Origin of the sequence: Hymenobacter sp. B1770, assembly GCF_049896385.1 — a bacterium.
Taxonomy (GTDB): Bacteria; Bacteroidota; Bacteroidia; order Cytophagales; family Hymenobacteraceae; genus Hymenobacter.
Genome location: NZ_JAFCUF010000002.1, coordinates 623,235 through 679,812, shown reverse-complemented (window position 1 = coordinate 679,812; position 56,578 = coordinate 623,235). Strand labels below are relative to the sequence as shown.

Sequence of the window (56,578 nt, the reverse complement as noted above, 5' to 3'; positions counted from 1 at the left end):
GGCGTATTATACGGTGCTACGCGAGCAGGACCCGGAACTGCAGCGCGCCCTGCACGCGGTAGGCGACAGCACGGCCCAACTGGCCTTGCTGGGGAAGTAAAAAAGCCGAATGCTTGAACAAGCGTCACTAGCCAACAAAAATCAGCTAGGTTGGTGCTGCTGGGTAGCGTCTGCTTTTACGAAAGGTGCGTTCTACGGGAGCCTGGGTTGCCCGACAAGGCTAGCTGGGGCCGGCTGACTCAAGTCCGCTACATGGTCCCCTTAATGCCTATAGGCCCTGAGTGGACTAACTTGAGCGCGGTCACTTTTCCGCACTGAGATGGCTACATAAGCTCTTTTATATTAAGCAAATAAGTAGTTGACAAGAGCCTTCTACTTAGCAAAGTTTCGCAAAGGCTTGCATGTGTGATTGGTGATATTTTATCACGCAATCCTCGTATTTCAGGGGCGGTTGTTGCCCAGCGGCATTTTGTACAAATAGATGACTGTCTTGCTACACCAAATGATGGAGCGCTTGGTAAAACTTGTTACCTTAGTTCGGTGCTGCCTGCTTGGCTGGTTGATTTTCAACTTTTTCTAACAATGACTTTATCACGCCAGGTATGCTGGTTCACTGCATGAAAAGACCTTTCTACACGAAGCTGGCCGTGCTTGCGCTCCTGATGCTGCCGCTAACTGGCCTGCGGGCCCAACATCCGTTCGAGCTGGGCGACCTGGCCAAGCTTACTAGCCTGTCGGACCCTCAGTTTTCGTCTGATGGTAAAACCATAGCCGTGGTTTTTTCCCGTCCGGACTACGAGGAAAACCGCTCCCAAACCGGCCTGCTGTTGGTGACGGCCGCTAACGGGCAGCAGCGCGTGCTCGCGGAGCGCCGCGCCGGCCTGACGCAGCCGCGCTGGTCGCCCAATGGGCAGGAACTGGCTTATCTGGAAAGAACCGGCACGGGCAAAGAGGCTGCACCGCAGCTGTTTGTGCGGGCGCTGGCTGGGGGCAAGCCCCGGCAGCTAACCCGGACCCGCAAAGGTGTGCAGCATTACGCCTGGCAGCCCGACGGCAGCGCCCTAGCCTTCGTGACGGCCGACGAGCCCAAAAACGAAGCCGGGCCACCCGAAAAAGGGTACGATGCCTTTGAGGTAGGCGACAATGACCTGTTTCTGACGGCAGCACCTACCTCCTCACACATCTGGCTGGTGCCGGCGGCTGGTGGTGAAGCCCGGCGCCTGACCTCCGGTGCGTGGAGCCTATTAGTTACCATTCCGCCGGGAGCGCCCTCGTCGCCGCTTTCCTGGCGTCCCGATGGCAAGTTCCTGGCTTTTGTGCAAGTCCCACTGCCGCACTCTGGCAACAGCAATCAACGTACCGTTCAGCTGCTGAATGTGGCCGACGGCACCATCCGACCCCTTACCAGCCGCAAGAGCTTGGAAGGCTACCCATCATTTTCACCCGACGGCACCCAAGTAGCATACTGGTACCCACGCCAGGGCAACACCGTGAACATCAACGAGGCTTGGGTAGCCCCGGCCACGGGCGGCGAGGGCCGCAGCTCCTTAGGGACTAAACCAGCTGGATTTGTTTTCCTGTGAATCACTACGACTGCCTGGAGTGGCTTTTTCGTACCTTCACTGCCCCAACCCACCCACTCTTCCTATGGCTTTTTACCAGCGCCTCGGCCAGATTCCACGCAAGCGCCACACCCAGTTTCGCCAGCCCGACGGGTCACTATACTCGGAGCAGCTAGTGGGCACGCTGGGGTTTCATGGCGTGTCGTCGCTACTCTACCACATCAACCCGCCCACCCAGATTAAGGAAGTGGGCGAAAACAAGCCGTATGGTGCCAAGCTGCTGAAGGACCGGCCGCTGCAGCCCGAGCACCTGCGCACCCTTAGTCAGACCACGACCGGCGGCGACTATCTGGCCGCTCGCCAGACCATGCTCGGCAACGCCGACGTGACCCTGAGCATCTGCAACCCCACGGCGAAGCGGATGGAATATTACTACAAGAATGCCCTGGCCGATGAGGTGATTTTCGTGCACGAAGGCCGTGGCGAGCTGTGGAGCCAGCTGGGCATCGTAGCCTTCGAGCCAGGCGACTACGTGGTGATTCCGCGCACCATCATCCACCAGCTGCACTTTGAGGAAGGACCGGTGCGTCTGCTCATCATTGAATCGTTCAGCCCCGTGGAGACCGTGCGGCGCTACCGCAATCACTTCGGCCAGCTGCTGGAGCACTCGCCTTACTGCGAACGCGACATGCGTCCGCCCACCGAGCTAATCATCGAAGACCAGCCCGGCAACTACGTGCTGAGGGTGAAAAAGGAAGGCTTTCTGCACGAGCTCACCTACGAGCATTCGCCGTTTGACGTGGTGGGCTGGGACGGGTATTTCTATCCCTACGCCATCAGCATCCACGATTTTGAGCCCATTACCGGGCGCCTGCACCAGCCGCCGCCCGTGCATCAGCAGTTCGAAGCGAAGAACTTCGTCATCTGCTCCTTCGTGCCGCGCCTGTTCGACTACCATCCGCTCAGCATTCCGGCGCCCTACAACCACTCCAACGTCGATTCGGACGAAGTGCTGTACTATGTGGCTGGCAACTTCATGTCGCGCAAAGGCGTCGATTTAGCTTCGTTCACTTGGCATCCCAGCGGCATCCCGCACGGGCCACACCCCGGCACGGTAGAAGCCAGCATCGGCAAAACCGAGACGCACGAACTTGCCGTGATGGTGGACACCTTCCGCCCGCTGTACATGACCGATGTGGCGCTGCAGTACCTCGACAAACGCTACCCTATGAGCTGGCAGCCCGGCTTCGTGCCCGACATGCCGCGGGCTGCCGACATGATGGATTAATTTTTGCCGTCTTCGTAAAAAACTCCTAACCCATCGTAATCCCATGAAAAAGACACTTCTACTCGCACCGCTGGTGCTGTTTCTGGTTTTGGTCGGCTGCAAGAAGATTGACAAGCTGCTGACCTTCAACGTGGACGTGACTCAAAGCGTGACCATTCCCGGATATTTCGTGGGGGCGCAGCTGCCGCCCGTGGCCGTGACCACCGGCTCGGCCGAGTCGTTTCGCAACAACAAGACTTCCCGCGAAAAGGTAAAGGATGTGTACCTGAGCAAGATGGTGCTGACCGTGACCAGCCCCAGCGGCGCCACGTTCGACTTCCTGGAAAAGATTGATATTTTTATCAACACCCCCGGTGCCAACAACAAGATTCTGCTGGCCAACCTGCAGACCGTGCCCCGCGGAACCAACATCATCACCTTGGTGCCCACCACTGCCAAGCTTGATGAGTACCTCAAAGCCGAAAAGTACGAGCTGACCGTAGATGCCAAGCTCACGGGCTTTAATGCCAACGATTTCACGGTTCGCTCGGATGCCACCTTCAAGGTGACCGCCGACCCGCTCTAAAGGCAGCCGCAAACCAGATTTGTTGCACACGGCAACGCCGGCCCTCATCAGGGCCGGCGTTGTCGTGTGCAGCAAGCAATGGGCATTACTTTACTACCGCCATCCGGTTGTAGTGGTCCATCATGCGGGCAATATCGGCAGGGCGCGTGTAGTCGAGGTGGTTGGTAATGGCGAAGCTGCGTACGTCTTCGGCGCGGGCGCCAAATAACCGCAGCACCGCCGCCTGCGTGGGCTCGAGCGGACGCAACGGCTCGGCACCGATGGTGCCCGGGCCTGCCATGAGGGTAGCAACCAGCGGCCGGTTGCCGTTGGGCATTGGCACCAGGGCAATGGAGTAAAGCCAGCCCAGCACCAGGGGCCCGGCGTCGATAGCGGTGAGTATCTCCACAAATTCGCGGCGGGTGCCGGCGTTGCCTTCCTTCACGAGGCGGCAGCGGAAGCGGCGCACGGGCGTCTCTTTGTCGTCGGGGTCGCCTATGTCAAAGCCGCGCAGGCTGGCAGCCGACCACAAATGGGTGTCTTCAATATCGATGGAGTCCTGAACTTCCACCAATTGCAGGCCCGCGTGGTAGCGCAGCCCAGGTATGGGCCGGTACCGGCCGTCGAAAGTGCGGAGGGCCCCATACTGGAAGGTTCCATCGCCCACGAACCCCTTCGACTGCTGACTGAGCGAAGTCCGCAAGGCCTGCCCCGAAGGCGAAGCATTGGCCTGCTGGTAAGCCAGCTGAGCTTCTGCTTGGTCCCGCGCTATCTGAGCTTGGGCCGGCCGGCAGCAAGCCATCAGAAGTATGGCAAATAAGTAGTAGGAGTGCTTCACTAACTAATTATAGTGGGGAAATGAATTATAAGGGTACCAAAAATACGATAACATCGCCAAGTATCACGCATTTTGGGGCTTATTTCAATCACCGTGCCACTGCTTCAGGCAAAGGAGTAAAGGGTTGTTGATTGTTCCATAAGTTATTGATTATCTTGAGTAAAATAGGGGCATCTCTGTGTTCCGCTCATTTTTATTTTGAGCAAATAACCCGCCTTGGTTAGGGCTGTGATTTTATTTTCTATAAATTTAATTATTCCAGCAACTGAAGGGCCTGGCCCAAGTTCGTGAAACCTAGTGCCGCATAGTAACTGCGGCCTCGGAGGTAGCAATTGGGCCCGAACAGGCGCGCAACGCTGGGTTGCGTGAGCGGCCGTCGGGCCTAGTTGACAGAACTCATCTGCCAGAGTGTAGAGCAGCGTCAGCCAGTTGGATACGGATTTCGGGCCGGTGCCACATTTCCAGCCGGAACTCAGCCGATGAAAAGATGATTACTTGTTCTTTGGAGCAAGCTTATTGTAATAATCAGCCAGCCACACTAAGTCCGGAACGTTCTCGTACGATAGGTTCTTGCTGCTGGCGTAGGCTTCCATTTCTTTGGAGCGGTCACCGAACAGCTTAAGCGTGCTTTTGCGGCCTAGCTGAAATTCGGACAGCTTACTTTGGCCTGCTCTCAGCACATAAAGATGCGTTTCTTTGACGTAAGTGGGCTTCTTCTGCAGTTCTGCAGTGCTTTTGGTTGGCGGTGGGCCAACTACCCCAATCATGTGCATTAGGAAAAAGCGTACTTCGCCGCCGGTGTTCAGTGCTTCAAAAATGGAGCGAGTACCCGATTCGCTGCTGTTCTGATAAGTATGAACCTCGAAAAAATGGCTGTTGGGCTGCGCCTCAGGGCCCAGACTAAAGCGCGTAAGCTCAGAAGCGGGCAGCACCTTTATCCCATTGTCTGCTGACGAGTCGCGAACCTCAATGGTCTGCAATGCTAGGTTGAACCGAAGCCCACTGGTTTTCCGCGCTACACCATTCTTCCAAACCATCGTGCCCGGCAGCCAGTCTGGGGTGAAGTACCCCCGCCCAGGCACATTTTTGAGCGAACCCATTATCCCATTGTATTTGGGTGAATTCCTGATAACGCTGGCAATATTGTCAAACAACTCTTTATTCATGAGCTCGAAGGACGAATAGCCAGTGTTGCCGAGTCCGTCATTGCCGCCAGGCACGCCGGGTTGGGCCAGTACTGGAGTCGCAAATAGTAGAGACAGAATAAAGCAGAAGTGAAAGGATTTCATTTGAAGTAGAAATAAGGTTGGTGTTCGAGGAAGTGCAAGGTAGCCCCTAGCGGTTGCGGCCGTACTGCTCGTGGCTGCTCACCCAGTCGGAGCTGCTGATGGCGGCACCCAGGCTCAGCTCGCCGGCCAGCACCACCCCGGCCACGATTTCGGCAAACTTGCGCACCGTACCGCGGCCCACGCAGCCCAGCATTTGCAGGCATTCGTTTTGGGTGGCCAGGCCGGTGCCTCCGCCGTGGGTGGCCACGATGAGCGAGGGAATGGTGATGCTGATGTAGAGGTCGCCCTCGGGCGTGACTTCGGAGTAGAGAATGCCGGCGCTCGATTCGCTCACGTTGGCCACGTCCTGGCCCGTGGCAATGAAGAGGGCTGTGATGCCGTTGGCCGAGTGCGCGCCATTGTTGTTGGCGCCCGAAATGAAGGCGCCCACGTTGCTCACCTGTCCGTGGTAGGCCAACTGCTCGGGCGTCACGCGCATGCGCTGCATCAGCACGTCGCGCTTCACTACGGCTTCGGCCACCACGCGCTTGCCACGCGTGCGCATCACGTTGATTTGTGATGCTTTCTTGTCGGTGGCAAAGTTCGATTCGAGGTAGAAGTGCTCGACTTTGTGGTCTTTGTAGTGCTCCAAAATCCAGGAGCAAGCGGCAAACGTGGCACGGCCCACCATGTTCTGGCCCGCGGCGTCGCCGGTGCTGAAATTGAAGCGCAGGTAAGCGAATTTGTTGCTCAGGTAGGTGTCGATGTACTGCAGCTTGGCTACGCTGGAGGTGCTTTCGGCCTGGGGCCGAATCTGGTCGATGTTGTCTTCGACCCACTTGCCAAAGTCGCGGGCGCCGCGGGCATCGTGGAAAACGAACACGGGGGCCCGCTGCATGGCGTCGCCCACCACGGTGCATTTCACGCCGCCGCACAGGTTCAGCACCTGAATGCCGCGGTTGTAGCTAGCCACGAGGGTGCCTTCGGTGGTGGCCATGGGAATTAAAAAATCGCCTTGGGCGTGTTCTCCGTTCATTGTCAGGGGCCCGGCCAGGCCCACCGGAATCTGGGCCACGCCCACAAAATGCTCGCAGTTGCCCTGCAGCTGATGGGCATCAAAAGAGTAATGCTTGAGGTGCTGGAATTCCTTGCCCGAAAACTCCTCGGCAAAGCGCTGACGGGCAGCGATGGCGGCTTCGGAGTAGTCGTCCTCGGAGGAGCGCGGAATGCGTGGCTTGTGGTTGTCGGCGCTCACAATGGCGTCTTCCACTTCCACGTGCAGCTCGCCGAAGGCATCGGTAGAAAACCACACCTGCACCGGATGAATGCCCTGGGACAGCGGCGGCGTATCGAGAAGAATCTTCATGGAGCTACCCACGGGCAACTCGATGGCTTGACCATCGGCATTGATATCGGCAGCGCTTTGCTGCTCGCCAGTGCCCAAATCAACCCTTATGTTTTCCGCTGGCACCACTACCCCACCAACCTGAACCTGCTTAAAGCCTGTGATTTTTACTGTATCCAACCGATTTTTGATGCTGAAGGCGACGCCCGCATTCTGGGGCAGGTTGTGTAGGCTGCCGCGGGTATAGAGCAGCTTCAGGAGCATGGGGCTAGGTGTGAAGACCATCTTATTGGTGGGAATGAAGTGATACAGTGCAGGGCAGGAAAGTGTGCGAGAGTGAAGGTGGGGAATTTTAGGGAGAAAAGTGCCTCGTTGACTCTTTAAGGTAGAGCACATGAAGCAAAATCCGGCCAGCTGGTCAGTTGCAGGCCTCATACGCCAAGGCCTGCCTGCTCGCTGCCAACGAGCTTATGCATCGAGGCTATGAGAAGCTTTTCATAAAATAGACCCTCAAATTTTCGCAATGTGCAACCAGCTGCCAGCTCCGAGTTATATTTAGGTAACTAAGGTATTTAACAGACTGATGCGTCTATGGTAATTAAAGGGCCGTGGGCTTACGGTCAATTCAGATGCTGTCTATGCACATGGGCCATTAAAACACCGGCGTTTCGGGGCGGTTAATAGGCCCATGCGTTTCCCAGCCCATCGGAAGAGGGAGGCTGCGTGGCCCTCGTTACCTTTGTGGCCCGTTGGGTATACCCAGCAACTGCCTTTTTTTCTGCTATGCCTCCATCATCTGACTACCCACGCTTCACCCTTGGCAGTGCCCTGACGGCCGAGCAGCGCGCTTTTTTTGCCAAGCACGGCTTCCTTCAATTCCGCTCTTTCGCCTCCCCCGAACACGTTCAGCAAATTCTGAAAGCCACCCAGGACGTGCAGGCCAAATGGCTGGCCGAGGGAGTAGAGAAAGTTAACGGTGTGCCCATTAAGTACGGGCAGGACGTCGATGGCTCGCGCATTGTGCAGCGCTTTGCCTTTGCCTCCCAACACAGCCCCGTGCTGCACGAACTGCTGCAGGACAGCCGCTTCAAGGCCCTGTTTCCCCTGCTCGAAGCCGAGGGCGGCCGGGTGGGCGAAAATGAGAAGGATGGCCTTGTGGTGAACCACTATGTGAACGTGGAAGGCTCCGAATTCTCGCAAATGGGCTGGCACACCGACTCGCTGCGCGACGTGTTCTACGGCAAGCGCATCGGCCCCATGCTAAATGTGGGCTTGCACCTCGACGGCACCAAGGCCACTAATGGGGGCCTGCGCGTGATTCCCGGCACGCATCGGCAGGGCCTGCACAAGATGCTGTTTCGGAAGAAGTACTACAAAGACGTGTATCACGACCCCGAAGAGCTGGCCATCGAGACCGAGCCCGGCGACCTTACCGTGCACGACGGCCGCATGTGGCACCGCGTGGCCCAGTCGCCGCTCACGAACGAGGCCAGCCGCCGCCGCGTCATGTACGTGCCCATTATTTCGGGCAAATACCAGCCCAAGACCGAAGACAGCCCCACGCCCTTTTACCTGAGGTTTCTGCACCTTGTGAAATAATTCATTCAATAGTTTCCATTTAACATTTGATGTTGCGCTAATCCGCGCTTCTTGCTGAATGATGAAATGCTGTAGAACGGATTGTTAAATGTTAATTGATAACTAATAAATGAGTTACGCTCTCGTTACCGGCGCCTCGCGCGGCATTGGCCGGGCCCTTGCCCTCCTATTGGCCCAGCGCGGCTACGACTTGCTGCTGGTGGCTCGCTCAGAAGACCAGCTGCTGGCACTGGTTCACGAAATAGGGCAGAAGCACCAGCGACAGGCCCACATGCTGGCCCTGGACCTGGCCGCCGCCGGTGCCGCCGAAACCGTGGCGGCCTGGGCCACCCGGCAAACCGACCAGTTAGCCGTCTTGGCCAACAATGCCGGTTACGGCCTGTGGGGGCGCTTCGAGCAGCTTAGCCTGGCTGAGCAGCAAAACATGCTGCAGCTCAACATGACCCTGCCCGTGGCGCTCACGCACGCGTTGCTTCCTGCCCTGCACAAGGCCCCCAAAAGCTACATTTTGAATGTAGCGAGCACAGCCGCCTACCAAGCGGTGCCGTCGCTGTCGCTCTACGCCGCTAGCAAAGCATTCTTGCTGAGCTTCAGCCGGGGCCTGCGCTATGAGTTGAAGGGCAGCACAATATCCGTGACGTGCCTGTGCCCCGGTGCCACCACCACCAGCTTTGCCGACCGGGCAGGCATGGGCGCCGAGCTGCAGGCCACTGCCAACAAAGTGTCGATGACCGCCGAAGCCGTAGCCGAAGCTGCCGTAAACGGTATGCTGGCCGGCGAGGCCGAAATAATTCCTGGTCTTCTTAACAAGGTGTCGGCGGGGCTTACCAGCGTGGTTCCGAAGAAAATTGTGGAGAAAATAGCGGCAGGCATCTACGAAAAGTATTTGTAGAGCAACACAGCAGCATAAACAAGAAAGGACACCCCACTCGGGGTGCCCTTTCTTGTTTATGCTGCCACTTGAAGGCTAAGAAGGCAAGCTAGAAGCGGAAGAACCGGGGCTTGCACACCCGGCCCGCTACCCAATAGGCCAGCCAGGCAAAAAACGGCGCCGCGAGCACATCGTAGGAGTAATGCACGCGCTGCACCAGCACCAACAGGCCCACGGCCACGGTCATTAGCACCATAACTCGGCGCCATTTGCGGCCACGTCCGGCTAGCACCAGCAGGGCCATGGTAGCCGTGTGGCCCGAGAAAAACAAGTCGCGCACAATGGGCTGCGTCGTTACTTCGAAAATGCGGTCCATCAGCGGGTCGTGCAGGACAACCAAGCTAGTAGGAGGCTCCAGTGGCACCAGCCACAACGTGAGCATGCGCAGCAGCTGCAGCAAATAATACGCCCAAAGCGCCCGCAGCAACAGCTTGGGTCGCGGCGTCAAAAAGACCAGCGTGGCCGCAATGCTGCTGTAGATGAGGGCAAACGTTGGCCCCGACACATCGTGCACGGGCAGCAGGGTGAGTAAGGGGTCGGCCAGCAATTGTCCCGGACGCGACTGAATGAAGTGGTAGAACTGCGGCACCACAGGCAGCAGCCCCAGCAGCAGCAGCAGCACTAGGCCCAGGCGCCAGCGGAAGCCCGCCCACGCCCACGCCGCCGGCCAGGCATGCCCGCCAGGCCGGGCAGAACGGATTTCAGGAGCCGTTTGGGGGAAGGGAGAGGTTAATAGCGTAGCCACGGAATAGGTGAGTTCTGAAAATCGATAGCCAAAAAATAAAGCACAAAAATACGGCGCGGGCTCAACAGTAGCGTGTTGCTTGGTTACGTTGGCGTAACATTGCCTGACAACACACCGATGGTGTGCTGTGCTCCCTTAACGCTTATTTTTTTGTTGATGCGCACCTTCTCGTCTATCTTCACCGCTAGCGTGCTGCTGGCCACGGCCTGCGGGCCTGCTTTTGCCCAAAACCCTACCCTCAACGCCCGCATAGCCCAATTGGCAGCGCAGGAAGAAAGCAAGGTGATAGCCTGGCGACGCGACCTGCACCAGCACCCCGAGCTGGGCAATGAGGAAACGCGAACCGCCGGCATCATTGCCGCCCACCTCAAAAAGCTGGGGCTGGAAGTGCAAACCGGCGTGGCCCGCACCGGGGTAGTGGGCATTCTGCGGGGCGGCAAGCCCGGTCCGGTGGTGGCCCTGCGCGCCGACATGGACGGCCTGCCCATTACCGAATCCAATGACTTGCCTTTTGCTTCCAAAGTAAAAACCACCTACCTGGGCCAACCCGTGGGCGTGATGCACGCCTGTGGCCACGATACCCATGTGGCCATGCTCATGGGCGCAGCCGAAGTACTGAGCCAGGTAAAGAAAGACCTGCCCGGCACCGTGAAGTTCATCTTCCAGCCCGCAGAAGAGGGCTCCCTGCCCGGTGTGGAAGGCGGCGCCAAGCTGATGGTGAAGGAAGGCGTGCTCGACAAACCCAAAGTTGATGCCGTGTTCGGCCTCCACATAAACGCCCAAACCGAAGTGGGCAATCTAACCTACCGCTCCGGCGGCATCATGGCCTCGTCCGACCGATTTACCATCAAGGTGAGCGGTAAGGGTGCCCACGGCGCCTACCCCTGGAACAGCGTGGACCCTGTCGTGACGGCCGCCCAGATTATTCTGGGCCTGCAAACCATCATCAGCCGCCAGGTAAAGCTGATTGACGACGCCGCCGTGGTGACGGTGGGCACCCTCAACGCCGGGGTGCGCTACAACGTCATCCCGCCCGATGTGGAGATGAGCGGCACGATTCGGGCTCTGAATACCAATGTGCAAAAGGAAATATGGGCCTCCATCAAGCGCATTGCCACCAACATTGCTGAGAGCGCTGGGGCTACCGCGGAAGTCACCATCGACCCGTATGTGCCCGTAACCAGCAACAACGCGGCCCTCATGACCCAGATGCTGCCCACCCTGCAAGCCGCAGCGGGGCCCGGACAGGTACGCGAAATTAAGGCCGTGACCGGCGCTGAGGACTTTGCTTACTACCAGGAAAAAGTACCGGGCTTGTTCCTCTTTCTCGGAGGCATGCGCAAGGGCCAAGACCCCGCCACTACCGCCGACCATCACACCGCGGGTTTCCGCATCGACGAAAGCGGCATGACCCTGGGCGTAAAAACGCTAGCCACCCTGGCCGCAGATTACCTCAACGCCAAAAAGCCTTAGCAAAAACGACCCAATATTGTTATTCATGTTAAAGGAATGTTTCAATTTGTTAGAATGCAATTTGCTTAAAGCCATTCGTACAAAATTCGGGCTTTTATAACCATATTTACAATATTAAGTAAGTGACCTCGCGAAAATGACTACGTTGCGTCAGGTTTGATGCAAAGAATTCAAATTCACTTAACAAGCCCACTTACTTATAGCCCCACCTTTACATGAGAAAACAATACTCTGCCGCAGCATTGCTGATGCTCGGCACGTTGGCGTCCACCACCGGGCAGGCGCAGGATGTCGCGCGTGTCCAAACCAAAGTGCTTGGTGCCGATAACCAGCCCGAGCTGGTGGTATTTAACGCCGCCGGCAAAGCCGACTACAAAGGCGCCGAAGCCGCCGCGGTGCTCCGCCAGGAGCTTGGCCTTGCTGCCGATGACCAGATGCGCACCGTGCGCACCGAAGCCGACCCGCTGGGCTTTACCCACCAGAAGTTTGCCCAGTACTACAAAGGCGTGAAAGTTGAGCACGCCAGCTACAGCGTGCACGCCAAAGGCGGCACTGTAGAAAGCATCAGCGGCGACTTTGAGAAAATCAACGGCCTCAATACCACGCCCTCGCTCAACGAAGCGGCGGCTCTGCGCCAGGCCCTGGCCAGCGTGGGCGCCCGCAAGTACATGTGGCAGGACGCCGCCGAAGAAGCCGGCCTGAAGCGCCAGGAAAACAACACTGCCGCCAGCTACCTGCCCCAGGGCGAGTTGGTGATTGTGCGCGACGCCCGCACCAGGGGCGAAGCCGGTCCGCTCGTGCTGGCCTGGAAATTCAACGTGTACGCCGCGCAGCCCATCAGCCGCGCCTTCATTTACGTGGATGCCCGTTCGGGTGAGGTGGTGTTGAAGGACGACATCATCAAGCACGCCGCCGCTACGGGTACGTTTGCCACGGCGTATAGCGGCTCCCGCTCCATGGCCAACGGCACCACCACCAACGGCTACTACGTTCGCGAGCTGACCCGCGGCAACGGCATCGAAACCTACAACTGCAAAAAGGGCAACAGCTACACCGCTGCCGTTGACTTTGTGGATGCCGACAACAACTGGACATCGACTGAATACAACAACACGAACATGGATAACACCGCGTTCGACGCTCAGTTTGGTGCCCAGGCTACCTACGACTACTGGAAAAACGTGCACGCCCGTAACTCCTACGACAACGCCGGTGCCAAAATCAAGAGCTACGTGCACTTCGACGACACCCCCGGCGACGGTGTGGGTTATGAAAATGCGTACTGGAATGGCTCGGTAATGACTTATGGTGATGGCGCGACCCGCTTCCGCCCGCTGACTTCGATGGACGTATGCGCCCACGAAATCGGCCACGCCGTATGCTCGAGCACTGCTAACCTGGTGTATTCCAACGAGTCGGGTGCCATGAACGAAGGCTTCTCCGACATCTGGGGTGCCGCTGTTGAAGCGTACGCCGTGAGCACGCTGGGTGCAGCATCGTCGGGCGTGAAAGCAAAATCAACCTGGCTGATTGGCGAAGAAATCGACAAAGTACAGGCTGCCCTGCGTTCGATGAGCAGCCCCAATACCTTCAACCAGCCGGAGTACTACAAAGGCAACCACTGGTACACGGGCACCGGTGATAACGGCGGCGTGCACTACAACTCGGGCGTACTCAACTACTGGTTCTACCTGATTGCGGCCGGCAAAACCGGCACCAACGAAAAGGGGGTATCTTTCTCAGTAGCCAGCCTCGGCATCACGCCGGCTGCCAAAATTGCCTACCGCACCCTGAGCGTGTACCTGACGTCTTCCTCCACCTACTCCAGCGCCCGCACGGCCAGCATTCAGGCTGCCAAAGACCTGTACGGCGCCGGCTCTACGGCCGAGCAATCTGTTACCAACGCTTGGGCTGCCGTGGGCGTAGGCGCCAAGTACAGCACAACCACCACCGTTACGTACTGCGCTTCAAAGGGCACCAACGTATCTTACGAATGGGTTGACTACGTGAAGCTGGGCACCTTGGCTCGTACCTCAACCGCCGACGGTGGCTACTACAACGGCACGGCCCTGGCGGCCCCCAGCATTGGCGCTGGAACGTCGCAAACCATCAGCTTCTCGGCTGGCTTCTCGGGCACGGCTTACACCGAGTACTGGAAAATCTACATCGACTACAACCAGGACGGCGACTTTACCGACGCCGGCGAAATAGTGGTATCAGGCTCCTCGTCGAGCAGCGGAACGCTCAGCAGCACCTTCACCGTGCCTTCCACGGCCAAAACGGGCAATACCCGGATGCGTGTGGTGATGAGCGACGCCTCGGCTACCACCAGTTGCAATAGCTACAACTACGGCGAAACCGAAGACTACACCGTGAGCATCACGGGTGGCGCGGCCATCGCCGGCCTCACCGGCGAAACCTCCAACAGCCTGAGCCTGACTTCGACGTCTTTAAGCAACGAAACAGCCCGCACCCTGGAGGTGTACCCGAACCCTGCCACCGAGGCCATCCGCCTCGTGCTGCCCGGCAACGCCGAAGCCACCAGCGTAGTGCTTACCGATATCCGCGGCGTGCGGGTATTGGGCGCCAGCTACAGCAACGGCACCCTCAACGTGAGCGGCTTGGCCAAGGGCCTATACACCCTGAGCGTGAGCGACGGGCAGAAAGTGTTCCACCAGCGCTTTGTGAAGCAATAACCTGCCTGCAAAGAACAAAAAAAGCCCGTCAGCAATGCTGACGGGCTTTTTTTGTTGGCGCGAGTGGTAGCGTAGCAGGCTCAATTGGCCCAGGCTAGTCCAGGGCATAATCAAATTTCAACATCAGCGTGCCAAACCCGTCTTTGTTGCGCGAGGCTCCGCCGAGGCGAAGGTTGATGTCGTCGAGCTGGTCGGTAGAAGTGAAGTAGTAGTTGCCTTCGATGCCTGCGCGCAACTGGTCGGTGAGGCGCACCTGAAAGCCGGCTCCCACTGGTAACACGCCGGCCAGGGCCGGGTAATCGTTGCGCTCCGGGGACAAAAAGGACGTGCTTTTAGAAGCCCGTTCTGTGCCCACATACGATTGTGGGTTGTAGAGCAGCAGGCCGGCACCGCCCTGCACATACACCTGGAAAATAGGCGCCTCCGCTTGCGAGGCTGCAAAAATAGATTCGTCATGGAGCAGGTCGAACCGCAAAAAGACCGTGCCCAAGCCATTGGTGCTGGTGAAAGCCAGGCCGCGCTCCCTGGCTTGGTCCCGGGCACCCATTTTTACATATGAAAATTCGCTGCCAATGTGCAGGCGCGTAGTCAGGCGTTGGAGCACGCCCATGCTCGCGGCGGCTCCAAAGAAGTTGTCGGAAGGGCTGTTGCCCAGGTCGCCGTTGTAGAGGGCCGTGCCCAACCCCAGGGTAACGTGCATTGGGCCGCGGTAGTAGGGCCGGCCTTGGGTGTTGTAGTGACGCACCTGGCGAGTGTACTGGGCCTGTGCCGTATGGCTTCCAAAAATGCCAGCGGCAACGAGTCCAAAAATCAATGCACGAAGCTGCATAGTAACGGTTTAAAGATGAAAAAAGCCGCGTTGGCTGAGCTGGTTGGCCGCGAAAATGGGCCCCTGTTTCGAGCAGGCTCAGCCAGAGCGCCGCGCATGAAGTCCGCTTATACGGGACTTAACGGGCAAACCGCCGAAACCTGTTTATCCACTGGCCTTATTTGTAAGTCCCCTGCGGGTCTGGCTGCTTGGCCAGCAAGTCACTTATAAGGTCGAAATCGAGGCTGCTAACGTTGAGGGTCTGAACTTTGTGAATGGCCTCCCACGCCTCGGTGTACTTTTCCTGGTAGTATAGGCCGCGGGCCAGCTGCTGCCAGGCCACAACGTTGTTGGGGTCGAGGGTTGTGACCCGCTGCAGCAGATTCATGCCCGTGGCAAGGTCCTTCTTCTTCTTGGTCTGGCCATAGCGGATGAGGTGGCTGGTGCCTAAGTCGCTCATCATCAGCGTGCTGCTCGGGGACAGGGCTAAGCCCTTGGTCAGAAGGTCGATGGCGTTGTCGGGGGTGGGCTGCGCGCTGGCTAGAATGCCCAACCCCCGAAATGCGTCAGCATTTTGGGGGTTGAGAAGCCAGGCAAGGTTGAAGCGGTAGGCAGCCGTATCGGGCTGGTTTTCGCTTAGGTACTCGTAGCCTTTCGTGGCGAAAAAGGCACTGGCCTCGGCAGTGGAAGGAAAGCTAGAGGCAATGGCTTTTAGCTGGGCTTCGCCAATTATCTGAGTCGCCTGGGCCGGGCTAAGGCCGCCAAACAGGGGTTGTAGCCGTGCCACTTGGGGGGCACCAGCGGCGGCGTTCGAGCTGGTGCGGCCCTTCCGCTGGGCCTGCGCAGGCGCAGCTACAAGCAGCCCAAGGAGCATCGCCGCAGCCAGCGACTGCGAAACAGTTTTGAAAAAAGCAGAAATCAACACGGCAATGAAATAAATAATGAGTGAACCCAATCCTTTTAAAAAGTACCGGGTAAAGTTGCTGGCAAAGATAAAGCCAAGAGCGGCACGGGCATTTGGCACCCATGAGCGGCGCCCGCCGCAAACTGCAGCCCGCGCCAGGGCGTAGGTGGGCTACCCCGCCAGTGGCCGGCGGAGGCTTTTCATGAATGTTGATTGTATGCGTCGTTTTCTGTTGTTGATGCCCGTGGCCCTGTTGCTGGCAGTGGTGGTAGTTGTGCTGGCCACCGAATACGTAGCGGCCCGGCCCAGCCGCCGAATCAAAGACCTGGCCTATCTATCTGCCTCGACGGCCGGGTTCGACAAAGGGCGGCACATTCTGGACGTGTATTCGCCTAGGAAGGCCCCGGCCAATGCCGCCGGTTACCCCGTGGTGCTGTTCATCCACGGCGGCAGCTGGACGAGCGGCAGCAAGAACATCTACACCTTCATCGGGCGCCGCTTGGCCAAACAAGGGGTGGTGGCCGTCATTATCAACTACCGCCTCGCGCCCGCCGTGCAGGTGCCCGAGCAAGCCGCCGACTGCGCCCGTGCTCTGGCCTGGACCGTGCAGCACATCGCCCAGTACCAGGGAGACCCGGCCCGGGTCTTCGTGATGGGCCACTCGGCGGGGGGCGCCCTAGCGGCCCTGCTCGCCACCGACGACGACTTGCTAGCGCGTCACGGCCTGCCCCAAAACCCCGTGCGTGGCGCCATCATGGACGACCCGGCGGGGCTTGATATGTATAGCTACCTCAAGGAAATGAAGTACGAGGGCGACCAGCAATACCTCGTGCCCTTCGGTAAAGACCCGGCTGTGTGGAAGGCGCAGTCGCCCATCTACAAAATCCGACCTGGTATTCCTCCTTTCCTGTTCTTCATCGGTGGCGAAACGTATCCCAGCATCAGTAGTAGCTCAGGGCGCTTCCGCGACCGGCTCAAGGCCATTGGGCAGCCGGCGCTCTATACTGTCATCCCCGGGCGGCACCACATTCCCATGGTGCTACAGCTCTACTGGCAGCACAACATTATTTACAAAGGCCTGCTGAAAATGGTGGGGGCGTAAGCTTACCCAAACAGCCCGCCCTGCCGAGCGGGCTGCTCAAATTCCAGCAGCCACTTCTTGCGGTACATGCCGCCGGCGTAGCCCGTAAGGCTGCCATCGGCGCCAATAATGCGGTGGCAGGGCCATACAATGGCCAGCGGATTTTGCCCATTAGCAGCGCCCACCGCCCGCACCGATTTGGGGTTGTTCAGAAGCTTGGCTACGTCCATGTAAGACGCGGTGCGGCCGTAGCCGACGTTGCCCAACGCTGTCCAGACCTGGCGTTGAAAGTCGGTGCCAGAATCTGGTGCGTAGCTCAAGCAGAAGTCGCGTAGCTCGCGGCCGAAGTAGGCCTTCAACTGGCGGTGGCCCTCCTGCAAGCAAGCCGGCACGGCTGCAAACGGTGTAGCCGTGTTTCCCTCGGTGTTGTGGAAGCTCACAGCGCTCAGGCCCGCATCGGAACCGGTAAGCGAGACCAGTCCTAGGGGGGAGTCGAGGTAAGCCATGGCAATCATAGCTTAAAATTAGGCACCGCCTGCGATACGAGGGGCTGCACCGTACTGATTTTAACACCCTGCCGGCGGCGGGGCGGCACCGCTGCCGCCACCACTGCTTGGGCTTGGCGCAGGGCCTCGGCGCTGGGCTGGTGCAGCACACGGGCCGGGCCGGGCTGGCTGAGGTCGGCATCCCAAAGACCGGATTGGTGCCACTGGTCGAGGTGGTCCCAGTCGGGCCGGTCGATGATGGGATAGATGCACGCGCCCCACAGCGGCAGGCCTTCGTTGATTACCGCGGCACACTCCTGCCCAATCATGCGCCACCACAGCGGGCGGTCTATGCCCGGGTGGCTGGTTTCGGTAATGGCGAAGGGCCGTTTGTAGCGCTTGTAGGCGGCGCGCAGCAGCTCGCGCAGGGGCCGCCAGCTGGGGTCCATCACTACGTCGTTCCAGCCCAGCTTGCGGTAAGGGTACAACTGCCACTGGTTGTCGTAATAGTAATTGAATCCCACGATGTCGAGCAACTCCTGGGAGCCGCCCAACTCCGGGCACATCTTGCCGCAGAGCATATCCGTAGCCTGAAACTGGTTGCGGTGCGAGTCTTTGGCCTCGCGGCGGTGCTGGGGCCAGGGGTTGGGCGGCGGCACAATGTTAACCAGCGGCTCCGTGGTGAGAAAGCGAATGGTGGGGTCGGCTTCGCGCAGCGCATAACTGCCTTCGATGTAGGCACGCATCAGCCCGTATTTCACGTCCCAGCCTTGGTGGTGGCAGTAGGGAGAGGTGCCGCGAGCATCGCCGCCCAGCCAGGAAATGAAGCTGACTTCGTTGATAGGCGTCACGATGAGCTCGCCCTCGGGACGCTCGCTGCGATAAAAGTCTACAAAAGCCCGGCACAAAGCGGCAAAGCGCCGCGCAAACATGGGGTGCAGGGGCGTCAGGTCGTCGGGGTAGCCAAAGTGGCACAGGTCCCACACCTGTTGAATGCCGTGCCGCTGCCCGGCCGCCAGCATGGTTTTTACCGTGCTGAAATCATACTGATAAGGGATTTTTTCAATGTGAGCCCAACGAATTCCCTCGCGCACGGTGCGCACCTGGAACTGGTCCAAGGCCGCGTAGTCTTCATCGATGAGCTGCAAGTGCCCGGTCAGGGGCAGAAAATCAACGCGGTTGCCGAAGGCGTTGAGCTGGTCGGTGCATTCGAAACCGCCCATCCAAAATGAGCGAAAAGGGTTGTCAGAAGTTACAGCCATAAGATAAAGTAAGGGAAGAGCGAAGCAACGGGGCGAAGTTCACCAATACCGAAAAGTAGCCGCCTTCGTTAAGGACGAGCTTAGTGAATGAGCGCTAGAAATTTACGAGTGGATTTGGCTTTGCGGCCTGCTTCACACCGTGCAGAATGAGAACGCCGTTGCTGCTATCGACCAAGGAGTGAATGCTTTCCGAGAGCATGGCAGAGCTGCCAGTGAAGAACGCCGCCACAAATTTGCTGGTAGCAATGCGATGTCAGCCCCGATTGTCCCATGAATAGCAAGCCGGGAGGAAGACGTAGTGAACACATACCGGACCTTACGCAAGTAAAGGTGCGAAGGTAGAGCGAGGACCCCGAAGCTCGGCCGCGGTGCAGAACAACGATGCGCTTCGGCTGGCTCAGGCGGAGCTTCGGGGTCCTCGCTCTACCTTCGCGCCCATGTCTCAACCCACTTTGCAGCGCCGCCTCGGCATCGTTCAAGCCACGGCTTTAAATATGATTGACATGGTGGGCATTGGCCCATTCGTCACCCTGCCGCTCGTGATGGGGTTTATGGGGCCAAACTTCTTGCTGGCTTGGCTGGTGGGCGCTGGCCTGGCTCTGGTCGATGGCCTGATTTGGAGCGAGCTGGGCGCAGCTTACCCCGAAGCCGGCGGCTCCTACCGCTTCCTCAAACTGGCCTACGGCGAACAGAAGTGGGGCCGGCTGATGTCGTTTCTCTACGTGTGGCAAACGCTGGTGCAGTCGCCGCTGGTGTTGGCCTCGGGCGCCATCGGCTTTGCCCAATACTTCGGCTACCTCGTGCCCATGACGGAGTGGTGGCAGCCTAAAATGGTGAGTGGCGCCGTGGTTTTGCTGCTTATCGTTCTGCTCTATCGCCGCATCGAGGACATTGGCCGGCTGGGCGTGGCCCTCTGGGTGGGCGTGCTGGGCCTCATGGGCTGGCTGATTTTCGGCGGCCTCACCCACGCCAACCACGAAGTGGCCTGGCTGCCCAGCGGCGGCGTGTCGGCCCTGCCCGGCGTGCTGCTCTCAGCGGCCATGGGCCAGGCCGCCATCAAAACCATCTATTCCTACCTGGGCTACTACAACGTGTGCCACCTGGGCGGCGAAATCCAAAACCCCCAGCGCGTAATTCCGCGCAGCATTTTCTTCAGCATCCTGGGTATCATGGCCCTGTACCTGCTCATGAACTGGAGCGTGGGCACGGTCATTCCCTGGCAGGAAGTGCAGAGCTGGCAGGCCGGCGGCGCGGGCGCCATCGCCGACAAGTCGCAGTTCATTGTCAGCATTTTTGTGGAGCGGCTGTACGGGCCTGCGGCCGCTCAGGCGGCCACCGCGCTGGTGCTGCTGGTGGCGTTTGCCTCGCTGTTTGCGGTGCTGCTGGGCTACTCGCGCATTCCCTACGCCGCGGCGGCCGATGGCGAGTTTCTGTCTATTTTCGGTCGCCTGCACCCCACCAAAAACTTCCCGCACATCTCGCTGCTAATTCTTGGCGGCACTGGCTTTGTGTTCAGCTTGCTGTTCCGGTTGGGCGAGGTGATTACGGCCATTCTGGCCATGCGCATCCTCGTGCAGTTTGTGGGCCAGGCCGTGGGCCTAATGCTGCTACGGCGTCGAAATGGCACGGCCGCGCTGCCGTTTAAGATGCCACTGTACCCGCTGCCGGTGATTATTGCCATCATAGTATGGCTGCTGATTTTCTACAGCACCGGCGCCAAGTTTATGCTCTCGGGTCTCACCGTTATTGTGCTGGGCGTGGGCGTGTTCCTGCTCTGGAGCCGGCGGCTGGGGCGGTGGCCGTTTGCAGAGCGCTCGGCTGAAGGCCGCCAAGAGCAATAAAAGCTGGGCGGTTACCTTAGCAGCCGTTATTTATTTGCTTACCCATGCGCCTCTACCTGCTGCTTGTTTGCTTATGTACAAGCCTGACTTCCTGCATGACCTCCGGGTTTGTGGCCCGGGATTTTAAGCCTGCCTCGGCGCCAAGTATGCTTATGGTCCCTCCTGTTGCTATGATTGGCATCATCGAGCGCGGCAATAAAGGCTACTACAATCCCGCGCTCTCCCTCCAAGGACAGAGCCTGATGCGAGAAACGCTTCTTCGGTACCGCAATGAGCTGCACTTGACCGGCGAGTTGACTTTGCCCGATTCGCTGACGTATCAGCGCCTTGTTCAGCAACTGTATCGCACCCTCGACGTGGTCGAGCAGCAACGGTTTATTACTTCTTATCACCTGCCCACCCTGGATTCGCTGCTCAAACAGCAAGGCTCGCGCTATGCCTTGCTCACCACCACTGAGGGCTTCACTCGCGTCGGGGGCAACTACGGCAACCAAGTGGCCAAAGCCGTGGGGGTGGGAATCCTTACCCTGGGCCTGTATTCGCCCGTACCCATAAAAGCCAATTCTGGTATTGCTCTGTTGGTATACGACTGCGAAAACCGCAGCATTCTGTACTATAAACGCGCATGGCCTAAAGAGGTCGAGCCCCTCGATGCCTTGGTGCTAGACCGGCAGCTGCGGGCAATGCTGGCCAAAGACTTTCGGTTTGCACCCCGTCCCTGAGTTGTGCACCGCGCTACCCCAGCCGCTTCTCGTAGCAAAAGAACCGCAACCCTGGCCGAAACCCCAATGTAATCTCACCTGCAAAGCGGTAGCCCAGCTTGGGGAACAGCCGTTGCGTGGCCACGTTTTCGGAATTGGTATCTACGCGTAGCACCTGCAACCCTTGCGCCACGGCCTGCTTCTCGGCTTGTTCCATCAGGGCCAGCGCCACGCCCTTGCCTTGCGCCACGGGGTCTACGGCCAAGCGGTGCGTTACCAGGGCCGGTTCGGTCACGTCCCAGTCGGCTTGGGCGTACTCCTCGTCCTGGTCCATGGTGAGGGCAGCTACTCCGGCTACTTGCCCGGCCAGTTCGGCCACCCAGAGGTGGTTCCGGGTAATGTCTGCTTCGAACACTGCTTCATTTGGATAATCGGCCGACCACTGCATGTTACCGCTGGCATTCATCAGGGGCACCACGCGCCGCACAAGGTCAAGAATGGCAGAAACATCAGCAGCCGTAGCGCGGCGAATGGTGAGCATGAGATGAGAGTATTAGTTGGAAAAAGCCCGTTCTCGCCGCTGCTAGTTGCGCTCAGCGAGTACGTTGTAGCCGAAAAACAGCGTAGGGCGCAACAGTTTGTTGGTGGTGAGGTAGCAGTCCATAAAGGTCTGGCACTTTCGTAGCTTGTCGTTCGCCTCCAGCAAAGCAGTGTTAAATTCCCGGACACCGGTTAAGAGAGAAGGGTTCTGGCTTTGCACCGTTGTCACCAACTGGCGGGCCTGTTCAAAGTGAGTACGAATGGGCGGCAATTGTTGGCCCAGCTCCTCATCGCCCTTTCGGGGCTGAAACTGATGATTGTGGAACTCCACAAACGCATTTAGCTGCTTTATGCCCGCGTTGTACTCCCCCAGCGCCTGGTTGTAGGTCTCGAAGTGCAGGTTGTCTTCCCGGTTCTGGTTATGAACCAGGTAAGTATACGTCAGACCGTTCTTAACGCCGTTTTGTGCGATGCGCCGGTTGGTGGCGTGAATGCGCTGCTTTGGCGTTTGCTGCGTGTACAAAGCCACCGAATCGGCAAAAGCAAAGGCCGGGTTAGGCACGGGCGGCACGGTGCCCTGCTGAAACTGCTGGGGCGTACGCGGCGCCGACAGCAGCTGCCACATCGGGTCGAAGGGCATGTGGAGTTCAATGGCGGCCTTAGCCGGCATCCGGAAGTATTCGTTGTTGAGCTCAAAGACAAATTTGTGGTTCACTACCTTGCCCGCGGCCCAGGTAGGTTCCATCAGCTGCCACCTGCCGTCGATGCGGCTGGCGCACCATGCATGGCCCACCGAGGCCAACAGGCTGTTATAGCCCGGCACAACGTAGGTTAGCACGCCTGCCTGGTTGGCCACGGCACTGTAAAGCTCGGCGTAGTGCCGGCACACGCCGCGGCGTTGGTCCAAGGTTTCCTGAATCACCACGGCTGGTGCTCGCTCGTATTCAAGCAGGTACATGTTTTCCACGTCGTAGCGGATGTTGCGGGCCACCCACACAAAAGCGGCCCGGGCCCGGTCGGCCTCCGTGGTAAATGAGGTGTTGATGAAGCGAGCCAGCCCGCCCACCGTGCGCGCCGACGAGTCGGGCACCTGCCGCATGCGGGCATCCACGGCTTGGTAGGGATTTGCAGGCGCCGGGTGCGGCTTTGGCTTGGTGCCCTGGGCCTTGGCCGCTGGGTGAAGCCCGGCCCAGGCCAGTAACGCCAGCATGAGGGAACGGTAGAGAGGCATGCACACGGCGGCAAATAATTTAAGGATGGAAATTTCGCCAACAAAAATGGGCAAATCCAGTGGCATTGCCATCCGAATTTGCCCAGCGCAGGTAAAGAACCAAGCGTGTACTAGCCCCGACGCAGCACCGCGGCCGCTTCCTTGGCAAAGTAAGTCAGAATGGCATCGGCGCCGGCGCGCTTGATGCTGGTGAGCACCTCCATCATGGTGCGCTCGCCGTCGAGCCAGCCGTTTTGGGCGGCGGCTTTCACCATGGCGTACTCGCCCGATACGTTGTAGGCCGTCACGGGCAGGTGGGTGCGCTCTTTCACCGCATGAATCACGTCGAGGTAGCTTAGGGCGGGCTTCACCATCACCATGTCGGCGCCTTCGGCTTCGTCGAGGGCCAGCTCGCGCAGAGCCTCGCGTTTGTTGGCGGGGTTCATCTGATAGCTCTTCTTGTCGCCTTTTTTCGGGGCCGAATCCAGGGCGTCGCGGAAGGGGCCGTAGAAAGCCGAGGCGTACTTAGCCGTGTAGCTCATGATGCTCACGTGCTGGAAAGCATTTTCATCCAGCACCCGCCGAATCCAGGCCACGCGGCCGTCCATCATGTCGCTGGGGCCGATGATGTCGGCACCGGCGCGGGCCTGGGCCAGGGCCATCTGGCCGAGCACTTCCAGGGTGGCGTCGTTCAGGATTTCACCCGATTCGGCATCTACCACGCCGTCGTGGCCGTCGCTGCTGTAGGGGTCCATGGCCACGTCGGTCATCAGCACCACATCGGGAAACTGCCGCTTAATGTCGGCAATGGTCTTCAGGTACAAACCCTCGGGGTTGGCCGACTCCCTGGCCAACCGGTCCTTCAAGTTGTCGCTGATGCTGGGGAACGGAGCGAAGGCTTTAATACCGAGTTCCACGCACTGCCCAATCTCATCCACAATACGGTCGGCGGTGAGGCGGTTGATGCCGGGCATGGATTTCACCTCCAACTGCTGGTTCTGGCCTTCGATGAGAAACAGCGGAAAAATAAAGTCGTGGGTGGTGAGGCGGGTTTCCTGCACCATGTCACGGATAACTTCGGACTTGCGGTTGCGGCGGGGGCGATGGGTAGGAAGCATTAAGAGAAAAGAATGATGTTCTGAGCTTTATTGAATAGACAGGTGCATTTGCTTAGCAATCCCAGCGAAAAAATAGTCCAACTGGCTGCTGTGTTTTGTAAAATGCTAGCAAGCAAATGCTAATGTTAGAATTGATGTAACTAAGCAGGTTATAGAAACAGAATGTTATGAGCGGCCATCTGTATAGGGTGGCTGCGGATTTGGTTTATGGGGACCCGCGAAGCCTCGTGCAATCAGGTATGCACCAGCGAGGTACAAAACCGTTCCTATCCCCAAGCCCAGCCACCCGCCTAGATTGAAGCCAATAATCACGGCGGCTACACAAATTCCACCACCAAGCAAAAACATGATGCCACCCCAAGGAGGGTCATCAATCGAGCGATTCGCAGCTACAGCTGCCTTAGGCAAAACGGGGTTCTTGAATTTGTGCGGGCTGAATAGCTGCTCATGGCTCACAGTATTAGTAGCACTGCTATTCTTAGGCCGTTTGGGCCGGTGGGCGCTTTCAATAACTAAAGCAGCAGAAGTGGCTACTGGACTAACTGATAAATAACTGACAGAGCAATGCGGAACAACTATGCTTTTCGCTGCTATTGAGTCAGGCACCTGCAATTTACTTTGAAAAACCAAGGGCTGGAATTGGAACGTCATCCGCTCGCTGCGGCACCCGGCTAACAGCATCAGTAATAACACCTGTGTGTATCCAGGGCAGAAGCGGCTGGTCAACATAGCATTGGGAGTAGCGCTAAGTAAGATTAGGCTGCAAAGTTCGGCTAAAGCCGGACTATCCCCCAAATGGGTCGATGTAAGCTACCAGCACCGCCAACACGGCAGCTCCGGCCACAATGGCCCACACCAGCCCGCCCCCGCTAAGAGCGAGTCCCAGTAGCGCTATGGGCAACGTTACTAAGCCCAGTATCCCAAACACCGTAGTCCCTAGCCCTACCTCGGTAGTAGCCTGCGGACGGCTCAAAAAGCTCCGTTTGCGAGCTGCTGACGGAGCCGGCATGGTAGCTATTACGTTAGGAGTTTCAACGGTCACAGCCTGCCTTTGTGGTTTTGAGAGCCGTAGGCGTTGCTTCCTACTAGTCGGCTCAACCTTTATTTGCGACGGCGGCAATGTGACTGGCGTCTCAACTACTACCACAGTTGCTGGGTCTTCAGCAATCACTGTTGCCACCGTCGTGGCTTGCCCTTGGCGCATCACCGGCTGAAAGGTGAAACTGCTCCGACTGCTCTGGCAACTGCTGACTAGTCCGCCGGAAACAATTAATGAGCTCAGTAACCAGAAGCGGAACAAGCGGAAGCGCGTAGCAAAAACCATAAAGTAGAGTGGGAGTAAAGGCTGTGTTGTGCTCTACGAATATCTGCTTATTTCCGCTATGCGCGGCTTAGCTTTTCGGCGGCCAGCCAGCCGGTGCCCGCCCCTAGGGCTACGCCAATGCCATTGCAGCGCACGGCGGCCAGCACGCCGGGCCGTACCCAATCAATGATGGGCGCCAGCGCCGGCCCAAACCCCATCACCCCGCTCCACCGGTAGTCGATGCGCGGCTGCTGGCCCGGAAGAATAACGTTGTGTAGCAACTGCTCCAAGTACTGCTGTACCGGCTCCGTCAAGCCGGGTGAGGTGGTGACTTCCGCTGCAAAATCGAGGTTGCGGCCGCCGCCCAGCAGCAGCCGTTTATCAGGCAACTGGCGGAAGTAAGCATAGCCGTGGTCGTAGTGGAAAGTGCCCGTCAGCGCTAAGTTCGGCAGTGGCTCCGTCACCAATACCTGCCCCCGCCCAGGCGTCACCGCCACCTCGGAGAGTAGCTCGGGTGCGAAGGCATTGGTAGCCACAAGGGCTTGGCCCGCTTCCACGGTAACGCCATTGGCCAGAACCACGCGCACACCGCCACTATCAGTGTTTTCGATGGTCTCCACTGCGCAGTTGGTGAGCACCGGGACATCGGCGGCCCAGGTGCGAGCCAGCAGGGCGCGCATCATGCGACCAGTGTCAAGGCTGCCTTCGCACTCGTTTTTAAGCAAGGTTTCTACGCCGCGAAAACCGAAGCGGCCGGCCTCGTGGCTCGCGTCCCGAAAGGTGCGGACGTGCCCCGTTACTGGTGCCAGCAAGTCGTTGAAATAGCCGATTTTCTCGCGGCATTCGGCGGCCAGCGCAGCTTCCTCGTGGCGAAAGACTTCGTAGCCGCCCACCGGCTGGTAGTCCAGCTCCGCATCGCCAACTAGCGTCCGCAAGCGGGCCAGCCCCGCACATCGGGCTGCTACCACCGCTTCCAGGTCGCCGCGCTTTTCCTGTTCAAGCAACTCTGAAATCGAACCAAAGCATGCGAATCCTGCATTCTTGGTCGATGCCCCGCTGGGTAAGCCACCACGTTCCAACACCACCACGCGCCAGGTAGGCCGAAGCTGCTTCAGATACAACGCGGCCGTGAGCCCCACCAATCCCGCCCCAATAATTACTACCTCGGCCGGGCCAAAAAACGACTGGTGCTCCCAATAAGAAAGATTCGAAGGATTTTGCACAGCACAGCGGTAAGAAAAAGGAGTTGCCCCGAGCACGCAAAGTACGGCTTAGGGCAACTCCTTTTTTTTGCTTTATAGCGCGAAAACTAGAATTCCATTATCACGCTCTCGATAACATCGCAGGCTTCGTGCAACTGCTCTTCCGTAATCACCAAGGGCGGCGCGAAGCGGATGATGTCGCCGTGCGTAGGCTTGGCCAGCACGCCGCGCTCCATCAGGGTCACGCACACGTCCCAAGCCGTACGGCCATCGTCGGTGGGCTTGATGATGACGGCATTTAGCAAACCTTTGCCACGCACCAGCTCCACCACGTCGGGGCGCTTGGCTTGCACCTGACGCATGCGCTCGCGGAAGGCTTCGCCCAGCGTAGCGGCGTTGTGGGCCAAATTTTCCTCTATCAGCACATCGAGGGCCGCGCGCATCACGGCACAGGCCAGCGGGTTGCCGCCAAATGTGGAGCCGTGCTGCCCGGGCTGGATGGTAAGCATGATTTTATCGTTGGCCAGCACCGCCGACACTGGCAGCACGCCGCCACTCAGCGCCTTGCCCAGGATAAGAACATCGGGATGCACGGCCTCATGGTCGCAGGCCAGCAGCTTGCCGGTACGCCCCAGGCCGGTTTGAATCTCATCGGCCACAAACAGCACATTGTGTGCGCGGCAAAGCTCGGCTGCCTGGGCCAGGTAGCCTACGGAGGGCACCATCACCCCGGCTTCGCCCTGAATGGGCTCTACCATAAAGGCGCAAATGTGCGGGTCTTTCAGCGCCTCTGCCAGCGACTCGATATCGTTGTAGGGCACCACTTGGTAACCCGGCATGTAAGGCCCAAAACCACCCGTGCTGTCGGGGTCGGTACTGAAGGAGATAATGCCGGTGGTGCGGCCGTGAAAATTATGCTCGGCCACCAGAATGCGGGCCGTATTGGGTGCAATGCCTTTCTCCTGATAACCCCACTTGCGGGCCAGTTTTAGGGCAGTTTCTACGGCTTCGGCGCCGGAGTTCATCAGCAGGGCCTTGTCGTAGCGAAACAGCTCGCACAGCTGTTTTTCGGCCGCGCCTAGCTGGTCGTTGAAGAAGGCCCGCGACGTGAGCGTGAGTTGCTGGGCCTGCTTGGTGAGCGCCTCAATGATGCGCGGGTGGCAATGGCCCTGGTTCACGGCCGAGTAAGCTGACAGGAAGTCATAATAGTGCTTGCCGTCCACGTCCCACAAGTGCACGCCCTCGCCCCGGTTTAGCACCACGGGCAGCGGGTGGTAGTTGTGGGCACCGTACTGGTCTTCGAGCTGCATGAGCTGTTCGGCGCGGCTGGCGGTGGCGGTAGGAGAGGAGGTGTGCATAAGCAGGTGGGAATAGTAGGTGAGCGCACGAAACTACGGGTTTTTGACCCTTCGGGTCGAACTTTGCCTAGCGAAAAGGCAGGCTTTCGAGCTGGCGGGCCGTGTCGATGTAGCGGCCCACGTAGTTGCCTTCTTCGCGGCCGCTGGCCCGCCGCAGCGTCCAGTCGACCACCGCGGTTTCGGGAAAGCTGACGGGCACCGGCTCTGTGGGGCTGGCAGAATTGGCGGCTTCGGGCAAAAGCAGGGCCTGCACCTTGTTGCCATGCCAGCCCAACACCCGGGCCGAGGCCTGACGGAAGCTCGTGTCCGTTGCCATCACGCGTACTGCAAGCAGAAATTGGTCGCCGTGGGGCAAGCCCGCCTGAAACCGTTTCTTGGCTTGTGGCAGGGTGCGTTGTGCTTCCCGGATGGGGTCGGCAAAAGCAGCTTCGTCGCGAACCAACGCGGGCTGCACGCCGGCCGGCGCCAAAGTCACCGTGAGCACAACAGGGGCCGAATCCTGGGCTGCCACCGGACGGGGTGGCAACAGCACCGCGCCCACAAGCAGCGGCAACACAAAAGCCTGAGGAATTTTCATAACAAACGGCTGAAAGTGACAACAGCAAAATGCCACTTGGCAACTTTTACAACGCATCCGGCCGTAACTTTGATTCACCAATGTCCGCTCCTGTTCCTCAGCCGCTTCAACCCGGCGATTTTTACTACACCCCCGAGGGCTACCTCGTCTTCACCGAGCAGTACCATCGGCGTCGCGGTAGCTGCTGCCAGAGCGGTTGCCGGCATTGCCCCTGGAAATTTAAGGCCAAATCAGGCCGTCAGGGGGCATCCAACCAGAAATAAGTGTAGGGTGCTTGGTGAATGCCAGACTTTTGCCGATATTTGCGGCCCGTTTCCCTGCATTGTAATTTTTAAACTCCGATATTATGGCCCGTGTTTGTGATTTGACCGGCAAGCGTACCCGCGTTGGTAACAACGTTTCGCACGCTAACAACAAGACCAAGCGCAAGTTCTATCCGAACCTGCAGAAAAAGCGCTTCTACATTCCCGAGCAAGATGCTTGGGTTACCCTGAAAGTAGCTACGTCCACCATCCGCACCATCAACAAGAACGGCATCATGTCGGTATTGAAGAAGGCCAAGGAGCAGGGCTTCATCGTTTACTAGATTCCGGTATTGAGCAAGCGGCAAGGGTAGGCAGACCATCGTTCTTCCTGCCAGCTGCCTGCAAAATATTCCAAGCCAGCGCCGATACGCTTGCCCTTGCGGCAACTGTATCGGCGCTGGCTTTGTCTGTTGGCCATAACTTGCCTTCAGAATACTGGGCCGTTGAGCAGTATATGCGGAAGCAACTCCTATTGATGTGGGCAACGAAACATCGATTCTGGTGCCTCTGCCGCAGCTTGGCCCCTCAACACTAGCCCCCCAACCTTCGAAATATATGTGGCTTCCGTGTTTCGCCCGTCTGCTTTCCTTGCGCCCGCTGCGGCGCGCCTCTCAAGTAGTAGCGGGCAGCTGGGTGATGCTGGCCAGCGCGCCGGTGATGGCCCAACAACCGGCTTCCATCCCTGAGCCGCTCAATGCCACGCCCGCACCTGCCCGGCCCACCGACTTTCTGTCGCCCGCATTCCACAAGCAGCGCCGCGAGCTATTGCGCGCCCAACTGCCACCCAAAGGCGTAGCGGTGCTTTTTGCCGCCCCCGTCCGCAACCGGGCCAACGATGTCGACCACATTTACCACCAGAACCCCGACTTCTACTACCTCACCGGCTACGTTGAGCCCGATGCCGTGCTGGTGCTCTTCAAGGAGCCCCGCACCGTAGATGGCCAAGCGGGAGTGACTGAGGCGCTGTTCACGCAGCCCCGCGACCCGGCCCGCGAGCAGTGGACCGGCCGCCGCATGGGTGCCCCTGCTGCCAAAAGCCAGCTGGGCCTGCAATTTGCCGCCGACAACAGAACCTTCGCCACCTCCGGCATTTCCTGGGCTGATTTTGACCAAATTCTGTTCACGGACCTGCCCACTGACACCCGCGACGACCCGCGCGACCCCGCCGACTTGGCCAGCTTAGTTGCCACCTTCCGCCAGCAAACCGGCCTTCCCGCCGATTACGACCCCAGCCGCACCGTCGCGTATCGGGTGCTGAAGCGCTACGGCGTGAGCAACCCCAAAGAAGTAAGTGCCTACCTCACAAACCTGGTGAAGGAGCGCCCCGGCATGGCCAGCGAGCCCTCCATAAAAGCCTATCTGGCAGCCAAAAACAATGCCGAGCGCCAACGTGCCATCAACCCCAACGCTGTGGGCCGCTACGATGGCGCCAGCCTGAGCGAGCAACTGGATGAGCTGCGCGCCGTGAAGACCAACGAAGAGTTGGCCCTGCTCCGGCGTGCCATTCGCATCAGCGCCCAGGGCCAGCGCGAGGTGATGAAGCTGATACGGCCCGATATGGGCGAAATGGCGGTGCAGGGCCTGCACGAATACGTATATCGCCGCTACGGTGCCGAGTTTCAGGGCTACCCCAGCATTGTAGGGGCGGGAGCAAATGGCTGCATTCTGCACTACGAAACCAACGACCGACAGCGCCTCGACAACGACTTGGTGCTGATGGATTGCGGCGCCGAGTACCATGGCTACTCTGCCGACGTCACGCGCACCGCACCGCCTTCCGGTAAGTTCAGCCCCACCCAGCGCCAGGTATACGAGCTGGTGCTTGCGGCGCAGGAAGCCGGCTTCGCTGCCTGCCGCCCCGGCGCGGATTTTGACGCCCCCAACAAAGCCACCCAGGAGGTAGTAGCCAATGGACTGCTGAAGCTGGGCATTATTAAAAAGAAAGAAGATTTCCGGCGGTACTACCCCCACGGCGCCAGCCACTACCTTGGCCTCGATGTACACGACCGGGGCAGCTACGGCGCGTTGGTTGCCGGTAATGTGATTACCGTGGAGCCCGGTATTTACATCCCCGCCGGCTCGCCCTGCGACCCTAAGTGGTGGAACATCGGCGTCCGCATCGAGGACGATGTGCTGATTACGCCCTCGGGCTACGAAAACATGTCGGCCGAAGCGCCGCGTACCGTGGCGGATATCGAAAAGCTGATGGCTGAGACTAGCGCGCTGGAAGGCTGGAAGCTGCCGGTACTGAAGTAGTAGCTGACGGAGGAAGAACGAAAAGAACGTCATGCAGAGCGCAGCGAAGCATCTCTACCGCAATAGTAAATCAATGCTCCCACAACGAAGCGGTAAAGATGCTTCGCTGCGCTCTGCATGACGTTCAGATAGTCTTCGCGACCATCATCTGCTGCCGTTCTGCTTCGCCAACTGAAAGTTGACGTTTCTTTTCGCTTGTCGTTTCCAAAAAGACCCGTACCTTTGCAGTCCTAAATTTAAAAAATCACACCCCCGTCGAGATGGCCAAGAAAGGAAACCGGGTGCAGGTTATCATGGAATGCACCGAGCATAAAAACTCGGGGATGCCGGGCACCTCGCGCTACATCACCACCAAGAACCGCAAGAACACCCCTGAGCGCATCGAGTTGAAGAAATTCAACCCCATCCTCAAGAAAATGACTGTTCACAAGGAAATTAAATAACCTGAGCAATGGCTAAGAAAGTAGTAGCAACTCTGAAAACCACAGAGAACGCCAAGAACTGGGCTAAAGTGATTCGGGCCGTAAAATCGGAGAAGACCGGCGCTTATACCTTCCGCGAGGAAATGGTTCTCCTCGAAAAAGTGCAGGAGTACTTGGCCACCGGCAACAAGTAAGCCGCAAGCTTCGGCTTGGTAAAAGTTTAAAAAGTCCCACCTTCGTGGGACTTTTTGCGTGTAATACCCCTACTTGCTGGCGAACCGAAGGTCGGCGTCAGCTAAGGAAGCATTTTATCACGGCCGCTTTCGTCAGCGCCATCTTACTACCCCGAGCGACGCGAACGTGATAAGATGCTTCGCAAGCTCAGCATGACCGAACCCCAATGGGCCTCTTCGATTTTTTTAAGAAAGACAAGGAAAGCACCACCCAGCAAGCCTCGCTCGACGCGGGCCTGGAAAAGACCAAAACCAATTTCTTTGAGCAGCTGAGCAAGGCCGTGGTGGGTAAAAACACCGTGGACGAGGCCGTGCTCGACGATTTGGAGAGTCTACTTGTTCACGCCGACGTGGGCATCGAAACCACGGTGAAGGTCATTGACCGCATCGAGGCCCGCGTGGCCCGCGACAAGTACGTGAGCACCGGCGAGCTGGACCGTATTCTGCGCGAGGAAATTGCGGCCCTGCTGGAAGACAACAACACCGGCTCGACGGCGGTGCTGGACAGTGCCGGCAGTTCGGGCCAGCCCTACGTCATCATGGTGGTGGGGGTAAACGGCGTGGGCAAAACCACCACCATTGGCAAGCTGGCGCACCGCTTTCACTCGGCGGGCAAGAAAGTAGTGCTGGGCGCGGCCGATACTTTCCGCGCCGCTGCGGTTGACCAGCTCATCATCTGGGGCGAACGCGTGGGCGTGCCCGTGGTTAGCCACGGCATGAATACCGACCCAGCTTCTGTGGCCTACGACGCCGTGCGCAAAGGCGTGGAGATGGGCGCCGATGTGGTCATCATCGACACCGCGGGCCGCCTGCACAACAAGGTGAACCTGATGAACGAGCTGAGCAAAATCAAGCGCGTGATGCAGAAGGTGATTCCTGATGCACCGCACGAGGTGCTGCTTGTGCTCGACGGCAGCACCGGCCAGAATGCGTTTTTGCAAGCAAAGGAATTCACCAAAGCCACCGAAGTGACTGCCCTGGCCATCACCAAGCTCGACGGTACGGCCCGGGGCGGCGTGGTGATTGGCATCTCCGACCAATTTAGTATTCCGGTGCGCTACATCGGGGTAGGGGAGAAGATGACGGACCTGCAATTGTTTGACCGGCACACCTACGTCAACTCTTTGTTTAAGAAATAAGCTGCTGGAACAACCCTGAGGTAAACGGCTCGCCCCGCTAAGTAGCACTTGGCGGGGCGAGCCGTTTACCTTCGTGTCATGAACGACATTCAAACGCTTGCCGTCGTTGGAGCCGGCACCATGGGCCTTGGCATTGCCCAACTGGGCATTCAGCACGGGCTACCTACCATTTTATTCGACCTCAACCCTGCGGCTTTGGAAAAAGCTCAGGCCGCCATTGCCGCTGGGCTGGGCAAGCTGGTAGCGAAGAGCCGGCTCACGGCCGACGCCCGTGATGCGGCACTAGCCCGCCTCACTGCCACCACCGACATGGGCGTGGTGCAGGCCGACCTGATTATTGAGGCTGTGGTGGAGCGGCTCGATGTGAAGCACCAGCTATTTGTCAAGTTGGCGGCCCTCAACGGGCCTCATACTATTCTGGCATCTAATACCTCTTCGCTGCCCATCACCCAGTTGGCGGCGCCAGTGCCGAATCCGGAGCGGGTTGTGGGCATGCACTTCTTTAATCCTGCGCCCCTGATGCCGCTGGTGGAGGTGATAAGCGGCGTAGCTACCGCGCCTGCCGTGGCCGATGCTGTGGAAGCCCTGGCGAAGCGCCTGGGCAAAACTCCCGTGCGGGCTGCTGATGCGCCGGGCTTCATTGTGAACCGCGTGGCCCGGCACTACTACGTCGAGAGCCTAAAAATTGTAGAAGAAAACGTGGCCTCCTTCGAGGTAGTTGATGAATTGCTGGAAGCCAGCGGATTCAAAATGGGCCCTTTTCGGTTGATGGACCTGATCGGCGTAGACACCAACTTCTCGGTGACCAACGCCATGTTTGCTTCCTTCAATCAGGATGCCAAGTTTCGGCCCAGCCGCATACAGCAGCAAAAAGTGGACGCCGGCCACCATGGCCGCAAATCCGGCCGGGGGTTTTACACTTATTAAACACGCATCAGAAATGAAGAATCATCTACTCCGCGCAGCCATAAGCCCGTTATTGTTCTTCATTGCCCTGGCTTCAGCCTTTGTGCTTCCTGCTTGCGGCAACAAAAACAACGAGCAGCCATTAATACCCTACGCACCGGTGAATCTCAGCATCAACATCACCAATCAGCAGTATGCCAATCTCCGAGTGGATAACGGGGCAGTGACACTACCAATGAAAGGGCCCGCGGGAGATGGAGGCGTGAAAGGAGTGATTGTGGTGCGGCAGAGTGCAAACACCTTCCTGGCCTTCGAACGCAACTGCCCTTATCAGCCCTACGATGCTTGCGCGCTTGTCAGTCTGGACCGCATTTCGCGGTTATTTATGCGAGATTCTTGCTGCAATTCACAATTTGATTTGCGCGGCCAAATCACAGGTGGGCCAACTCAAAGGCCTCTAAAACAATACAGCACGAGCCTGCAGGGCTCTTTGCTCAGCATTACAAACTAAGGACGGGGGCAAATTTTTAGAAAAAAATGTGGTTTGCGCTTGTGCTTTTTTAGAGAAGGTCGTAAGTTTGCAGTCCGAAACAACAACAACCGGGTTTCGGGCAAGAAATTGCTTCCTTAGCTCAGCCGGTTAGAGCATCTGACTGTTAATCAGAGGGTCCCTGGTTCGAGCCCAGGAGGGAGCGCTAAAAGCCCACTCACGATACCGTGAGTGGGCTTTTTTGTTTGTTGCCCCCGGTTTTGCCCCCGGTGAGCTCTATTAGTTGGGCTTTACATGCTAGGTGTGTTATGAAAACTACCCTTTCGCTGAACTCCTGATGCGCCACACGCAGAAGAGGTATCGAGGCGCTAGGGCTTGCTTAACGGGTGGTTCTGTTGCAGCGCGCGCATGGGGGCCGTGATGTCCCCGATGCCCAGCAGTGTCTCGTGATGTTCGCGATGCAAGAGCCAGGCGTACTTTTTCGAGACGATGAAGTAGTGGTACGCCATGCCGCTGGCCAGCACGGCGTGCACTGCCCGGGCCGTGGCGTGGAACAGCCAGAACACTCCGCCGGAATGGTCCGGGTCCCGCACGTTGGTGACAAACCAGACCCGTTCGGCCGGGGGTAACAGGTGCGGCAAGTATGCCTCCACCGCGCCCTCGCTCACCTGCAAGCACTGCTGGGGCCCTTTCAGGCTGTCAAACCAATCGGAAAAGTTAGGGGTGCCATGGGGTGCCATGACAAAGGCCGCTTCAATGCGGTGCTTGATGCCGGCCCAGGCATGGATGCCCACCGCGTCGAACTCACTCGCATCAAAGCCCAGGCAGCGGGCCTGGTCCAAAAAGATGTCTTCAATACGTAGCAGCGAAGAGGCCATGCGGTTTAGCCGAAGAGGCAAGGCAAAGGAAACTAGAATTACGCTCCTTTGGGTGAACCGCTGGCAACGGCCCAGTACCAAATTGCCGGCGAGCTGCTGTGGGGCCGGGAGAGTTTACGAGAGTCGTCTACAAATGAAAGTTTACGTAACGCGCCGGGAGGATGAGTTTCGTAAACTCTAACGCGGGCCCTTTCTCTGCTATTTGTCGGCCCACGTCACGCCCTTTGGTCGGTCCAACCGAACTAAAACAGCGGTGGGCGGACCGAGAAGGGCTATAACAGGGGCCCAAGCACCAAAAGGCCCCAACTGCTTGCGCAGCTAGGGCCTCTGGAACGTGAATCGGGCCGCAAACGGGCGACTTATTCCACCACCAGCTTCTTAACTACTAAACCGGCGTCGGTGTGCAGGCGTAGGGCATACACGCCGGTGGCCACGTTGGCCAGCGGCAGCGTGTGGGTAGTCAGCCCGGCAGGCAGCGTTTGGGTGCGCACCACGCGGCCCAGGACATCCACCAGGGCCGCCGTTACAGCAATCCGGCTCAAGGCAGCGGGCAACTCCACGAATACGGCCGCGGTGGCAGGGTTCGGGTACACGCCTACCTGGGCAGCCATTGCGGCGGGGGCCGTGGCCAGCACCGCCTGCGGCGAGAACACTAACTCGAAGCGGCCGGCAATCAAGTCCGAGGCGTTACTCACCACGAAGTTGTAGCGGGGCTGGCGCGTTAGGTCCACTACGGCTCCGGTCTGCCGGTCGCGCAGGTACACCGGCGTAGTGATCAGGTTCAGCAGCTGCGCCGCGTGGAAGGTGTAGGATCCGGCGGCGGGTACGCCCACCGTCAGCGGCACCGTGACGGGGGCTGTGGCCAGCGCGGGCAGGGCGTTGATGGCCAGACGCTGCATGCCGGCGTCGGCCGACACGTTCAGGCCGTGGCTGTTGGGCAGCTTGACGGCGTCCCGCTCGCGGTCAACGCCCGGGGTGGCGCCGTTTTCGAAGTACACGTACACCGGGTCGGACAGGCCGGCCCCCTGCAGGGTGAGCTGCACCAGCGGCCGGGTCTCGGCCGACCGCTGGAAGGCCGGGTTCTGGTACGCCGTGACGCGGTGGCTGTTGCGCAGCGTGAGCGTGCCGCTGGTCTGGCCGGTGCTCACCCGCACGAAGAAGCCTTGGCCTAGGGCCAGCACGGGGTTGCCGCCCACGCCGTTCACGATGGCCCGGTACGAGCCGCCGTATGGGCTGGTGCTCTCAAACACGTACACGGCCGCATCCAGATTGGGGCGGTCGGCGGGGGCTACCAGCGCGTAATCCAGCGGCGACGGGTAGGGGTTGCCCACCAGCGCCCAGCCCGCCTCCGGGGCCGTCGCGCCGCTGTTGCGGCCCAGCGCCTGCGTCACGGGGCCGGTGTTCGGCGGGCCCGTGACGGCCAGCGTCTGGTTGGCTGCCACGTTGACGGTGTAGCCCTGGCCCACGGCCAGCGGGGCGCTCAGCGAAGCCGGCGAGAACCAGCCCTTGTCGAAGGGATTCAGGTTATTGGCTGTGGTGGCTAGGCGGGCCTGGTCGTAACCGTATACCGTGGGGAAGGGCGTTTCGGTCGTGGGCGTGGCCGACGTGTTATAGTTTGGGTTTACCACGGGCGTGAAGCTGGCGGTGGTCAAGCTGGCCACCGTGGCCGTGCCGACGGGGGCTGAGAAGTGGCGGTAGCCCACGCCGGCGTTCAGGTTGGGCGCGAGGTAGCGCTGCACCGTCGCGCTGCCGATGATGACGCCCCCGTTGTTCACCACCAGGGCGGTGTTCGTTGCGTTGGACTCCAGCGTGAGCGGGTTGCCCTGCGTGGCGAAGGCGCCGGTGAGCGTGAATAAACGCTGCACCGCCGTGCGGGCCGCCGTCGCCGACTGCGCCCCGCTGGCGTCCACGGTCAGGTTCCAGAAGCGGGTGTCGCCGCTGCCCAGCACGTTGGCCAGCGTGCTCGTGCCCAGCACCACCGTGCCGCCCGTGGGCTGGAACGTGCCGTTGTTGGTCAGGTCGGCGCGCACGTCGAGTGTGCCGCCGGTTTGGGTGAGGGTGGCGCCTGCGTTTAGGGTCAGGGCCCTCGCGGTGGCTGTGCCGGCCGCAACGGCGGGCATGTTCGGGGCCGCGGCCGGAACGAGGGCATCCACGGCCGGGGTGGGCACGCCGGCGCTCCAGTTGCCAGCCGCGAACCAGTCGGTGCTCACCAGGCCCGTCCAGGACGTGGCCGTGATCACGGGCGTCGGGTTGGTCACGGTGAAAGTTACACCGGTGCTGGTGCCGCCGCTAGTGGTCGCCGTGACCAAGCCGGTGGTAGCGCCCGCGGGCACGGTGGCCGTGGCCGTGGTGCCGGTGCCGGTGCTGAAGATCGTGGCGGCCGTGCCATTGAAGCTAACGCCGGTGACGTTGGTCAGGTTGGTGCCCGTGATGGTGACACTCGTGCCCACCGGCCCGCTGGTGGGGCTAATGGCGGTGAGGGTGGGCGCGGGCACGACGACTGTAAACGCAAGGCCGTTGCTGGTGCCACCGACCGTGGTCACGGTCACGGCGTAGGGGCCGGGGGCCAAGCCGGCTGGCACCTGCACGCCGGTGAGGCGCGTGTTGCCGGCCACCACGAAGCCGGCCGGGGCCGAAGTGGCGGTACTGCCGCTGGTGAAGGTGACGGCCGTGGCCCCGCTCAGGTCGGTGCCCGCAACGTCGAACAAACTGCCCGTCGGCCCATTGCTGGGGGTGAGCGTGCTGATAACGGGCGCAGTGATGGTCACCACCACGGCGTTGGACAGGTAGGTGCAGCCGGTAGCCGGGTCGGTGGCGGTGGCCGTGTAGGTGCCGGCCGTGCTCAGGATGCGGGTGGCCCCGGCGGTGTTGCCGGGGTTGAAGACAAAAGTGGCCCCCATCAGGGGCGTGGCGGTGTTGTTAGGGGTACCGTCTGCGTTGAGCCGCAGGATCCAGTGAGGGGTTATGGCATTGCCGTTGTAGCTTGAGAAATTGCCCCCTATCAGCACCTTCCCGTCGGCCTGCACGGCCAGTGCGTGCACGTCGTGGTTGACCCCGGTGCCGCCGTTGTTAAAGCCCGTGTCGAGCGTACCATCTGCGTTGAGCCGCAGTATACCCTCCGAAACGGCCGTGCCTCTGTAGGAGGTGAATCGGCCTGCAATTATCACCTTGCCGTCGGCTTGGACAGTCAGCGCGAATACGCCGTTGTTGGCCCCAGTAACGTTGCTAAAGCCCGTGTCAAGGGTGCCATCGGCGTTGAGCCGCAACACCGCATCCGGTGCGCCAGCATTACGGCTGAAAGAAGATAAGTAGCCACCCACGAGTAGCTTGCCATCAGCTTGGACGGCCAACGCGTACACGATGCTCACGTTGTTAAAGCCATTGCTGGAATTAAAGCGCGGGTCGCGTGTGCCATCAACGTTGAGGCGCAGCACGAAGTCTGAAACGGCGGCGCCATTGTATGAAGTAAAGGCGCCGCCGACTACCACCTTGCCGTCAGCCTGCACAGTAAGAGCGTACACGGCATTGCCTGCGACCCCAGTGCCGCCGTTGTTAAAGCCACTGTCGAGGGTGCCATCGGCGTTGAGCCGCAGCACCCCATCCGGTGCGCTGGCATTGCCGTTGTATGATCTGAAGTTACCCCCCACCAATATTTTGCCGTCGAGCTGCAGAGCAAGCGCGTGCACTTCGATGGGGTTGCCTGTAAATAAGGGTACGCCGTCTATTCCGGTGCCGCCGCTATTAAAGCTAGTGTCGAGGGTGCCATCGGCGTTGAGCCGCAGGACATAGTTCGGGGCGGCGGCATTGCCGTTGTAGGCCGTGAAGTTACCCGCAATCAGTATCTTGCCGTTCGGCTGTAAGGCCAGCGCCTGCACGGTGCCGTTAGCCCCAATGCCGCCAACATTGAAGGTTCTGTCGAGGCTACCGTCGGCGTTGAGCCGCCGCACGTAGTTCGTGATTCCTCCCCCAACTAGCACTTTGCCATCGGGCTGCACGGCTAGGGCCAGCACGGTGCCAGCGATGCCGCTGTTAGCAGCGTTGAAGGCGACCATCGTGGCTGTGGCCGTGAGCGTGGCGTTGCCGCCACCAGGCAGAGTGAGCGGGCCAGCGGGCGTCACCTGCACCGTCACGGCGGGCGGGGCACTCACTCGCACCACGTTGCTGTAGCCGGTGCCGTTGCTGGTGGTGGCCGTTGCCTGGTAGTCGCCCGGCTGGCTTACTGTGATGCTGGGGCCGGTGGCGCCGTTGCTCCACGTATATGTAGTTCCCACCCCAGGCGCAGCCACTGTACTAAGGCTTCCATCCGCTTTAAAATCTACCAGATTTCCTGGGGCAAGGTATCCGCCAGTGATAGTATAGATGCCGCCTATTAATATGCCACCATCTGATTTCAACCCTATGGCAAACGGCCTGAGCGTGACCGTACTGCCTACGCGTGAGGGATTGAACCCCAAGTCTCGGGTGCCATCAGTGTTGAGGCGTATTATTGAATTAGGAAGGTTAACGCCGTTGTAAGAGGTAAATTCTCCAGTGGCCACTACTTTGCCGTCTGGCTGTAGCGCGAGCATAGACACAATTTCATCAAAGCCGGTACCACCGGCGTTGTAAGATGTATCAAGCGTCCCGTTATTGTTCAAGCGTACAATGTTGTTGACTGCTATGCCGTTGTAGCTTGTGAATTTCCCGCCGAGCACGATCTTTCCATCGGGTTGAAGGAGAATCCCGAATACGTTATGATAGTAGGTATACGACACAGGCTGGTTGTTAAAACCAAGCCCATTGGCATTAAAGCTTAAATCACGGCTACCGTCTGTGTTCAGACGGATGAGGTAGTTGACGGGCACACCGTTATAAGAGGAAAAATAACCTCCTACCAGAGATTTTCCGTCTCCTTGTACGGCAATATTATATACATCACGGTCGTAGGCGCCTCCTATGCCACTTCCCCCAACGTTAAAGCTACTATCAAGGCTGCCATCCGCATTTAACCGCGCTAGTTGATTGGTTTGAGCGCCGTTATAATGTGTAAAAGTCCCGCCTACTAGAATTTTACCGTCTGCTTGGAGCGCGGCCTTCTTTACATACACCACCAAGGCCGAAGGCAAATTATCGAAGCCACTGCCGCCAGCGTTGAAACTTACATCGCGGGTGCCATCAGCATTCAACCGCACAAGGCCAACCGCAGGCAGGTTGTTGTAAGTATAAAAATAACCACACACCAGAATTTTTCCGTTTGGTTGAACCGTGATGGATAATACGCCGTCATCGAAGCCGCTACCACCCGCATTAAAGCTTGCGTCACGGGTGCCATCGGCATTCAACCGTAGCATGGACTTAGCAGCTATTCCATTATAGCTGCTAAAGTGTCCCCCCACGAGCCATTTTCCATCGGCTTGGGAAACAATTGCGTTTACGCCAGAGTCAAATCCCACCCCCCCGCTGTTAAATGCTGGAACCGTTGCGTTAGCCGTTATGCTTAAGCTAGCGCCGGCACAAATGGAATGAGTCCCCTGTGGAGTGGTGGTGACCATAAGATTGCTCTGCGCAACAGATTTGCTTTGTGTAACAAGCAGAACAAAAAGGATTAATAAGGTATTGAACGAGATTAAATTTAATCTCGATAAGCAAGTAGAATTTTGTATCATTTAAATCTTGGTAGAATTTGTTGAATTAAAACTATCACAAAGAACATCCTTATAAACCATAGTATACAATTATGAGCACGTAAATGATGATTGTTTAATCTGACACTGCAACGCGTGGCCTTGGTCACCGACGAATGAAATAGCTTGATTAGAGTTGGGATGCACATCGGCGGTGCCCGGCAAAGGCTTGCAGACAGGCAGCTTATGACCAGAAATACCGTCGAAAAGGCAAAGGCGCCTTTGTTTAACGGGTTCTTCGAGCGAAAGAAGTTAAACGGCCACTCACGATATCGTGAATGGCCGTTTTTAATTGTTGCCTCCGGTGTGGATTTCGTGATGTTTTAATTGTTGCCAAAAAAGCTCCTTTTGAAATGCGCAAACGGGGCTTTTTGTTTAGAGTGCCCAGGAAAGCCAGAACCTCGCTCATGCTACTAAGCTTCCTGTGCGGTACTAGTAAATAGTGACTAAGCAATATTAGCCAAGCCGCTTGTCTGGCGCTACATTCGCCGCATGCTTCCGCTTTTCGCCCCCGCCGCCCTACCCGCCCCGCTCGCCACCTACCACCCCGCCACTGCCTTGCCCGACTTCGCCGCCCGCGTCGAAAAGCTCCGCCGCTGGCAGCAAAGCATTGCCTCTGGCTACGTCGCTTCCCAAAAGGAAGAGTCCCTCCAGGCCGAGTTCCTCACCCTTGTATTCGGCATGGCTCTGGGCTACGAGTGTGAGCGGCCGGAGTACCGCCAGCTACTGCTTGAAAAGAAAACCAACGTCGATGGCACCAAGCCCGACGGCGCCCTCGGCGAGTTTGCCGCCGACCCCAAAGGTGCCCTCGGCGGCCCCGTGCGGGCCGTCATTGAACTCAAAGACGCCCGCACCTTGCTCGACGCCAAGCAGAAGCTCGGCGCTAAGGGACGCGCCGAAACGCCCGTGGAGCAAGCCTTCAGCTACCCGTCCAAGATGGGTGCTAGCTGCCGGTGGGTCATCGTGTCCAACTTCGTCGAACTGCGTCTTTACGCCGCCAACGACCAGACCCGCGCCGAAGTATTTGACTTCCGCACCCTGCCAGACCAGCCCGCCGCATTGCAGCGCTTCTTTGCCCTGCTCGGCGCCGGCCAGCTGCTGCCCGCTCCGGCCCAGGCCGACGCACCCCTCGACCACGCCCTGCGCCAGCGTCAGGAGCAGGAAGCCCGCATTAGCAAAGACTTCTACCGCGACTACCGCAAAGCCCGCCGCGACCTGCTCGACCACCTCATCGAGCAAAAAACCCCGCCGTGCCCGCGCTCGACCTGCTCCAGCACACCCAAAAGCTACTCGACCGCGTCATCTTCGTCTGCTTCTGCGAAGACAAAAACATTATCCCGCGCCTCACCTTCCGGCGCCTGCTCGACGCCGTCCGGGCCAACGTCTTTGATCCCGCCGACGACAAGGTATACCGCACCGTGCGTGGCCTCTTCCAGAGCATCGACCTTGGCAACCCTGCTGCTAACATCAACCGCTTCAACGGCGGCCTCTTCGCGCCCGACGCCGCCCTCGACGCCCTCACCATCAAAGACCGCACCCTCGAGCCGGTCATCAGCCTCGAGCGCTACGACTTTGCCTCCGAACTCAACGTCAACATCCTCGGCCACATCTTCGAGCAGAGCCTCGCGGACCTCGAAGCCGAGCGCGCCCGCCTCCAGGGCCAGGCCCCGCCCGATGCCAAGCAGGGCAAGCGCAAGCAGGACGGCATCTTCTACACCCCCGACTACATCACCCGCTACATCGTGGGCCAGGCCGTGGGCGGGTGGCTGCGCGAGCGCCGCCAGGAAACCGGCCTCGACGACCTGCCCGACCTCACCGACGACGACCGCGCCACCATTCGGGTGCGGCAGGTGGGGGGCGGCCTGCTCACCCCCAGCACCCGCGTGCAGAAACACATTGCCGCTTGGGAAGCCTACGGGCAGCGCCTGCGCGCCATCCGCGTGCTCGACCCCGCCTGCGGCTCCGGCGCCTTTCTCAATGAAGCCTTTGGCTACTTGCTCCGCGAAGGGCAGGTGGTGAACACGGCATTGGCCGAGCTGCGAGCCGGCCAGTTCGAAGTGTTCGACCTCGACCGCCACATCCTCCAGCACAACCTCTACGGCGTCGATCTCAACCCTGAATCCGTCCAGATTACCCGGCTCAGCCTCTGGCTCCAAACCGCGAACCCCGGCCGGCCCCTCACCTCTCTCGACCACAGCATCCGCTGCGGCAATTCCCTAATCGCCGACCCCGCCGTGGCAGGGGAACGGGCATTTGATTGGCTAACGCAGTTTCCCGAGGTGTTTACTGATGGCGGGTTTGATGTGGTAGTAGGAAATCCGCCGTATGTGCGAAGTCGTGGATTGTTCTCAGAAGCCGAAAAGACTTTCCTCACAAACCGATATAAAACAGCCTCCTATCAACTCGATTTATATAAGCTTTTTATTGAGCTTGCACTTGACCTAACCAGTCAAAACGGCGCAGTTGCTTTCATTACCCCTTCCGTCTTTTTGACTAATGAATACGATAAGAAATTGCGTGAATACCTATTAACTCAGACACATATTAGTGACCTGACCTTCCCAAGTGAAAGCGTTTTTGACGATGCAGAGGTAAAGACCGTTGTCTTTAATATTATCAAAACCAGGCCTATAAACTCAATAATCAATTACCACATTATCAGTAAAACAGCGCAAAAGTTTACTCAGGCGGTCAACCAACAATCTTTTCAAGCACCAAAGTATATCATCAACGAAACGGCGAACAATGACTCGCAGGCAGTAACACATAAACTAGAAAAGCATCCGAAACTGGAATCATCTTTTGTTGTCAGAAACGGCATGAAAGTCCGTAAGGAGCTTGTTTTCAATTATAAGTCAGGAGATAGTTTCAAGCCGTTTGTTTTAGGCAAAGACATTGCCCGCTATTCTATTCAAACCACGAGTGGGTACGTGCATTATACTGCCGAAAATGAAAAGTTATATACTAACCAAGCTTTCAGAAGCCCTGATGCTTTTGAGCAGAAGAAAATCATAGTCAGGCAAATACCTGGCAAGAAGCACTTGTTCGCTTCCTTGGATGATAATCACCTTTACGCCGACCAAACCACCTATCTAATTTCACAAATTAACAAAGGAACCCATTCGTTAAAGTATCTGCTTGCTCTTCTATCGTCTAAACTGCTGAAGTTTTATTTCGATAACGTCCATTCCGACAACAAGGAAACATTCCCGAAAGTCAAACGCTCTCAGCTGTTGGAGTTTCCTGTCCCGAACCTCATTCCCACAGAGCAACAACCCTTCATTACCCTCGCTGACCAACTTCTCACCGGACACTGCGAGCTACATGCGGCCGACGCTCAATTTGCCACCCTCCTCCGCGCCGAGCTTGGCCTGACCCTTCCCCTCACCGGCAAGCTGTCCCCCGCCCAGGAATGGAAAGCATGGAGCACCGCCCTAAAAAAGGCCATCGGCCGGCCGCTCTCCCTTGACGAAAAAGGGGAGTGGCTGCCCCACCTCACCCAGCACCAGCAGAAGCAGGCCCAGCGCCGCCAGCACCTCGCCCAGCTCGACCGCCAGCTCGACCAACTCGTGTACCAGCTTTACCACCTCACCCCCACCGAAATTGCCTTAGTTGAAGGATAGCAGGACTTTAGAAGCACGTCAGTATTACCACGTTATGCTGCTTGCTTCTCACCTTCCGGCCTGCTTTCCTTTTCTGCTTCTTGGGATAAGCTAAGGTAAAAAGATTAGTAGAGCACGACAATAAAATCAAGGAGTTCCGAGTATGGAACAATAATCGACTTGAGGGGCAACTAGTTATTAGTAAGCAGTTGCTTGAAGCTACTCCACAGTAAGGAACGGGTTTCCTCATGCGTCATGTGCCAAATCAGGGCTAATTGACTTACGGTATTGACTAAGCTTTGCTCACGAGTAGTAATGGTCGCATCGAATGTAAAGGGGGCATCCGTTTCAGTGAGCACCCGGTTTGGGGGCATCATGGAAACCAGTTGCTTTCCCTTGGCGGAACGCAACATCTGATGATTAACGGAGAAGTATACCCCGGCAGCTATAGCCAACTCCAACTCCCGTGCAGACCCTGAAAACCAGTGAAGAATTACCCGGTTATTTTGCGCAATCATGCGCTTTGAAGCAAGCAGGGTCAGCACTTCGACTACTGCCTGGCGGCTGTGTACCGTAAGGATTTTATTGCCTTCCCGTTCGCACTGCTTCACTATGTGTTTCAATACGGTCATCTGCACAGGCCATGCCTCCTTCCACACAGATGAGCCATCCAGACCTACTTCCCCAATGTAGCGTGCCCCCGAAAACTGCGCATCGAACAGTTCTAACTGCGGATTTAGCTGGGACAGCAGTCGCGGGTCGCCAAGCACTTCTGGGTGGAAACCTAGCCCCACCCGAATGTGCTCACAATCGGCAAATAAGCGCTGATTGGGCTCAAATAGGTATGGCGCGTTGGTAACTGTCAGAGACTTAATGTTACCAGTATTTTCCTGGAAAGGGTTGGTGTGTATATCCGGTAACAAATCCAGGTGGCAATGGGCATCAACGTAAGCAGACATTTAAGCGAGGCTAACTTGCTGAACAAAAGCGTCGATCTCATCAAGGCCCCGGTTGTACATGGCAATATAAGCTGGCACGTCCTGGTCGGGTAGCGGGCCGGTGAGCCGAATGGCTGCGGTAACATAATGAGGCCGCCGCCGCCGCATTTCCAGCATAAACTTAAAGGCCATAACATCGGCGCCTTCCGACTTTTTCACATTCAGCCTTTTACCGGGGCCGGTAATGCCACCCCGGTCCGGTGAGGTATCAAGTAGCGCAGCTTTGCCAAAAGCCGCGCTACGTATAATGCAGGGCACGCAATAGCCGCAATGCCGGTTGCCATATCCAGTGGCGGAGAAACGCCGAGTGGCCGGATGGCTGCATGACATGGTACCCGCTTGGGCGGCGAGGGTCCGGTTGGCACAGCGGTCAAGCATTTCCCCCTTGGTTTTGAATTGGTAGGGATTGGTAATGGGATTTGGAATACCCAACTCGCGCAGCAACTCATTCATCTGTTGGATGTACCAAGGATGCGTAGTTCTGGTACTATAAGCGCCCTGGCGGCTAAGCGTCAAGGGCAGATTTAGGCTAATCATGCCATTTTCCGGGACTATTAGTGGCACGGCCGGACCAAGGGCCTGGGCACACATCACGCCCAGCGCAAAGAAGAGAAAGGAGCGGCCCCGTTCGGTTTTTTCGTCGCCGCGAACGCCCAATGTTTTATCTTTAGGGGCCCGAATGTAGGCTTTTAGCCGCTTCAAAGGCGTCGCGGAGTAATGTTGTTGAAGAGCTTCAAAGCTGCTTTTTTGAAAAGGAGCTACGTCGGAGCTTTTGTAATGGCCCACCAACAACGGTACTCGTCCGTTGCTTAGCAAGTCCACCGCCCCAATAAAGCTGTCGAGGCCTCCCGAGAACAAGCATACATCCGTCGGACGCGCCACAAAACCGGGGTGCCATTTGGTATAGGTGGTACCTGGGGCCAGGAATAAGGCCGAATCCGTCCGAGGCCGAAAGGTTAGAGTCCAAAAATCGCCTGTCAGAAACTGCAGAATTTTCTGGATGCGAATTCGCTGCGAGTCCCACAGAGCGGGCTGCTGGACCGGCACGAATAGAGAGATTTCGCGCGTCCACGAATCTTGGCTGTAATGGAAGCGGCTGATGGTCGTATCGGCCGTAAATACTGCTGCGGCCAGTACTAGCAAGTCCATGACATCTTCACTGGGCTGGAGCTGTAGCGACCGAAGTTGGCGAGTCAGTGCCTCGATTCCAACGCCTGGCCCAATTAAGTCGTGGGACCCAAACTCGTAGCTATCCACCCGCTCAAATGTTGCCCCAGTGGGAGTTAGGCCCGGGTCCGAAGCTCCCACTTTAAAAATTACGGCTACTTTACACATCGCTAAGTACATCTAAGGCAAGCTGATATATATTTTCCATGCGCTGGCCTGTATCGGGTGGGAGTTGGGAGTTCGTGCCGGATAGCCCTGATAAGATGTCGTTGTGCACGGCTCCACTCACTATCTGATAGAGGTCCTCAATCATATTGGCGCACACCACGGGGTCATGCTGCTCGGTAGTCAGCGCCGCCCCGATGTCATTGATAACCCGACACACAATAGTTTCTTCGATGTATACCGTCAGAATTTCCTGCACGTCCGCCGGGCTAAGACTGTCGATATTCATGTTACTGTTCGCGTCCACGCGTTCGACCATCAATTCGTAGGCCTGGCGTGCCATGGCATCGTCGAGTTGTCCACTGGCTGGGGCCACGGCATCCACTAGCGCGCTGAGCACATCGAGGACGGTGCCACCGGCGTAGCTGGCTAGGTTCAGCGCTGTCAGGGTAGGCTGCGTACCAATCTGAACAATATCATTCAGCACGTTGCCCAGCCGGTCAACTGCTTGCACGGAAGTGTACATGCGGCGGGCAAGCGTTCTGGAGCCGCCGCCCGACGTTTTCACGTATTCGCGCAGCGCTTTGCGCAAGCTGCTTTTATCGGTGCCGCCCGAACGCGCGTAGACTTTCATTGCCTGCCGGGGCGTGTTGTAGCGATTGGCCGGAGGCGGCGATGGGATGGGCACCGCGGGCGGCGCGGGGACAGGGACTACTGGTATGGGTACTGGCGGCGGGTTTAGTGGGTCGGGTATTGGTGGTAGTGGCGGCAGCGGCGGCACCGGTGGTACGGGCGGAAGCGGGGCCAAGGGCGGAAGGCCGGGCCAGTTTGGCAGCAGCGGGGTTGTCGGCCGCGGACCGTTTCGAGGTGCAGAAGTTCCCAAGGGTAAGATTAGGTAAGACGCGAAATTTATTTGGAACGACGGAGAAGCAGTTGCTTGACACCTGGCTTGATATCCGGGGATGCGGACCACTGCTGTCGGATGGCGGCGGCCTTTGCTCGCCCGCCCACTGTAGTGAATTCCTCTAGCTTAAACGTAGCCCACGGTCTGATCTCCGCTGGGGAAATTGATTCCAGGGTCGCTGCTAGCTCCAACTCCCGAGCTTCTTCGGAGTGAACTTCGTTCAGTTTGAACAAGCCATCTAAGGCTGGTGGGCTCTTGGTCCAGGTCGTATTGACACGTAGCTCGCTCAGGAGTCGAGTAGCAAGCAGCTTGACCTCGTTTGGTTTGAGCGCAGGCAACTGCGGCACAGCAGCCGCCAACAGGAGCCGGTCCCCGGCCATGAGTTGCTCCAGTACGACCGCGACGTGCTTGGGCATTTCTTGCTCAAACCCAAATGCAATGGTTTTCTCACTGGAAATGAAAATGTAGGGCCGCAGGTCGAGTTCGCCGACCCAGGGCTTAAGCTTTGCCCATGCCAGCAATTCTTTGTCTACCTCTTCCCCTTTGGTAGCCTTTTTATCAGCTTTTTTTCCTCCACCTCCGCCGGCTTCCGCCTCCGCTTCCTTGGCCCTCGCTTCTGCTTCCAGGATTAACACAGAGTGCCCCTGCTCGTTGCTCAGTGCTTGCTCTGTGATCGCCTGATACAAGGGCTCATGAAAGCGCTCCAGAATCATTAGCTTGGCCAAAACCGACAGTTCTACACTGTCCGTGATGCCCGAGATCCGCGCAACGCGCTGGCGCAGAAAGAGGGTATTCAGAAACCGTTTGATGTTGCGCGGGTTGCCTTTTAAGCCGTCGGCCAGCACATTGCCCAGCTGTCCCGCAATGGCCAGAGTTGCCCGTAATTTGGGTACTTCCCCGCTGCCCAAAGTGTCTTCAATTAGAGCACTATCGAGGGCGACATTGTCAAACGGCGTTTTCTTTGACGCTTCAAATGCCTCAACGATTCGCTCCAGAGTATCCGTTTCGGTTTGCAAATGCTGTTGTAACAGCAGGAAACTAATGTAATTGCTACTCTGCAGGCGGTTGAGTAAGGGCAGTCGGAAGGGGATCTGTACCAGTTTCTCTAAGTAGTTGCGGGTGTACTCCGTGCGGTCGACCGGCAAATCTGGAAAATGTTTGCGCACGGCGTATTCAATCAGGTGCTCATCAGCTGAGAGTACGAAAGTTGTACCCTCTACGAAGAGAAAGAGCCGAATCGCTTCCAAGATTTCAATTACAGTTTGCGGCAGGCAGCGGTCCAGGTCATCCACGAGCACGACCAATTTGCTGACCGAGGCAGTTTGAATCAGTTCCCGGAATTGTTGCCGAAACTGCTGGAACTGCCCCGGCATAGTTCCGCCCGCTTCATCTCGAATGAAATCTTCGTAGTTGATTTCTTTTTCCTTGTCCTTATCGCCATCCTTTTTCTCAGGCTTAGGGGCAAACAAACCACTCAAAAAGGAGAGGGCCCCGTGGCCCGCCACAATCGGTGCCATTTCTGGCGCGATGTGCGATGCGGCAGCTGTCGCAGCCAATGACATCATACCGGCCGCGCCTACCTTGGCAATCTTAAACCAATTGATTTTGTCTAAGAGTGACTTAGCCAGCCGTAATGCCTTCTGATTATTGGGCTGATTTCGGACCAGTTCGGTTACTACTGATTCCATCAAGGCCGATTTGGTGTCCTCGTATCCCTGAAACAGCCAACTGTTAAAGGTGATAACCAGTACATCCGAATCTTTCGCAAACTGCTGCTCGATGAAAGAGAGGACGGAGGATTTACCAGCGCCCCAATCCCCATATACGCCAATAGTAAGTGGCCGCAAGTGCTGCTCATCAATAAGGCTTGTAATTGTTTGAGCAATTCGCCTATGGCCCAAAAAGTCGACGGCCGATTCTTTATCGTTCCACATGGATGGTTAAGATTTGATACCACCTGTGAAGCAGAAGCGTAGTAAGCAGCCCTGTGACCTTTTCATTTGGTAGTTTTTTGGGAAGGAAGAATTCAAAAATCCCCGAAACCTACACAACTTCTTGCCGCCTGCCTAATAGTCTCTTTTAGAGAATAGTATTCCCATTTTGAATTGGTTGTAATGCCATTCTAAAAGGCGGACAACCACGCATTAATAAGCTGTCATGGGGGCAGAAAAGAAATGAGCACTGACGAGCAGCGGTGATACTTGTGGGGCTAATAGTGCTTTGAGGGTTTGCAGCTTTTATTGTTCTTTGGAGTAGTAACCGCTTGTTCTCCACCAAAAAGCTTTCTCTGCCATTCCTTCTTCGCTTTATTCACACCGCATGACAATTGACGAGTTACTGTTGCATCCTATTCTAGACCTGCCGCATAACTGGCGAGATACGCAGGAGCCCTCGTACTTCCACTACATCATTCATAAAGGTCAAGAATACCTGAAGCTACTCGCTAGCCTGGATGAGATTGTGATTGATGGTCGTAACAGTTACATGGGGCAGCTTTCTCACGTCAGAATGGTGCACGATACGGCCCAGCACCTGCATAATGCGCTTGTGCACTGCTTGCGCCTTTACTTAGATAGTGGTAGCCCCAGTACGGCCTATGAGGCATTTGAGAAACACTTTGCCGGCGATCATCAAACCGCCGCGTTGCTCTCGCCATCTTCGTACCTGGCTTCGTTCATTATGAGGCCGGAAATAGTTTTTTTCCGGCTTCGCTTCTCAGACGAACGTCTTACCGAGGCCAAGGACCTGTTCCATATCCCCTTCGACAAGCGCTTTTTGGTCCGGCCGCAACGCTACAGTATTTCTGGTTTCCCATGCCTCTACGCGGCCAGCTCGGTGCTACTAGCCCACCGCGAGTTGAGAGCCGATAATTGGCCTCCTACCCTGTACGCCGCCAAGTTACGGGCCGTGATGGACCCCACCCAGCGGCTGGTTCTGCTTGACCTACGCAACCGGGTAACCGAGATACGCGAACGTTACCTGCGCAAAGATGCCACTTACGACGGACGGCTTATGTACTTCCTGGTGAACTGGCTGCTCACAATGGCCACCAGCGTTCCGATTAACGATCGTGATGGCTTTCACGAAGAATATGTGCTGCCCCAAATCTTCTTGGAATGGGTAAAAAAAAGCCAGCGTCAGCGTGCACGCACGGGCCGTCCCGCCGCCCACCCCGGCTTTGACGGCATTGCTTTCTCTTCTTCTCGCGCACCCATTGAACCCGCTAATGACGGGGCCTATAACATCGTGATTCCAGTGCACCATTCCAATGCTAGGGGCTGGTGCGAAGTCCGCACTAAGCAGCTCGAACTATCCGCACCCATCACAATCCAAGACTTATCCATTGAGCTTTCTGAAGCCAGCCCAACGGCTGAGCAATATGGGCAGTGGATAGAGCAGGCACTAGCTGCTAAACCTTTTACGGGCATTAGCCCGGCATAAGGTTTTGGAACAGCAAAGCTCTGTCTGTAGAAACGGACAACCTACCTCTGATGAGAACTAACATACTTTGCTACCGTACTCGGTGATATGCCTAGTTTGCGGGCAATAGCTCCATTTGAGTTGCCCTCTAATTTTAAGGCCTTCACTTGAGTTAAGACAGCCAGTGCTTTGGTCGGGGCACCAAGCTTCACACCAGCCGCTTTCTTCTTTGCTAATGCTGCCTTGGTGTTTTCGCTGACCTTAATCAGGTCCTGCGCGGCGATGGTGGCCAGCATCGATACAATCACGTCGCCAAACGGCCCCAGCGAGTCGAGATACGGTTCAGTGAACGATTTATAGTTCACGCCGTGGTCGCGCAGTTCCTTCAAGTATCTGAGCGTAGGCAGTGCTCCTTCGCGGCTGAATCGGTCAAGTCGCCAGAACACCACCAAGTCGAACTTCTTCTGGTAGGCCTCTAATAGCAGTTGCTTAAATTCCGTTCGATCAGACTTGCCCCCCGATATTTCTTCGGTGAACACCTTGTAGAGGGTGCCGTGTTGCTCAGCAAAGGTGCGCAGCTGGTGCAGTTGGTGTTCCGGATCTTGGCCTTTATCACGCGTAGACACGCGGGCATAGATGGCTACTTTCATGTTTGAAATGTCCTCCAATAAACGGTGGGGAAAAATGGTGTGGAAAACATGCGTTTTCAGCCCGTTTGGTCACCTTTAAAAAACTCCAGAATACGACCGTGTATTGGAGGGTCTTTCGAAAATTCACTCTTTCTCGAACCGTCCAGTTTTCGGAAAAAAAGGCGCCGAAACCCGTGATTTCGGCGCCTTTTTCAAGAGGGTTTTGCGAATGGGGCAGCGCTGCGCTTGGGATTAACGCGGTCGCAGCAACTGATCGAGGTAATAGCGATGCGCTTCCGTGAGCTGCTCTTTCGGGTGGGCCACTTCGTACTCGGCCGCGGCCAGCGCCTGCTGGGTCGTGGCCAAGGCCTGCTCGGCCTGCTCGGCGCGGGCTTTCCATTGTTTGGCCTGCGCGTCGGCCGCGGCCAGTCGAGCCGCCAGCTTGGCCGCGTCTGTTGCGGCGGCGGGGTCCGGAGCCGCCGTGGGAGTCGTCAGGGCCGGCGGGTTCAGCACCCGGGCCTTGGCGTAAGCCCCGGGGGTGGGGTAGCCGGCGGCGAGCGCCCGCTCCGCCACGGCGTCGTATTCGGCGGGCTGGAAGTTGAGCGTGATCGTTCGCCGCAGGTCGTTCAAGTAGGGCATGGCATGCGCCCCCGGGGAATGCGGCCGCTTCCGCCGGGCGGAAGCGCCCACGCGGGGAGGGAAGTAAAGCTACGCGCCGCGGGCGAATTCCCCCACCAGACCCGGGCGAATTCCCCCACCAGTTCGGGTGTATTCTCCCGTTCACCGGGGCGAATTCGCCCGATCGCGGGGGCGAATTCCCCCGCCCACCCGCTGCTCAAATACAGCTAATCGGACCACCCACCTGGACGTCATCACCCATTATAGCGCTTTATGCTTCGCTTATTAGGGGGTATGAACGCGGTTTGTTGCGGTATTTGACCCGTTTTCTTCTCTGATAAGCACCGAAACCACCGTGGCTGTTGCAGAACTCAGCCAACACCCTGAAAAGCTGCCTGAACGGGTGCCAAGCACCTTAAAAATGCTTAGAATGTGGCATTCTCGGACAGTTGTGCAACAGACAACCCGATTAGGAGGCTTGGCTGAGAGTTCTGCAACAGCCACCACCGTTTGCCTAAACTCTCCTCTGCACTTGTACCTTGAGCTATGGGCCGTGGTCTCCTACTTTTCTGCTTTTACTTCACCTGCCGCGTAATGCTTGGCCAGGGACTGTCGGCGCGTAAGGCCGAGCCAACGCCGTTGGTGGTGGATTCACGGACCCAGCTGGTTACTTTTTCGGCAGTTGTTCCAGCGCCTGGCCGCTCCAAAGCCACCCTCTTGGCGGCTGCCATTCACTGGTTAAAGGGCGACACATCAATGGAAAACGGGAATCGATGGTTTTCTACCCGCCAACAGGGGAAGTGAAATGCACCCGCATGAATGGCGTCGTCACCCAATCCGGCGGCTTGGATTATTATGCCAAGCTCTGGTTTACGGTCACCGTGGCGGTGGAAGACGGCGCGTACCGCTACCGGCTAGACCACTTCCGGTTTGAAAGCGACACCTCCCGGCCTTATCTCCACAGCACTGAAGGGCCGATTGAACGGTTTATTTTCAAGGCTCCTGCCAATCGCATCCTTCGCGACATAACGGAGGCGAAAGCGCGAGCGGTGAAGCTAACGGCCATGGGGTTTATTGGAAACCTGCGAGTGAATATGGAGTAGCGGCATAAGGCTCCTTCTCTTATTCGGACCGTTTTCTTAAACGAGTGCTAGCTTACAAGCACGAAGTATCTCCATGACTGACGCGCCCTCGTTGCACCGTTTTCTCGACGCCCAGGAAACGGCGTTTCCCGTGGCGCTGGCCGAACTGCAGCAAGGCCACAAGCACAGCCATTGGATGTGGTACCTGTTCCCCCAGCTGCGGGGGCTCGGACACAGCGCCACGGCGCACTACTACGGCCTGCGCGACGCCACCGAAGCCCGGGCCTATGCCCAGCACCCGCAGCTGGGCAGCCGCTTGGTGCTGCTCTGCGCCACGCTGCTGGCCCTGCCCGGTGCCAACGCGACGCGCATATTCGGCCGCCCGGACGACCTGAAACTGCGCTCCTGCATGACCCTTTTCGACGCGGTGTGTCCCGACCAGCCCATTTTTCAAGCGGTGTTGGACAAGTTCTTTCAGGGACAACCCGATGCCCTGACGTTGCGGCTATTGTACCCGGCTTAGCCGTAGCGGCTGGCCGAGGGCAGCAACCCCGCTGGCGGCAACGCGTCACCCACCCCCGAATGCCTCCTTCTCCTGGCTGGATCGTTTGGGTAAACTGGGGTAGTTTTGGAGACTAGGGGCCCAAGCTGCTGCTTGGCCAACTCTACTGGGGCAGCAATGGGCAAAAGTTCGTTTTACAAACGGGTGAGCAAGTACAACCCGCGGTTTCGCAACGAGCAGGGGCATTACCTGCCCGAGGAGTGGTGCTGTTTTAGCGGGATAGGCCAGGAATTTGCTGGCCGGCGCCTGCACCTGGACGAGTACTTGGCCGTCGAAAGGCGGTACGTGCAGGCGGCGCGGCTCTTTTTCGCAGGCTCGGTGCAGGTTGCGCTCGAGTCGGTGGAAGTCCACTGGGCGGGGGAACTTGACGAGGCGCTGGCCGCCGTGTACCGGCAAGTGGAGCACGGGGTGCGCTCCTTCCCGGTGGCTGCGTTGGATGCCCTGGTGCAACTGGCCTTGCGCGAGGCATTGTGGTACCGGCTCGTGGACGATACCAGGACCCGGGCCCTGGAGTTTGGCTATGACTTCTACCTGCTCCTGGGATTTGAGGTCCCCGACCCGGAGTGCTTCCGCCAAATTGAATACTTGCCGCTGTTTGTCGAGTAGCCCTGCCGAGCCCAAGCACCTTCTGGGAAGGGAGTAGTCCTTACGCTCCTCAAACTGAATTGCTGCGTTTACCTTCCGACCGTGGCTGTTGCAGAACCCTAGTTCGTAGAGGGAAGATGCAAGGCAAGAAGCAATACCTCGACAAGGAGGTGGTCCGCTTTCGACTTTCCGAGCGGGTGCCGCCCCATAACCTGTACCGGCGGCTGGCCGAGCTGGTCGACTGGACGTTTCTCTACGACGAGACCCGCGCCCTCTACAGCCACACCGGGCAGCCCTCGCTCGACCCGGTCGTCTTCTTCAAGCTGGTGCTCGTGGGCCGGCTGGAAAACCTGGTCAGCGACCGCCGGCTCGTGGAGCACTGCGCTTTGCGCCTAGACATTCTCTTCTTTCTGGGCTACGAGGTGGACGAGGAATTGCCCTGGCACTCGACCGTGAGCCGCACCCGCCAGCTGTTTCCGGCCGCCGTGTTCGAGCGCCTGTTCGACCACGTCTTCGCCCAGTGCGTGGCCTATGGCCTGGTCGCGGGCGATACGCAAGCCGTGGATTCAGCCCCCGTTAAGGCCAACGCCGCGCTGGAAGCGGTGGTGAAAAAGCAGCCCGCCGGCACCATCGGACCGTATTTAGCGGGCCGCAACGACCCCCGCCGGCCGTGCCCGCCGCGGCGGTGCTGAGCGCGCCGGCCCACCAGCTGCGCCAGCTGGCCACGTCCCAGGCCCGGCGGCAGGGCGCGCAGACCGGCGCGCTGGGGGCGCGGCACGAGCAGGCGCGCTTGCTCAGCAACAAAACGCACTACAGCCCGACTGGCCCCGACGCACGCATCTCCATTAAGCCCGGCAAGGCCCGGGCCCTGAACTACCTCTGCAGCCTGGCCGTGGACACGGCCCACGGCGTCATTAGCCACGTGCAAGCCGATTTCGCCGACCAGCGCGACAGCCTGCATTTGCCCCGGCTGCTGGCCGGCCTGCAGCGGCGGCTGCGCGCCAACGAGCTGCCCCTGCGCGAGCTGCTGGCGGATGCCGGCTACGCCAACGGCCCGAATTACGCCCTGCTCGAAGCCCAGCGCATCACGGCCTGGATTCCCGTCTTCGGCCAGTACAAAGCCGAGTTGCCGGGCTTCACCTACGACCCGGCAACGGACGCCTTTACTTGCCCCGAAGGCCAGGCGCTGCCCTTTCAGAAATACGACGCCAACCAAGACGGCAGCTGGCACAAGATTTACTGGGCCCCGTGCCGTACCTGCCAGCAGTGCCCGCGCAAGCCCACGTGCGCCCCGCGGGCCAAGCGCAAGCAAATCAACCGCACCATTTACGACGCGGCCTACCGCCGCGCTTGGGAGCGCCAGCACACCCGGCGCGGGCAACGCAAACGCCGGGTCCGCCAGGGCACGGTCGAGCCCGTGTTCGGGCATCTCATTCACCACTACGGCTTGCGGCGCATGAACGTCCGGGGCCACGCCGGGGCCCACAAAACCATGCTGCTCACCGCCGTGGCCTACAACCTCAAAAAGCTATTGAAATACCGGCCCAACCGTCGACTAAGCCTGGCCGTGGCCTTGCCTCAGCCGCTGCTGGCGGCCAAGTGGCGCGTCAGGCGGCGAAATTAGCGCTCCGAAGCGCCCACTCGAGCACGCGCCCAGCCGCCAACCAGAAAGTCAACCGCCTAACCCGAGTTCTGCAACAGCCACGGTCTGACTAGTAAAAGGCAAACAACGGCGTGGGCCACCCCCTGATCGGGGGGTTACATCAAATAAAACGCCTCGGCGGGCAGCGGAGCGAGCACGGTTTCTTCGTCCAGCAAGTGCCGCAGGTTGATTTCCACGGTGCGGGCGATGGCCGTGACGGGCGTGTCGGTGGG

At 58.2% G+C, this 56,578-nt stretch carries 53 protein-coding genes, 1 tRNA gene and 1 pseudogene (2 of these 55 only partly in view); 27 read left to right on the top strand and 28 right to left on the bottom strand.

Features of this window, described 5'->3' with window-relative positions; translation table 11 throughout:
• The 4 genes from ACP7AJ_RS06825 to ACP7AJ_RS06810 all read left to right on the top strand — a co-directional run.
• Positions 1–100 carry the 3' end of a S41 family peptidase gene (locus ACP7AJ_RS06825; RefSeq protein WP_426059441.1) on the top strand. Its footprint begins 1,574 nt before the window's first position, so the window shows 100 of its 1,674 coding nt (coding positions 1,575–1,674); its start codon lies off the left edge, out of view; it ends in the stop codon at positions 98–100.
• Positions 101–617: 517 nt separating this feature from the next.
• On the top strand, positions 618–1,583 hold the full coding sequence (locus tag ACP7AJ_RS06820) for a TolB family protein (protein WP_426059440.1): 966 nt from the start codon (positions 618–620) through the stop codon (positions 1,581–1,583).
• A 64-nt stretch (positions 1,584–1,647) separates the two neighbouring features.
• On the top strand, positions 1,648–2,850 hold the full coding sequence (locus ACP7AJ_RS06815) for a homogentisate 1,2-dioxygenase (protein WP_426059439.1): 1,203 nt from the start codon (positions 1,648–1,650) through the stop codon (positions 2,848–2,850).
• Between the two features lie 43 nt (positions 2,851–2,893).
• Positions 2,894–3,415: a hypothetical protein gene (locus ACP7AJ_RS06810; RefSeq protein WP_426059438.1), complete on the top strand. Its 522-nt coding sequence runs from the start codon at positions 2,894–2,896 to the stop codon at positions 3,413–3,415.
• A gap of 85 nt (positions 3,416–3,500) precedes the next feature.
• On the opposite strand, the gene ACP7AJ_RS06805 is transcribed toward ACP7AJ_RS06810, so the two are convergent.
• The 3 genes from ACP7AJ_RS06805 to ACP7AJ_RS06795 form a co-directional block, all read right to left on the bottom strand.
• On the bottom strand, positions 3,501–4,232 hold the full coding sequence (locus ACP7AJ_RS06805; protein ID WP_426059437.1) for a hypothetical protein: 732 nt from the start codon (positions 4,230–4,232) through the stop codon (positions 3,501–3,503).
• A 491-nt stretch (positions 4,233–4,723) separates the two neighbouring features.
• Positions 4,724–5,521 (bottom strand): hypothetical protein, encoded by a 798-nt coding sequence (locus ACP7AJ_RS06800; RefSeq protein ID WP_426059436.1) that lies wholly within the window; start codon positions 5,519–5,521, stop codon positions 4,724–4,726.
• Between the two features lie 46 nt (positions 5,522–5,567).
• Positions 5,568–7,130: a hydroxymethylglutaryl-CoA reductase gene (locus tag ACP7AJ_RS06795; RefSeq protein ID WP_426059435.1), complete on the bottom strand. Its 1,563-nt coding sequence runs from the start codon at positions 7,128–7,130 to the stop codon at positions 5,568–5,570.
• A 498-nt stretch (positions 7,131–7,628) separates the two neighbouring features.
• Here ACP7AJ_RS06795 and ACP7AJ_RS06790 point away from each other — a divergent pair, with 498 nt between their 5' ends.
• Together ACP7AJ_RS06790 and ACP7AJ_RS06785 are read left to right on the top strand one after the other, a co-directional pair.
• Positions 7,629–8,444, top strand: a complete 816-nt coding sequence (locus tag ACP7AJ_RS06790) for a phytanoyl-CoA dioxygenase family protein (protein ID WP_426059434.1) — start codon at positions 7,629–7,631, stop codon at positions 8,442–8,444.
• 109 nt (positions 8,445–8,553) lie between these two features.
• Positions 8,554–9,336, top strand: coding sequence for an SDR family NAD(P)-dependent oxidoreductase (locus tag ACP7AJ_RS06785; RefSeq protein ID WP_426059433.1), 783 nt, complete (start codon positions 8,554–8,556; stop codon positions 9,334–9,336).
• A gap of 88 nt (positions 9,337–9,424) precedes the next feature.
• Here the strand turns inward: ACP7AJ_RS06785 and ACP7AJ_RS06780 are convergent, their stop codons facing one another.
• Entirely contained in the window at positions 9,425–10,120 is a 696-nt protein-coding gene (locus tag ACP7AJ_RS06780; RefSeq protein WP_426059432.1) for a phosphatase PAP2-related protein, read from the bottom strand.
• A gap of 156 nt (positions 10,121–10,276) precedes the next feature.
• On the opposite strand from ACP7AJ_RS06780, the gene ACP7AJ_RS06775 reads away from it, so the two are divergent.
• Both ACP7AJ_RS06775 and ACP7AJ_RS06770 read left to right on the top strand, forming a co-directional pair.
• Complete coding sequence (locus ACP7AJ_RS06775) at positions 10,277–11,593, top strand: amidohydrolase (protein WP_426059431.1); 1,317 nt, start codon at positions 10,277–10,279, stop codon at positions 11,591–11,593.
• 215 nt (positions 11,594–11,808) lie between these two features.
• Entirely contained in the window at positions 11,809–14,289 is a 2,481-nt protein-coding gene (locus ACP7AJ_RS06770; protein WP_426059430.1) for a M4 family metallopeptidase, read from the top strand.
• A 94-nt stretch (positions 14,290–14,383) separates the two neighbouring features.
• Here the strand turns inward: ACP7AJ_RS06770 and ACP7AJ_RS06765 are convergent, their stop codons facing one another.
• Both ACP7AJ_RS06765 and ACP7AJ_RS06760 read right to left on the bottom strand, forming a co-directional pair.
• Complete coding sequence (locus ACP7AJ_RS06765; RefSeq protein WP_426059429.1) at positions 14,384–15,118, bottom strand: hypothetical protein; 735 nt, start codon at positions 15,116–15,118, stop codon at positions 14,384–14,386.
• Positions 15,119–15,275: 157 nt separating this feature from the next.
• Positions 15,276–16,022 carry a tetratricopeptide repeat protein gene (locus ACP7AJ_RS06760; protein ID WP_426059428.1) on the bottom strand — a complete coding sequence of 249 codons (747 nt, stop codon included), beginning with the start codon at positions 16,020–16,022 and terminating at the stop codon, positions 15,276–15,278.
• 196 nt (positions 16,023–16,218) lie between these two features.
• Here ACP7AJ_RS06760 and ACP7AJ_RS06755 point away from each other — a divergent pair, with 196 nt between their 5' ends.
• Entirely contained in the window at positions 16,219–17,103 is an 885-nt protein-coding gene (locus tag ACP7AJ_RS06755) for an alpha/beta hydrolase (RefSeq protein ID WP_426059427.1), read from the top strand.
• A gap of 2 nt (positions 17,104–17,105) precedes the next feature.
• Here ACP7AJ_RS06755 and ACP7AJ_RS06750 read toward each other — a convergent pair whose 3' ends face one another.
• The 3 genes from ACP7AJ_RS06750 to ACP7AJ_RS06740 all read right to left on the bottom strand — a co-directional run bounded on the left by ACP7AJ_RS06750 (position 17,106) and on the right by ACP7AJ_RS06740 (position 19,076).
• Complete coding sequence (locus ACP7AJ_RS06750) at positions 17,106–17,597, bottom strand: methylated-DNA--[protein]-cysteine S-methyltransferase (RefSeq protein ID WP_426059426.1); 492 nt, start codon at positions 17,595–17,597, stop codon at positions 17,106–17,108.
• The gene (locus ACP7AJ_RS06745; protein WP_426059425.1) at positions 17,594–18,829 is read right to left on the bottom strand and encodes an amine oxidase; all 1,236 of its coding nucleotides are present in this window, start codon (positions 18,827–18,829) and stop codon (positions 17,594–17,596) included. Before ACP7AJ_RS06745 ends, ACP7AJ_RS06750 begins: the two co-directional genes overlap by 4 nt.
• 94 nt (positions 18,830–18,923) lie before the next feature.
• Complete coding sequence (locus ACP7AJ_RS06740) at positions 18,924–19,076, bottom strand: cation transporter (RefSeq protein WP_426059461.1); 153 nt, start codon at positions 19,074–19,076, stop codon at positions 18,924–18,926.
• Positions 19,077–19,266: 190 nt separating this feature from the next.
• On the opposite strand from ACP7AJ_RS06740, the gene ACP7AJ_RS06735 reads away from it, so the two are divergent.
• Together ACP7AJ_RS06735 and ACP7AJ_RS06730 are read left to right on the top strand one after the other, a co-directional pair.
• Positions 19,267–20,670, top strand: coding sequence for an APC family permease (locus ACP7AJ_RS06735; RefSeq protein WP_426059424.1), 1,404 nt, complete (start codon positions 19,267–19,269; stop codon positions 20,668–20,670).
• Positions 20,671–20,822: 152 nt separating this feature from the next.
• Positions 20,823–21,392: a hypothetical protein gene (locus ACP7AJ_RS06730; RefSeq protein ID WP_426059423.1), complete on the top strand. Its 570-nt coding sequence runs from the start codon at positions 20,823–20,825 to the stop codon at positions 21,390–21,392.
• A gap of 13 nt (positions 21,393–21,405) precedes the next feature.
• Here ACP7AJ_RS06730 and ACP7AJ_RS06725 read toward each other — a convergent pair whose 3' ends face one another.
• The 8 genes from ACP7AJ_RS06725 to ACP7AJ_RS06690 form a co-directional block, all read right to left on the bottom strand.
• Complete coding sequence (locus ACP7AJ_RS06725) at positions 21,406–21,912, bottom strand: GNAT family N-acetyltransferase (protein ID WP_426059422.1); 507 nt, start codon at positions 21,910–21,912, stop codon at positions 21,406–21,408.
• Positions 21,913–21,954: 42 nt separating this feature from the next.
• Positions 21,955–23,142, bottom strand: a complete 1,188-nt coding sequence (locus ACP7AJ_RS06720; protein ID WP_426059421.1) for a transglutaminase domain-containing protein — start codon at positions 23,140–23,142, stop codon at positions 21,955–21,957.
• 110 nt (positions 23,143–23,252) lie between these two features.
• Positions 23,253–24,239 carry a porphobilinogen synthase gene (gene hemB / locus ACP7AJ_RS06715; protein ID WP_426059420.1) on the bottom strand — a complete coding sequence of 329 codons (987 nt, stop codon included), beginning with the start codon at positions 24,237–24,239 and terminating at the stop codon, positions 23,253–23,255.
• Positions 24,240–24,404: 165 nt separating this feature from the next.
• A complete protein-coding gene (locus tag ACP7AJ_RS06710; protein WP_426059419.1) occupies positions 24,405–24,968 on the bottom strand; it encodes a hypothetical protein in 564 nt (187 codons plus the stop codon).
• Between the two features lie 55 nt (positions 24,969–25,023).
• The gene (locus ACP7AJ_RS06705; RefSeq protein ID WP_426059418.1) at positions 25,024–25,212 is read right to left on the bottom strand and encodes a hypothetical protein; all 189 of its coding nucleotides are present in this window, start codon (positions 25,210–25,212) and stop codon (positions 25,024–25,026) included.
• A gap of 407 nt (positions 25,213–25,619) precedes the next feature.
• Positions 25,620–26,765, bottom strand: a complete 1,146-nt coding sequence (locus tag ACP7AJ_RS06700) for an NAD(P)/FAD-dependent oxidoreductase (RefSeq protein ID WP_426059417.1) — start codon at positions 26,763–26,765, stop codon at positions 25,620–25,622.
• An 86-nt stretch (positions 26,766–26,851) separates the two neighbouring features.
• The gene (gene rocD / locus ACP7AJ_RS06695; protein WP_426059416.1) at positions 26,852–28,102 is read right to left on the bottom strand and encodes an ornithine--oxo-acid transaminase; all 1,251 of its coding nucleotides are present in this window, start codon (positions 28,100–28,102) and stop codon (positions 26,852–26,854) included.
• 67 nt (positions 28,103–28,169) lie between these two features.
• Positions 28,170–28,679 (bottom strand): hypothetical protein, encoded by a 510-nt coding sequence (locus ACP7AJ_RS06690; protein ID WP_426059415.1) that lies wholly within the window; start codon positions 28,677–28,679, stop codon positions 28,170–28,172.
• A gap of 29 nt (positions 28,680–28,708) precedes the next feature.
• On the opposite strand from ACP7AJ_RS06690, the gene ACP7AJ_RS06685 reads away from it, so the two are divergent.
• The 9 genes from ACP7AJ_RS06685 (at position 28,709) to ACP7AJ_RS06645 (ending at position 34,635) form a co-directional block, all read left to right on the top strand.
• Complete coding sequence (locus tag ACP7AJ_RS06685) at positions 28,709–28,942, top strand: DUF5522 domain-containing protein (protein WP_426059414.1); 234 nt, start codon at positions 28,709–28,711, stop codon at positions 28,940–28,942.
• Positions 28,943–29,025: 83 nt separating this feature from the next.
• Positions 29,026–29,265 (top strand): 50S ribosomal protein L28, encoded by a 240-nt coding sequence (gene rpmB, locus ACP7AJ_RS06680; RefSeq protein WP_044003635.1) that lies wholly within the window; start codon positions 29,026–29,028, stop codon positions 29,263–29,265.
• Positions 29,266–29,539: 274 nt separating this feature from the next.
• Positions 29,540–31,240 (top strand): aminopeptidase P N-terminal domain-containing protein, encoded by a 1,701-nt coding sequence (locus ACP7AJ_RS06675; RefSeq protein WP_426059413.1) that lies wholly within the window; start codon positions 29,540–29,542, stop codon positions 31,238–31,240.
• A 260-nt stretch (positions 31,241–31,500) separates the two neighbouring features.
• A complete protein-coding gene (gene rpmG, locus ACP7AJ_RS06670; RefSeq protein ID WP_046245291.1) occupies positions 31,501–31,683 on the top strand; it encodes a 50S ribosomal protein L33 in 183 nt (60 codons plus the stop codon).
• 8 nt (positions 31,684–31,691) lie between these two features.
• A complete protein-coding gene (locus tag ACP7AJ_RS06665) occupies positions 31,692–31,856 on the top strand; it encodes a DUF4295 domain-containing protein (RefSeq protein ID WP_092676284.1) in 165 nt (54 codons plus the stop codon).
• Positions 31,857–32,062: 206 nt separating this feature from the next.
• The gene (gene ftsY, locus ACP7AJ_RS06660; RefSeq protein ID WP_426059412.1) at positions 32,063–33,034 is read left to right on the top strand and encodes a signal recognition particle-docking protein FtsY; all 972 of its coding nucleotides are present in this window, start codon (positions 32,063–32,065) and stop codon (positions 33,032–33,034) included.
• A 78-nt stretch (positions 33,035–33,112) separates the two neighbouring features.
• A complete protein-coding gene (locus ACP7AJ_RS06655; RefSeq protein ID WP_426059411.1) occupies positions 33,113–33,961 on the top strand; it encodes a 3-hydroxyacyl-CoA dehydrogenase NAD-binding domain-containing protein in 849 nt (282 codons plus the stop codon).
• 13 nt (positions 33,962–33,974) lie between these two features.
• Positions 33,975–34,451, top strand: coding sequence for a hypothetical protein (locus ACP7AJ_RS06650; RefSeq protein WP_426059410.1), 477 nt, complete (start codon positions 33,975–33,977; stop codon positions 34,449–34,451).
• Positions 34,452–34,561: 110 nt separating this feature from the next.
• Positions 34,562–34,635, top strand: a tRNA-Asn gene (locus ACP7AJ_RS06645).
• Positions 34,636–34,798: 163 nt separating this feature from the next.
• Here the strand turns inward: ACP7AJ_RS06645 and ACP7AJ_RS06640 are convergent.
• The 4 genes and pseudogenes from ACP7AJ_RS06640 to ACP7AJ_RS06625 form a co-directional block, all read right to left on the bottom strand.
• Positions 34,799–35,329: a DUF6756 family protein gene (locus ACP7AJ_RS06640; RefSeq protein WP_426059409.1), complete on the bottom strand. Its 531-nt coding sequence runs from the start codon at positions 35,327–35,329 to the stop codon at positions 34,799–34,801.
• A gap of 338 nt (positions 35,330–35,667) precedes the next feature.
• Positions 35,668–39,594, bottom strand: a complete 3,927-nt coding sequence (locus ACP7AJ_RS06635) for a T9SS type A sorting domain-containing protein (RefSeq protein ID WP_426059460.1) — start codon at positions 39,592–39,594, stop codon at positions 35,668–35,670.
• 165 nt (positions 39,595–39,759) lie between these two features.
• Positions 39,760–40,839, bottom strand: a pseudogene (locus ACP7AJ_RS06630) (delta-60 repeat domain-containing protein); the annotation flags it as partial.
• Positions 40,840–41,694: 855 nt separating this feature from the next.
• Positions 41,695–42,198, bottom strand: coding sequence for a hypothetical protein (locus tag ACP7AJ_RS06625; RefSeq protein WP_426059408.1), 504 nt, complete (start codon positions 42,196–42,198; stop codon positions 41,695–41,697).
• A gap of 23 nt (positions 42,199–42,221) precedes the next feature.
• On the opposite strand from ACP7AJ_RS06625, the gene ACP7AJ_RS06620 reads away from it, so the two are divergent.
• On the top strand, positions 42,222–44,594 hold the full coding sequence (locus ACP7AJ_RS06620; protein WP_426059407.1) for an Eco57I restriction-modification methylase domain-containing protein: 2,373 nt from the start codon (positions 42,222–42,224) through the stop codon (positions 44,592–44,594).
• Positions 44,595–44,764: 170 nt separating this feature from the next.
• Here the strand turns inward: ACP7AJ_RS06620 and qatD are convergent, their stop codons facing one another.
• From qatD to qatA, 4 genes are all read right to left on the bottom strand, one after another.
• A complete protein-coding gene (gene qatD, locus ACP7AJ_RS06615) occupies positions 44,765–45,532 on the bottom strand; it encodes a Qat anti-phage system TatD family nuclease QatD (RefSeq protein ID WP_426059406.1) in 768 nt (255 codons plus the stop codon).
• Complete coding sequence (qatC, locus tag ACP7AJ_RS06610) at positions 45,533–46,906, bottom strand: Qat anti-phage system QueC-like protein QatC (protein WP_426059405.1); 1,374 nt, start codon at positions 46,904–46,906, stop codon at positions 45,533–45,535.
• Positions 46,899–47,537, bottom strand: a complete 639-nt coding sequence (gene qatB, locus ACP7AJ_RS06605) for a Qat anti-phage system associated protein QatB (protein WP_426059404.1) — start codon at positions 47,535–47,537, stop codon at positions 46,899–46,901. Before qatB ends, qatC begins: the two co-directional genes overlap by 8 nt.
• A gap of 275 nt (positions 47,538–47,812) precedes the next feature.
• A complete protein-coding gene (gene qatA / locus ACP7AJ_RS06600) occupies positions 47,813–49,741 on the bottom strand; it encodes a Qat anti-phage system ATPase QatA (RefSeq protein WP_426059403.1) in 1,929 nt (642 codons plus the stop codon).
• A 385-nt stretch (positions 49,742–50,126) separates the two neighbouring features.
• On the opposite strand from qatA, the gene ACP7AJ_RS06595 reads away from it, so the two are divergent.
• Positions 50,127–51,248: a hypothetical protein gene (locus ACP7AJ_RS06595; RefSeq protein WP_426059402.1), complete on the top strand. Its 1,122-nt coding sequence runs from the start codon at positions 50,127–50,129 to the stop codon at positions 51,246–51,248.
• A 41-nt stretch (positions 51,249–51,289) separates the two neighbouring features.
• Here the strand turns inward: ACP7AJ_RS06595 and ACP7AJ_RS06590 are convergent, their stop codons facing one another.
• On the bottom strand, positions 51,290–51,877 hold the full coding sequence (locus ACP7AJ_RS06590) for a recombinase family protein (protein WP_426059401.1): 588 nt from the start codon (positions 51,875–51,877) through the stop codon (positions 51,290–51,292).
• A 231-nt stretch (positions 51,878–52,108) separates the two neighbouring features.
• Positions 52,109–52,495: a hypothetical protein gene (locus ACP7AJ_RS06585; RefSeq protein WP_426059400.1), complete on the bottom strand. Its 387-nt coding sequence runs from the start codon at positions 52,493–52,495 to the stop codon at positions 52,109–52,111.
• A gap of 779 nt (positions 52,496–53,274) precedes the next feature.
• On the opposite strand from ACP7AJ_RS06585, the gene ACP7AJ_RS06580 reads away from it, so the two are divergent.
• From ACP7AJ_RS06580 to ACP7AJ_RS06560, 5 genes are all read left to right on the top strand, one after another.
• Positions 53,275–53,577 carry a hypothetical protein gene (locus tag ACP7AJ_RS06580; protein ID WP_426059399.1) on the top strand — a complete coding sequence of 101 codons (303 nt, stop codon included), beginning with the start codon at positions 53,275–53,277 and terminating at the stop codon, positions 53,575–53,577.
• 73 nt (positions 53,578–53,650) lie between these two features.
• Positions 53,651–54,079 carry a DUF1810 domain-containing protein gene (locus ACP7AJ_RS06575; RefSeq protein WP_426059398.1) on the top strand — a complete coding sequence of 143 codons (429 nt, stop codon included), beginning with the start codon at positions 53,651–53,653 and terminating at the stop codon, positions 54,077–54,079.
• A gap of 156 nt (positions 54,080–54,235) precedes the next feature.
• Positions 54,236–54,724 carry a hypothetical protein gene (locus ACP7AJ_RS06570; protein WP_426059397.1) on the top strand — a complete coding sequence of 163 codons (489 nt, stop codon included), beginning with the start codon at positions 54,236–54,238 and terminating at the stop codon, positions 54,722–54,724.
• A 116-nt stretch (positions 54,725–54,840) separates the two neighbouring features.
• Positions 54,841–55,395 (top strand): transposase, encoded by a 555-nt coding sequence (locus ACP7AJ_RS06565; protein ID WP_426059396.1) that lies wholly within the window; start codon positions 54,841–54,843, stop codon positions 55,393–55,395.
• The gene (locus ACP7AJ_RS06560) at positions 55,374–56,327 is read left to right on the top strand and encodes a transposase (protein WP_426059395.1); all 954 of its coding nucleotides are present in this window, start codon (positions 55,374–55,376) and stop codon (positions 56,325–56,327) included. Before ACP7AJ_RS06565 ends, ACP7AJ_RS06560 begins: the two co-directional genes overlap by 22 nt.
• Before the next feature lie 134 nt (positions 56,328–56,461).
• Here ACP7AJ_RS06560 and ACP7AJ_RS06555 read toward each other — a convergent pair whose 3' ends face one another.
• On the bottom strand, positions 56,462–56,578 hold the end of the coding sequence (locus tag ACP7AJ_RS06555) for a bestrophin family protein (protein ID WP_426059459.1). Its footprint extends 729 nt past the window's final position; 117 of the gene's 846 nt are visible here — the last part of the coding sequence; the start codon falls outside the window, past its right edge; its stop codon occupies positions 56,462–56,464.

What these genes read in the sequence shown, in the direction of transcription:
- ACP7AJ_RS06655 (WP_426059411.1), top strand. Translation starts at nt 33,113, where the DNA reads ATGAACGACATTCAAACGCTTGCCGTCGTTGGAGCCGGCACCATGGGC.
- ACP7AJ_RS06575 (WP_426059398.1), top strand. Translation starts at nt 53,651, where the DNA reads ATGACTGACGCGCCCTCGTTGCACCGTTTTCTCGACGCCCAGGAAACG.
- qatA (WP_426059403.1), bottom strand. Translation starts at nt 49,741, where the DNA reads ATGTGGAACGATAAAGAATCGGCCGTCGACTTTTTGGGCCATAGGCGA.
- ACP7AJ_RS06815 (WP_426059439.1), top strand. Translation starts at nt 1,648, where the DNA reads ATGGCTTTTTACCAGCGCCTCGGCCAGATTCCACGCAAGCGCCACACC.
- ACP7AJ_RS06755 (WP_426059427.1), top strand. Translation starts at nt 16,219, where the DNA reads ATGCGTCGTTTTCTGTTGTTGATGCCCGTGGCCCTGTTGCTGGCAGTG.
- ACP7AJ_RS06725 (WP_426059422.1), bottom strand. Translation starts at nt 21,912, where the DNA reads ATGCTCACCATTCGCCGCGCTACGGCTGCTGATGTTTCTGCCATTCTT.
- ACP7AJ_RS06790 (WP_426059434.1), top strand. Translation starts at nt 7,629, where the DNA reads ATGCCTCCATCATCTGACTACCCACGCTTCACCCTTGGCAGTGCCCTG.
- ACP7AJ_RS06820 (WP_426059440.1), top strand. Translation starts at nt 618, where the DNA reads ATGAAAAGACCTTTCTACACGAAGCTGGCCGTGCTTGCGCTCCTGATG.
- rpmG (WP_046245291.1), top strand. Translation starts at nt 31,501, where the DNA reads ATGGCCAAGAAAGGAAACCGGGTGCAGGTTATCATGGAATGCACCGAG.
- ACP7AJ_RS06585 (WP_426059400.1), bottom strand. Translation starts at nt 52,495, where the DNA reads ATGCCCTACTTGAACGACCTGCGGCGAACGATCACGCTCAACTTCCAG.
- ACP7AJ_RS06690 (WP_426059415.1), bottom strand. Translation starts at nt 28,679, where the DNA reads ATGAAAATTCCTCAGGCTTTTGTGTTGCCGCTGCTTGTGGGCGCGGTG.
- ACP7AJ_RS06565 (WP_426059396.1), top strand. Translation starts at nt 54,841, where the DNA reads ATGCAAGGCAAGAAGCAATACCTCGACAAGGAGGTGGTCCGCTTTCGA.
- ACP7AJ_RS06775 (WP_426059431.1), top strand. Translation starts at nt 10,277, where the DNA reads ATGCGCACCTTCTCGTCTATCTTCACCGCTAGCGTGCTGCTGGCCACG.
- ACP7AJ_RS06765 (WP_426059429.1), bottom strand. Translation starts at nt 15,118, where the DNA reads ATGCAGCTTCGTGCATTGATTTTTGGACTCGTTGCCGCTGGCATTTTT.
- ACP7AJ_RS06710 (WP_426059419.1), bottom strand. Translation starts at nt 24,968, where the DNA reads ATGTTGACCAGCCGCTTCTGCCCTGGATACACACAGGTGTTATTACTG.
- rocD (WP_426059416.1), bottom strand. Translation starts at nt 28,102, where the DNA reads ATGCACACCTCCTCTCCTACCGCCACCGCCAGCCGCGCCGAACAGCTC.
- ftsY (WP_426059412.1), top strand. Translation starts at nt 32,063, where the DNA reads ATGGGCCTCTTCGATTTTTTTAAGAAAGACAAGGAAAGCACCACCCAG.
- ACP7AJ_RS06735 (WP_426059424.1), top strand. Translation starts at nt 19,267, where the DNA reads ATGTCTCAACCCACTTTGCAGCGCCGCCTCGGCATCGTTCAAGCCACG.
- ACP7AJ_RS06685 (WP_426059414.1), top strand. Translation starts at nt 28,709, where the DNA reads ATGCCACTTGGCAACTTTTACAACGCATCCGGCCGTAACTTTGATTCA.
- ACP7AJ_RS06745 (WP_426059425.1), bottom strand. Translation starts at nt 18,829, where the DNA reads ATGGCTGTAACTTCTGACAACCCTTTTCGCTCATTTTGGATGGGCGGT.
- ACP7AJ_RS06675 (WP_426059413.1), top strand. Translation starts at nt 29,540, where the DNA reads ATGTGGCTTCCGTGTTTCGCCCGTCTGCTTTCCTTGCGCCCGCTGCGG.
- qatC (WP_426059405.1), bottom strand. Translation starts at nt 46,906, where the DNA reads ATGTGTAAAGTAGCCGTAATTTTTAAAGTGGGAGCTTCGGACCCGGGC.
- ACP7AJ_RS06795 (WP_426059435.1), bottom strand. Translation starts at nt 7,130, where the DNA reads ATGGTCTTCACACCTAGCCCCATGCTCCTGAAGCTGCTCTATACCCGC.
- ACP7AJ_RS06730 (WP_426059423.1), top strand. Translation starts at nt 20,823, where the DNA reads ATGGTCCCTCCTGTTGCTATGATTGGCATCATCGAGCGCGGCAATAAA.
- qatD (WP_426059406.1), bottom strand. Translation starts at nt 45,532, where the DNA reads ATGTCTGCTTACGTTGATGCCCATTGCCACCTGGATTTGTTACCGGAT.
- hemB (WP_426059420.1), bottom strand. Translation starts at nt 24,239, where the DNA reads ATGCTTCCTACCCATCGCCCCCGCCGCAACCGCAAGTCCGAAGTTATC.
- ACP7AJ_RS06770 (WP_426059430.1), top strand. Translation starts at nt 11,809, where the DNA reads ATGAGAAAACAATACTCTGCCGCAGCATTGCTGATGCTCGGCACGTTG.
- ACP7AJ_RS06665 (WP_092676284.1), top strand. Translation starts at nt 31,692, where the DNA reads ATGGCTAAGAAAGTAGTAGCAACTCTGAAAACCACAGAGAACGCCAAG.
- ACP7AJ_RS06720 (WP_426059421.1), bottom strand. Translation starts at nt 23,142, where the DNA reads ATGCCTCTCTACCGTTCCCTCATGCTGGCGTTACTGGCCTGGGCCGGG.
- ACP7AJ_RS06650 (WP_426059410.1), top strand. Translation starts at nt 33,975, where the DNA reads ATGAAGAATCATCTACTCCGCGCAGCCATAAGCCCGTTATTGTTCTTC.
- ACP7AJ_RS06590 (WP_426059401.1), bottom strand. Translation starts at nt 51,877, where the DNA reads ATGAAAGTAGCCATCTATGCCCGCGTGTCTACGCGTGATAAAGGCCAA.
- ACP7AJ_RS06595 (WP_426059402.1), top strand. Translation starts at nt 50,127, where the DNA reads ATGACAATTGACGAGTTACTGTTGCATCCTATTCTAGACCTGCCGCAT.
- qatB (WP_426059404.1), bottom strand. Translation starts at nt 47,537, where the DNA reads ATGAAAGTCTACGCGCGTTCGGGCGGCACCGATAAAAGCAGCTTGCGC.
- ACP7AJ_RS06810 (WP_426059438.1), top strand. Translation starts at nt 2,894, where the DNA reads ATGAAAAAGACACTTCTACTCGCACCGCTGGTGCTGTTTCTGGTTTTG.
- ACP7AJ_RS06750 (WP_426059426.1), bottom strand. Translation starts at nt 17,597, where the DNA reads ATGATTGCCATGGCTTACCTCGACTCCCCCCTAGGACTGGTCTCGCTT.
- ACP7AJ_RS06800 (WP_426059436.1), bottom strand. Translation starts at nt 5,521, where the DNA reads ATGAAATCCTTTCACTTCTGCTTTATTCTGTCTCTACTATTTGCGACT.
- ACP7AJ_RS06785 (WP_426059433.1), top strand. Translation starts at nt 8,554, where the DNA reads ATGAGTTACGCTCTCGTTACCGGCGCCTCGCGCGGCATTGGCCGGGCC.
- rpmB (WP_044003635.1), top strand. Translation starts at nt 29,026, where the DNA reads ATGGCCCGTGTTTGTGATTTGACCGGCAAGCGTACCCGCGTTGGTAAC.
- ACP7AJ_RS06570 (WP_426059397.1), top strand. Translation starts at nt 54,236, where the DNA reads ATGGGCAAAAGTTCGTTTTACAAACGGGTGAGCAAGTACAACCCGCGG.